This window comes from Rheinheimera pleomorphica, assembly GCF_011634895.1.
GTDB lineage: Bacteria > Pseudomonadota > Gammaproteobacteria > Enterobacterales > Alteromonadaceae > Alishewanella > Alishewanella pleomorphica.
This window is the reverse complement of record NZ_SIRR01000003.1, coordinates 576,007-633,677: the sequence shown is the minus strand read 5'-3', so window position 1 is coordinate 633,677 and position 57,671 is coordinate 576,007. Positions and strand designations below refer to the sequence as shown.

Annotated in this window: 56 protein-coding genes (2 of these 56 only partly in view); 12 read left to right on the top strand and 44 right to left on the bottom strand. The window is 50.1% G+C overall.

All coding sequences use genetic code 11. From position 1 onward, the window contains the following. From EYB30_RS04065 to EYB30_RS04055, 3 genes are all read left to right on the top strand, one after another. Positions 1-996, top strand: the 3' portion of a protein-coding gene (locus EYB30_RS04065; RefSeq protein ID WP_166837364.1) for an MFS transporter. Its footprint begins 210 nt before the window's first position; only the last 996 of its 1,206 coding nucleotides appear in the window; its start codon lies off the left edge, out of view; its stop codon occupies positions 994-996. Between the two features lie 8 nt (positions 997-1,004). Next, positions 1,005-3,458: a GNAT family N-acetyltransferase gene (locus EYB30_RS04060; RefSeq protein ID WP_166837362.1), complete on the top strand. Its 2,454-nt coding sequence runs from the start codon at positions 1,005-1,007 to the stop codon at positions 3,456-3,458. A 168-nt stretch (positions 3,459-3,626) separates the two neighbouring features. Then, positions 3,627-4,781, top strand: a complete 1,155-nt coding sequence (locus EYB30_RS04055) for a serine hydrolase domain-containing protein (protein WP_166837360.1) — start codon at positions 3,627-3,629, stop codon at positions 4,779-4,781. 13 nt (positions 4,782-4,794) lie between these two features. Here EYB30_RS04055 and EYB30_RS04050 read toward each other — a convergent pair whose 3' ends face one another. The 18 genes from EYB30_RS04050 to xerD all read right to left on the bottom strand — a co-directional run bounded on the left by EYB30_RS04050 (position 4,795) and on the right by xerD (position 19,769). Next, on the bottom strand, positions 4,795-5,196 hold the full coding sequence (locus tag EYB30_RS04050) for a GFA family protein (protein ID WP_166837358.1): 402 nt from the start codon (positions 5,194-5,196) through the stop codon (positions 4,795-4,797). A 174-nt stretch (positions 5,197-5,370) separates the two neighbouring features. Further along, positions 5,371-6,504 carry an alpha/beta hydrolase gene (locus tag EYB30_RS04045; protein ID WP_166837356.1) on the bottom strand — a complete coding sequence of 378 codons (1,134 nt, stop codon included), beginning with the start codon at positions 6,502-6,504 and terminating at the stop codon, positions 5,371-5,373. 242 nt (positions 6,505-6,746) lie between these two features. Next, entirely contained in the window at positions 6,747-7,406 is a 660-nt protein-coding gene (locus EYB30_RS04040; protein ID WP_166837354.1) for a hypothetical protein, read from the bottom strand. Positions 7,407-7,538: 132 nt separating this feature from the next. Further along, a complete protein-coding gene (locus tag EYB30_RS04035; protein WP_166837352.1) occupies positions 7,539-7,880 on the bottom strand; it encodes a DUF6694 family lipoprotein in 342 nt (113 codons plus the stop codon). Positions 7,881-7,889: 9 nt separating this feature from the next. Next, entirely contained in the window at positions 7,890-8,480 is a 591-nt protein-coding gene (locus EYB30_RS04030) for a hypothetical protein (RefSeq protein ID WP_166837350.1), read from the bottom strand. Positions 8,481-8,632: 152 nt separating this feature from the next. Next, complete coding sequence (locus tag EYB30_RS04025) at positions 8,633-9,550, bottom strand: hypothetical protein (RefSeq protein WP_166837348.1); 918 nt, start codon at positions 9,548-9,550, stop codon at positions 8,633-8,635. A gap of 101 nt (positions 9,551-9,651) precedes the next feature. After that, positions 9,652-10,065: a hypothetical protein gene (locus EYB30_RS04020; RefSeq protein ID WP_166837346.1), complete on the bottom strand. Its 414-nt coding sequence runs from the start codon at positions 10,063-10,065 to the stop codon at positions 9,652-9,654. A gap of 66 nt (positions 10,066-10,131) precedes the next feature. After that, positions 10,132-10,371, bottom strand: coding sequence for a hypothetical protein (locus tag EYB30_RS04015; protein ID WP_166837344.1), 240 nt, complete (start codon positions 10,369-10,371; stop codon positions 10,132-10,134). Positions 10,372-10,464: 93 nt separating this feature from the next. Further along, positions 10,465-10,908, bottom strand: coding sequence for a hypothetical protein (locus EYB30_RS04010; RefSeq protein ID WP_166837343.1), 444 nt, complete (start codon positions 10,906-10,908; stop codon positions 10,465-10,467). A gap of 203 nt (positions 10,909-11,111) precedes the next feature. Then, entirely contained in the window at positions 11,112-11,534 is a 423-nt protein-coding gene (locus tag EYB30_RS04005; protein ID WP_166837341.1) for a hypothetical protein, read from the bottom strand. Positions 11,535-11,620: 86 nt separating this feature from the next. Continuing rightward, a complete protein-coding gene (locus EYB30_RS04000) occupies positions 11,621-11,992 on the bottom strand; it encodes a hypothetical protein (RefSeq protein ID WP_166837339.1) in 372 nt (123 codons plus the stop codon). Between the two features lie 25 nt (positions 11,993-12,017). Beyond that, entirely contained in the window at positions 12,018-12,665 is a 648-nt protein-coding gene (locus EYB30_RS03995; protein ID WP_166837337.1) for a hypothetical protein, read from the bottom strand. A 94-nt stretch (positions 12,666-12,759) separates the two neighbouring features. Continuing rightward, complete coding sequence (locus tag EYB30_RS03990) at positions 12,760-13,038, bottom strand: hypothetical protein (RefSeq protein WP_166837335.1); 279 nt, start codon at positions 13,036-13,038, stop codon at positions 12,760-12,762. A gap of 337 nt (positions 13,039-13,375) precedes the next feature. Beyond that, complete coding sequence (gene lysS / locus EYB30_RS03985) at positions 13,376-14,896, bottom strand: lysine--tRNA ligase (protein WP_166837333.1); 1,521 nt, start codon at positions 14,894-14,896, stop codon at positions 13,376-13,378. 195 nt (positions 14,897-15,091) lie between these two features. Beyond that, positions 15,092-16,190, bottom strand: a protein-coding gene (gene prfB, locus EYB30_RS03980) for a peptide chain release factor 2 (protein ID WP_166837331.1) whose coding sequence is annotated in 2 segments (ribosomal slippage) — positions 15,092-16,114 and positions 16,116-16,190 — 1,098 coding nt in all. Because the reading frame shifts where the segments join, the coding sequence is not laid out codon by codon here. 175 nt (positions 16,191-16,365) lie between these two features. Continuing rightward, positions 16,366-18,099: a single-stranded-DNA-specific exonuclease RecJ gene (recJ, locus tag EYB30_RS03975; RefSeq protein ID WP_166837329.1), complete on the bottom strand. Its 1,734-nt coding sequence runs from the start codon at positions 18,097-18,099 to the stop codon at positions 16,366-16,368. A 9-nt stretch (positions 18,100-18,108) separates the two neighbouring features. Continuing rightward, positions 18,109-18,822: a bifunctional protein-disulfide isomerase/oxidoreductase DsbC gene (gene dsbC / locus EYB30_RS03970; RefSeq protein WP_166837327.1), complete on the bottom strand. Its 714-nt coding sequence runs from the start codon at positions 18,820-18,822 to the stop codon at positions 18,109-18,111. A 20-nt stretch (positions 18,823-18,842) separates the two neighbouring features. Continuing rightward, positions 18,843-19,769 (bottom strand): site-specific tyrosine recombinase XerD, encoded by a 927-nt coding sequence (xerD, locus tag EYB30_RS03965; RefSeq protein WP_166837325.1) that lies wholly within the window; start codon positions 19,767-19,769, stop codon positions 18,843-18,845. A 130-nt stretch (positions 19,770-19,899) separates the two neighbouring features. On the opposite strand from xerD, the gene fldB reads away from it, so the two are divergent. After that, the gene (gene fldB / locus EYB30_RS03960) at positions 19,900-20,418 is read left to right on the top strand and encodes a flavodoxin FldB (RefSeq protein ID WP_166837323.1); all 519 of its coding nucleotides are present in this window, start codon (positions 19,900-19,902) and stop codon (positions 20,416-20,418) included. 133 nt (positions 20,419-20,551) lie between these two features. Continuing rightward, positions 20,552-21,511 carry a hypothetical protein gene (locus EYB30_RS03955; protein ID WP_166837321.1) on the top strand — a complete coding sequence of 320 codons (960 nt, stop codon included), beginning with the start codon at positions 20,552-20,554 and terminating at the stop codon, positions 21,509-21,511. Between the two features lie 34 nt (positions 21,512-21,545). Here the strand turns inward: EYB30_RS03955 and EYB30_RS03950 are convergent, their stop codons facing one another. Further along, positions 21,546-22,256 carry a tRNA1(Val) (adenine(37)-N6)-methyltransferase gene (locus EYB30_RS03950; RefSeq protein WP_166837319.1) on the bottom strand — a complete coding sequence of 237 codons (711 nt, stop codon included), beginning with the start codon at positions 22,254-22,256 and terminating at the stop codon, positions 21,546-21,548. Between the two features lie 74 nt (positions 22,257-22,330). Here EYB30_RS03950 and srmB point away from each other — a divergent pair, with 74 nt between their 5' ends. Together srmB and EYB30_RS03940 are read left to right on the top strand one after the other, a co-directional pair. After that, a complete protein-coding gene (gene srmB, locus EYB30_RS03945) occupies positions 22,331-23,554 on the top strand; it encodes an ATP-dependent RNA helicase SrmB (RefSeq protein ID WP_166837317.1) in 1,224 nt (407 codons plus the stop codon). Positions 23,555-23,680: 126 nt separating this feature from the next. Then, a complete protein-coding gene (locus EYB30_RS03940; protein WP_166837315.1) occupies positions 23,681-24,730 on the top strand; it encodes a S66 peptidase family protein in 1,050 nt (349 codons plus the stop codon). 253 nt (positions 24,731-24,983) lie between these two features. Here EYB30_RS03940 and EYB30_RS03935 read toward each other — a convergent pair whose 3' ends face one another. The 3 genes from EYB30_RS03935 to EYB30_RS03925 all read right to left on the bottom strand — a co-directional run bounded on the left by EYB30_RS03935 (position 24,984) and on the right by EYB30_RS03925 (position 28,817). Next, the gene (locus EYB30_RS03935) at positions 24,984-26,282 is read right to left on the bottom strand and encodes an inosine/guanosine kinase (RefSeq protein ID WP_166837313.1); all 1,299 of its coding nucleotides are present in this window, start codon (positions 26,280-26,282) and stop codon (positions 24,984-24,986) included. 112 nt (positions 26,283-26,394) lie between these two features. Next, positions 26,395-27,171, bottom strand: coding sequence for a peroxide stress protein YaaA (yaaA, locus tag EYB30_RS03930; protein WP_166837311.1), 777 nt, complete (start codon positions 27,169-27,171; stop codon positions 26,395-26,397). Between the two features lie 29 nt (positions 27,172-27,200). Next, positions 27,201-28,817, bottom strand: a complete 1,617-nt coding sequence (locus tag EYB30_RS03925) for a tetratricopeptide repeat protein (protein WP_166837309.1) — start codon at positions 28,815-28,817, stop codon at positions 27,201-27,203. 206 nt (positions 28,818-29,023) lie between these two features. On the opposite strand from EYB30_RS03925, the gene tal reads away from it, so the two are divergent. From tal to EYB30_RS03910, 3 genes are all read left to right on the top strand, one after another. After that, the gene (gene tal / locus EYB30_RS03920) at positions 29,024-29,974 is read left to right on the top strand and encodes a transaldolase (protein ID WP_166837307.1); all 951 of its coding nucleotides are present in this window, start codon (positions 29,024-29,026) and stop codon (positions 29,972-29,974) included. Between the two features lie 26 nt (positions 29,975-30,000). Continuing rightward, positions 30,001-31,626, top strand: a complete 1,626-nt coding sequence (pgi, locus tag EYB30_RS03915; RefSeq protein WP_166837305.1) for a glucose-6-phosphate isomerase — start codon at positions 30,001-30,003, stop codon at positions 31,624-31,626. A 108-nt stretch (positions 31,627-31,734) separates the two neighbouring features. Further along, complete coding sequence (locus EYB30_RS03910; protein WP_134051760.1) at positions 31,735-31,908, top strand: DUF3545 family protein; 174 nt, start codon at positions 31,735-31,737, stop codon at positions 31,906-31,908. A 47-nt stretch (positions 31,909-31,955) separates the two neighbouring features. On the opposite strand, the gene ung is transcribed toward EYB30_RS03910, so the two are convergent. From ung to EYB30_RS03875, 7 genes are all read right to left on the bottom strand, one after another. Continuing rightward, positions 31,956-32,612: a uracil-DNA glycosylase gene (ung, locus tag EYB30_RS03905; protein ID WP_166837302.1), complete on the bottom strand. Its 657-nt coding sequence runs from the start codon at positions 32,610-32,612 to the stop codon at positions 31,956-31,958. Continuing rightward, positions 32,612-33,895, bottom strand: a complete 1,284-nt coding sequence (gene thrC, locus EYB30_RS03900; protein WP_166837300.1) for a threonine synthase — start codon at positions 33,893-33,895, stop codon at positions 32,612-32,614. The genes ung and thrC overlap by 1 nt, the downstream gene beginning before the upstream one ends. A gap of 11 nt (positions 33,896-33,906) precedes the next feature. Further along, the gene (gene thrB / locus EYB30_RS03895) at positions 33,907-34,875 is read right to left on the bottom strand and encodes a homoserine kinase (RefSeq protein WP_166837298.1); all 969 of its coding nucleotides are present in this window, start codon (positions 34,873-34,875) and stop codon (positions 33,907-33,909) included. Between the two features lie 5 nt (positions 34,876-34,880). After that, complete coding sequence (gene thrA / locus EYB30_RS03890) at positions 34,881-37,340, bottom strand: bifunctional aspartate kinase/homoserine dehydrogenase I (RefSeq protein WP_166837296.1); 2,460 nt, start codon at positions 37,338-37,340, stop codon at positions 34,881-34,883. Between the two features lie 266 nt (positions 37,341-37,606). After that, complete coding sequence (locus tag EYB30_RS03885; RefSeq protein WP_166837294.1) at positions 37,607-38,572, bottom strand: sensor domain-containing diguanylate cyclase; 966 nt, start codon at positions 38,570-38,572, stop codon at positions 37,607-37,609. Beyond that, a complete protein-coding gene (locus EYB30_RS03880; protein WP_166837292.1) occupies positions 38,572-39,186 on the bottom strand; it encodes a chemotaxis protein in 615 nt (204 codons plus the stop codon). The genes EYB30_RS03885 and EYB30_RS03880 overlap by 1 nt, the downstream gene beginning before the upstream one ends. Next, positions 39,183-39,548 (bottom strand): response regulator, encoded by a 366-nt coding sequence (locus EYB30_RS03875; RefSeq protein WP_166837290.1) that lies wholly within the window; start codon positions 39,546-39,548, stop codon positions 39,183-39,185. Before EYB30_RS03875 ends, EYB30_RS03880 begins: the two co-directional genes overlap by 4 nt. A 188-nt stretch (positions 39,549-39,736) precedes the next feature. On the opposite strand from EYB30_RS03875, the gene EYB30_RS03870 reads away from it, so the two are divergent. After that, positions 39,737-41,485, top strand: coding sequence for a sensor histidine kinase (locus EYB30_RS03870; protein WP_166837288.1), 1,749 nt, complete (start codon positions 39,737-39,739; stop codon positions 41,483-41,485). Positions 41,486-41,529: 44 nt separating this feature from the next. Further along, a complete protein-coding gene (locus tag EYB30_RS03865) occupies positions 41,530-42,429 on the top strand; it encodes a recombination-associated protein RdgC (RefSeq protein WP_166837286.1) in 900 nt (299 codons plus the stop codon). A 10-nt stretch (positions 42,430-42,439) separates the two neighbouring features. On the opposite strand, the gene EYB30_RS03860 is transcribed toward EYB30_RS03865, so the two are convergent. The 15 genes from EYB30_RS03860 to EYB30_RS03790 form a co-directional block, all read right to left on the bottom strand. After that, positions 42,440-43,282 carry an HDOD domain-containing protein gene (locus EYB30_RS03860; protein ID WP_166837284.1) on the bottom strand — a complete coding sequence of 281 codons (843 nt, stop codon included), beginning with the start codon at positions 43,280-43,282 and terminating at the stop codon, positions 42,440-42,442. A 30-nt stretch (positions 43,283-43,312) separates the two neighbouring features. Next, positions 43,313-45,925: a HAMP domain-containing hybrid sensor histidine kinase/response regulator gene (locus EYB30_RS03855; RefSeq protein ID WP_241697958.1), complete on the bottom strand. Its 2,613-nt coding sequence runs from the start codon at positions 45,923-45,925 to the stop codon at positions 43,313-43,315. A gap of 114 nt (positions 45,926-46,039) precedes the next feature. Beyond that, complete coding sequence (locus tag EYB30_RS03850; RefSeq protein WP_166837280.1) at positions 46,040-46,897, bottom strand: MBL fold metallo-hydrolase; 858 nt, start codon at positions 46,895-46,897, stop codon at positions 46,040-46,042. 5 nt (positions 46,898-46,902) lie between these two features. Further along, positions 46,903-48,192: an NCS2 family permease gene (locus EYB30_RS03845; RefSeq protein ID WP_166837278.1), complete on the bottom strand. Its 1,290-nt coding sequence runs from the start codon at positions 48,190-48,192 to the stop codon at positions 46,903-46,905. A 78-nt stretch (positions 48,193-48,270) separates the two neighbouring features. Then, a complete protein-coding gene (nqrM, locus tag EYB30_RS03840; protein ID WP_166837276.1) occupies positions 48,271-48,483 on the bottom strand; it encodes a (Na+)-NQR maturation NqrM in 213 nt (70 codons plus the stop codon). Positions 48,484-48,493: 10 nt separating this feature from the next. Further along, on the bottom strand, positions 48,494-49,519 hold the full coding sequence (locus EYB30_RS03835) for an FAD:protein FMN transferase (protein ID WP_166837274.1): 1,026 nt from the start codon (positions 49,517-49,519) through the stop codon (positions 48,494-48,496). A 59-nt stretch (positions 49,520-49,578) separates the two neighbouring features. Further along, the gene (gene nqrF / locus EYB30_RS03830) at positions 49,579-50,811 is read right to left on the bottom strand and encodes an NADH:ubiquinone reductase (Na(+)-transporting) subunit F (RefSeq protein ID WP_166837272.1); all 1,233 of its coding nucleotides are present in this window, start codon (positions 50,809-50,811) and stop codon (positions 49,579-49,581) included. 18 nt (positions 50,812-50,829) lie between these two features. Further along, the gene (nqrE, locus tag EYB30_RS03825) at positions 50,830-51,438 is read right to left on the bottom strand and encodes an NADH:ubiquinone reductase (Na(+)-transporting) subunit E (protein ID WP_166837269.1); all 609 of its coding nucleotides are present in this window, start codon (positions 51,436-51,438) and stop codon (positions 50,830-50,832) included. Positions 51,439-51,448: 10 nt separating this feature from the next. Further along, complete coding sequence (locus tag EYB30_RS03820) at positions 51,449-52,078, bottom strand: NADH:ubiquinone reductase (Na(+)-transporting) subunit D (protein WP_166837266.1); 630 nt, start codon at positions 52,076-52,078, stop codon at positions 51,449-51,451. Beyond that, positions 52,071-52,856, bottom strand: a complete 786-nt coding sequence (locus EYB30_RS03815) for a Na(+)-translocating NADH-quinone reductase subunit C (protein ID WP_166837263.1) — start codon at positions 52,854-52,856, stop codon at positions 52,071-52,073. Before EYB30_RS03815 ends, EYB30_RS03820 begins: the two co-directional genes overlap by 8 nt. Beyond that, entirely contained in the window at positions 52,849-54,054 is a 1,206-nt protein-coding gene (locus EYB30_RS03810; RefSeq protein WP_166837260.1) for an NADH:ubiquinone reductase (Na(+)-transporting) subunit B, read from the bottom strand. Before EYB30_RS03810 ends, EYB30_RS03815 begins: the two co-directional genes overlap by 8 nt. Positions 54,055-54,056: 2 nt before the next feature. Beyond that, a complete protein-coding gene (locus tag EYB30_RS03805) occupies positions 54,057-55,391 on the bottom strand; it encodes a Na(+)-translocating NADH-quinone reductase subunit A (protein WP_166837258.1) in 1,335 nt (444 codons plus the stop codon). 321 nt (positions 55,392-55,712) lie between these two features. After that, entirely contained in the window at positions 55,713-56,906 is a 1,194-nt protein-coding gene (fabV, locus tag EYB30_RS03800; RefSeq protein ID WP_166837255.1) for an enoyl-ACP reductase FabV, read from the bottom strand. A 128-nt stretch (positions 56,907-57,034) separates the two neighbouring features. Next, entirely contained in the window at positions 57,035-57,376 is a 342-nt protein-coding gene (locus EYB30_RS03795) for a BolA family protein (RefSeq protein WP_166837251.1), read from the bottom strand. 126 nt (positions 57,377-57,502) lie between these two features. After that, on the bottom strand, positions 57,503-57,671 hold the end of the coding sequence (locus EYB30_RS03790; RefSeq protein ID WP_206674556.1) for an alpha-ketoglutarate-dependent dioxygenase AlkB family protein. It continues 464 nt past the right edge of the window; 169 of the gene's 633 nt are visible here — the last part of the coding sequence; the start codon falls outside the window, past its right edge — the gene reads right to left on this strand; the stop codon is at positions 57,503-57,505.

Genomic DNA, 57,671 nt, shown 5'->3' with positions numbered 1-57,671 from the left:
CTGAATATCCTGCTCGTCACCCAACTGGCCGCCGCGATCTTTAGCCTGCTGTGTTACCAGGTTGAAAGCTTAAGCGCGTTTTGGCTGGTGTCGCTGCTAATGTTTGTCTGTAAGGCCAGTTATTTGCTGATTTACCCGCTGGTGATGCGCCTGGAAACACCGGGCAAGCAGGGGCAAACCATTGGCCTGCTATCGCTGATTGTCCACTTTGGTGCCATCGGCGGCGCTGTGCTCGGTGGTGTGATGTTGCAGTATTTTGAACCCAGACAGGTGTTTGTGCTGATGGCCTGTGGCGATCTGCTGCAAACGGCTATCTGCTGCTATCTGAAGTACGCCGGCCACACCTTACCTCTGGCCCCGCCGCCGGCAGCTCAAGCCAGCGCTGGGCCTGTGGCCAGCGCGAACAAGCCACCCCTGGTAAAGCTGGCGCTGCTGATGTTGCTGTTTTACTTCAGTGCCTACCTGATGCAGCCGTTTTTTGTCAGCTATTGGCAGCAGCTCTCCGCCTCTGCCAATCAGGTAACAGCGGCGTTGGTATTTGCCATTCCTGCCTTTATCGCCCTGCTGGTGTTGCTGTGGCAATACCGCTTTGCGCCGGCACATGCCAACCATACCGGGCTACACACGGCACTGTGGCTAACCGGCTCTGGCCTGGCGCTACAGGCATTGCCGCAGCCCCTGCTGGTTATTGCCGGGCGATGCCTGTTTGGCCTTGGCCTGTTCCTCGCGACGGTGCGGCTGGATCTGCTGCTGTTTCGCCTGAGCACGCCAGAGCGCTATGCCAGTGACTTTAGCAAAATTTATATGGCGCAAAGCCTGGGGGTGTTGCTGGCCTCTTACTGTGCAGGCGCTGTCGTGGCCGCAACAGGGCTGAGAATGCCACTGCTGGTTGCCACGGCCGCCTTGGCACTGACCTGGCTCTGTTATCTGTTGTTATTTAGCCAAGGCTGGCGGCCAAGCACTACCGCGACTAACGCCAGCCAACGCCTGCAATAAGGAAACCTATGAACTCACCGCTTACAACCGGATCAGCCAAGCCCGCGCTGCTATTTTCGCAATATGACGCTGTGCTGGGCAGCATCGCATTACGCGCCTTTAGTCAGGCTGACGATATCGGCTTGATCCACCAATGGGTAAGCCAGGACTATGCCCGGTTTTGGGGGCTGCAAGGCTGCAGCCCCCAGCAGGTTGCTGACGCCTATCAGGCTATCTGCGGCAATAGCCAGGTATTTATTGGCCTGGTCCAGCGACAGCCCGCCTTCTTGCTGGAAGTTTATCAGCCTGGGGAACACGAGGTGGGCCAGCATTACCCGGTGCAGCCGGGTGATATTGGCATGCATATTTTACTTGCGCCCTGTCAGCAGCCGCTGCCGGGTTTTAGCTGGCGCGTGTTTTGTTACGTGTTGCAGTTTCTGTTTACCGAACACCAGGCGCAGCGCGTTGTGGTAGAGCCCGATAGCGCGAATCACAAAATTGCCCGGCTGAACCGCCGCGCCGGCTTTCAGTTTAGTCAACAAATACAGCTAGCCGATAAAACCGCCGATCTGTGCTTTTGCAGCCGGCATCATTTTTACCAGGCCTTAACGAAGGAAAATTTCACCATGACACCAAGCTATTTACATCACCACACTCCGCTGTTAACCCCGCAGCATTTAAACCCCGCCGTGTGGCAACAGGTTAACCGCCAGCACCTTGCTAAGGTACTAAGCGAATTTGCCCACGAGCGTATTATTGCGCCGCAGCAGCTTGGCTGCGAGGGAAGCTGGACCTGCTTTAAACTGAGCACCGATCAGGCCGATATCGAATACCGGTTCCGGGCGCAGCTAATGCAGCTTAATCACTGGTGTATCGATGCGAATTCAATTGAAAAACAGCAAGCGGGTTTGTTGGCCCCGCTGAGCTCGCTGGACTTTATGCTGGAGATTAAATCCCGTCTGGGTATCAGTGACGAGCGGCTACCGACTTATCTGGAAGAGATCGCCAGCACCCTGGCATCAGCGGCGTTTAAGCTGCATCACCCCCGCCCCAGTGCCAACGAGTTGCTCAGTGCCGACTTTCAGAGCATCGAAAGCGCCATGACCGAGGGCCACCCGGGTTTTGTGGCCAACAATGGCCGCATTGGTTTTGATGCCACCGATTACCAGCAGTACGCGCCGGAGCTGGGTAACAGCATCAAGCTGGTCTGGCTGGCGGTGAGTAAGACAAATGCCGAATTTAGCGCCAGCACCGCATTAGACTATCAGCAATTGCTACAACAGGAGCTATCAGCAAGCTGCCTGCAAGCTTTTGAGCAACAGCTGCAGCAACTGGGGTTAGCACATGACGATTACTATTTTATGCCGGCTCACCCCTGGCAATGGTCCAACAAATTGCAAACGGTGTTTGCCCAGGATATTGCCAACCGCCAATTAGTCTTTCTGGGTACGGGCGAAGATGATTATCAGCCACAACAATCCATTCGTACCTTTTTTAACCGCAGCCAGGGGCATAAGTGCTACGTTAAAACCGCGCTGTCTATTGTTAATATGGGCTTTATGCGCGGGCTGTCGCCTTACTACATGGCATCAACCCCGGCCATCAACGACTGGCTGGCGGCACTGGTGACACAGGACCCATTTTTGCAAAAAACCGGTTTTAGCCTGCTAAAAGAAATTGCTGCCATTGGCTATCGCAGCCCGTTGTTAGAGCGCGCTTGCAGCCAGCACAGTCCGTACCGGAAAATGTTGTCGGCACTCTGGCGGGAAAGCCCACTGCCGCAGCTTAACGCCAACCAACGCCTGATGACGATGGCCGCCCTGCTGCATATTGATAAAGACGGCAAGGCGCTGCTGGCAGAATTAATTAACGCCTCAGGGCTTGATACCGCACAGTGGCTAAGCCGCTATTTAGCCGGCTATCTGACGCCGTTATTACACTGCTTTTATGCCCATGATCTGGTGTTTATGCCGCACGGTGAAAACCTGATTATGCTGCTGGAACATAACCAGCCGAAACGGATGCTGATGAAAGACATCGGTGAAGAGTGCGCCTTTTTAAACAAAGATCTGCAACTGCCCGCCAAGATACAACGGCTGGTGGTCGACGTGCCGGAACAGCTAAAAATACTGTCGTTAACCACCGATATCTTTGACTGCTTCTTCCGCTATCTGACGCCGATACTGGTACAGCAGTTAAACTTCAGCGAAGACCAGTTCTGGCAGCTGGTCGCCGACTGTATCTATAGCTATCAGGCACAGCAGCCGCAGTTGCAGCATAAATTTGCGCGTTATGATTTATTCGCCGATGAGTTTACCTTGTCATGCTTAAACCGGCTGCAGCTGGGCAATAATCAGCAGATGCTCGACCTGGCTGATCCGGCCAAAAGCCTGAAGTTTTCCGGTACGCTAATAAACCCGCTGGCGCAGTACCGTCGGGTCAAAACGCCCGCTAAGCCACAGCAGGAAGATGTCTCACTGTGAGTAAAAAAGCCACCTCCAACTGAGGTGGCTGGTTCAGCATTACAGCAGCAACAGCAAAGCCAGTCGCAGTTAACCGCTGCCCGGGCGCAATTCTCCGCTTTGCCTATTGCCCAAGGTACTGTCAGCAGCCACTATTAGCACTGCTGTTTTGCTAACCGGGAGCTTACTGTGCGTCTAACCTTACCCCTACTACTGGCACTTGTTGCGCTGCCGCTAACGGCCAATACGTATTACCCGCCGCGCGGTGACTGGGCCAGTGCCCAGCCGCAGGCACTGGGTGTTAATGGCGAAAAACTCTCAGCAGCGGTGGCTTATGCTATCGCCAGCGAAAACCCGGCCTCACGTGATCAGGCCATCGTACAGGCCACTACCTTTGGTGCCCGCGAGCCTTATGATCAGATTATTGGCCCTATGGGCGTGCGCGCCGGCGCCAATGGCCTAATTGTGTACAAGGGCAAAGTTATTGCGCGCTGGGGCGATGTCGACAGCGTGGATATGACGCACAGCATCGCCAAGACCTTTTTAACCACCGTTACCGGTTTAGCCTGGCAGCAGGGGTTAATCCGCGACCTAAATGATAAAGTGGGCCCTTATATGCCGCATGGCACAGCGCTGTATGACGGCGAGCACAACAGCCAAATCCGCTGGGACCATCTGCTGCGCCAAACCAGTGACTGGCAAGGCACGCTATGGGGCAAACCCGACTGGGCCGACCGGCCAGAGAGTAAAACCCCGGCCGACTGGCCCAACCGGCCACTGCGCACACCAGGCAGCCACTACAAATACAATGATGTACGCATTAACCTGTTGGCGCTGTCTACCCTGTATGTCTGGCGTAAACCGCTGCCAGAGGTGTTAAACGAGCAGATTATGCAGCCGATTGGCGCTTCATCTACCTGGCGCTGGTATGGCTACGACAATAGCTGGATAGAACTGGATGGCCAAAAAGTGCAGTCGGTGTCCGGCGGCGGTCACTGGGGCGGCGGCATCTTTATTAACGCCTGGGACTTAGCCCGTTTTGGTTATTTATTTTTGCGTGATGGCAAATGGCAGGACCAGCAGTTAGTAAGTGAAGACTGGATAGCGATGGCCAGCAGCGGCGGCAGCGCCAATGCCGAATATGGCTTTGCCAACTGGTTTTTAAACCCGGGCCGTAAAGCCTTGCCCAATGCGCCCGAGAGCGCAGTCACCTTTCAGGGCGCGGGCCGTAATGTGATTTATATCGACCAGGAAAACGATGTATTAATGGTCACACGCTGGATTGGTAACGGCGATGAGCTAAACCAGTTGGTGGGTAAAGTGCTGGCTGCGTTGCCGCAGTAGGCGTTTAACCGAGCTACTGCGGCAACCGCTTAAATGCAGGCACTTTTGTCAGGTCGCTATCCCAGGCCGCTTTGCTGGCGGTAAAGATATGCGCGGTCGGCGCGATCGACACCGCGGTATCCAGACAGCCCGCCGGCACGACCAGTAAACCCGGTGTTTGAGTATTTGGCACGGCAGCGCCGCACAGCTTACAAAAACTTTTACTGTGCTGGCTGCCGGCCAGCGTAAAGTGGCTTATTGCATCCTCACCGGCCAACCAGGTTAATGTGGCCGATTGCGAAAATAAATTAGCCGCATGGGCAGAGCCGGTATCTTTCTGGCAATACCGGCAGTGGCACAGGTAAAAGCTATCAAATTGGCCTGTTACGGTAAATTTTACCGTGCCACACAGGCAAGAACCCAAGTGTTCGGTCATTGCATACTCCTTAGGGGCTTTTGCTGTGGCAGGTATTACACCATGTTAGGGTTGCAATACCTGCCTATTTATACGCTTACCGAAATTGAAATAGGTTTGCGTCTGCCCAAATTTACCCTTGGCGGAAAACTTATGCTTAATCGACATGGCATTGTAACCAGTCTCGAAGACAGGCTAAGCAACCAAAGCTTCAAGCTGTGCTTTTTGTTCAGGGCTAAGTTCATTTAATGTCTGCAATGCATCTGTAAGCGCTGCTTTGGCATCTTCTGCCATTTTGAAATGTAAGTAAGCCTTAATTAAGGCTGTATGCGCATTCAACGAGTGAGGATAATTTGCCCGATTCCACTTCAGTAACGCCAACGCATCATCTTGCCGGTTTAAATATTGCAACCATCCAGCGTAACCGTTGGCTTTATCTTGCGGGATCATCAGCTCTGTTTTAAGAAGTTTCGAGCGACTGGCAAATTTTGCCTGCAAATCAGCCAAGGTTTTAGGTTCGCCTTCTGCAATAGCCCACTCTGAAAATATATGTTTCAACCCGGCATATTGCCCCTGCAACACCGTCGTATTGTGCGTTTCGTTGTTAAACGTCTGGGATGCAACGACTAACTTGTCAGATGGATAACGCGCTAGCAAATCAACAAAGCGTTGATACGGCTCTGTCATGGTCGATTCTTCGTTGGCTATCGACACAAACAAGTGCCCTTGCAACTGCTCGCTTTTTAAAGCCGGCTCGGCTAAGCCAGACAATTGCTGGTTATTCCAATATAAAGACGGGCTGATGGCGATCACAGCATGAAACAAGCCTGGTCGTTTCACCAATGCATTGATAGCAAACTGACCACCATGCGACGTACCAGACAGTACTTGGTAGTCCAGAGTACGGTACTGCTTCTTCACAAAAGGAATCACTTCGTTTTCAACAAAAGCTAAAAATCTATCTGCATTTTCCGGCCCAGCAGGGTTTTGCTTGTCTGAGGGGGTTAGCGTCAGGTCTCTGGTTCGTGTTTCAGGTGGGTTGACAATGCCAACCACAATCATCGGCGGCATCTGCTCGAACTTTGCTAAGTAATCTATGGTGCCTGCGGTATGGGGGCCCTGAACATCACCATCCGTCAGGTATAACACCGGATATCGATCCTGACTATTTTGATAGCCAGCAGGCAGGTAAAGCACCAGGTTACGCTTTTCGCCAAGCACAGTACTGTCAATCTTCAGCTCTTGTAATACCGGCAGGTGCGCCGCAGCCCAGCTATTGCAGTGGCTTCCCAATATGAGCAGCAGTAATCCATATACTATTTTTTTCATTGTTTTCCTTAATTTTATGGCGCGACTCGTAACCCGTTGCCTGTAAAAAATTCTGCCAGTTCCAAAATTGGGATCAGTCTATTCTTCTAGCTTTATGTAAATCAAGCGTTTTTATGTTGTAGCAATTTTTTATGAGACGCGTCAGCGGACAGCTGAAACAATAACCGCTGGATCTGACAAAGAAGGTTTCGTTGTATTAGTAATGAGCTAAACCAGCTGGTAGGTAAACTACAACCGGAATTTCAGTCACTGTCAGAATCCATATCTGCTGATGATATGCTACTTGCTTCACTTTCCGCCGCATCTGCAATATCTCCCTGATAGATGTAGTCGCCCTCCAGATAACAGACAAAGGTCACCTCATCATCGTCGTTGTACTGCTTTAACATGTTGCCCATCCTGGCTTCAAACGATTTATAGGTACCGTTATTTGCACCACCGTCCTGAGCGAAGACATTTTCCTCGTCCGTCCCGTCACCACCGTTGCGCTTGGCTAACACATGCCCCCGGTTGGCTTCGGTAAACACGTTTTTCAGCGGGCCGACAGCATCTTCGTTTTCATATTTCCCATCAACGCTTGTAACCTTGTACCTGGCCCGGTATTTATTCACTCCCAACCAGCCCTGATCCCCGGCATCAGTACCGTCTTTAAAATCTTCCACATCACCGGTTGCTGCTAACACCTTTTTCGTTGCAGAACTGCTGCCTTGCACTATGACGTCGACATGACGCTGGACCACCGCGCTGTTGCTAGCCAACTGTTGTAGTTTTCTTTGTGCTATAGCCTGCGGACGGTTATCGACAAATTGCAACGGAGATTTAATGCCTGCTTGCCTGCCAGACAAGACATGCGCCGAAGACTGTCTGTTGTTTGCCGGTGTTTTGTCAGCGTAAGTATGCATTTTTAAACCCTTTTTTCGTGGACAGAGGCTTTAGGGACACTCAAAGAGTTAACTGGGTATAACCGATACAAACGACATTTACCAGTTTAAGCAATAATTAATTTACATTGGCATTCGGGTATTTAGTGCTATTTATTTTGAAGACACACTGACTTTCGTCGGCGAAGACTTTGCCAGCTCTAAAACCTGATAGTAGTTTAAACCGTCAATTTTTTTACCAATAATGAAGTAGTTCATTTCGTCTGTCATCGTAGGGTCGCCTAAGATGTCATAAACACTGTTAACGTCTGAAAACTGTATTGCCATTAACGCCATTACAAACTCAATTTGCTCTGCAGGCTTTAAACGCTTAGTTACTTCAGAAACCCCCTGCATCGTTGATTCAACCGTTGAGCCATCAAATACATAATCCCTTTTGGTGCTAGCGCAGCCAGCAACAATAGTTATCAATAAAGCAAAGAATATATGTTTCATCGGATCTCCTTATAAACTGTTCTTACCCATAACATCAGGGCGGCTTTGTTTAATAAATTCGAGCGTACTTTGTATGTTGCAAAGCAAATTTTCGGGCTCGTTTTCATCGAATTTGTTTACACCAAATATTTCAAGGCTATTGTCAGGGGCTTTCATGGATTGAGAGAACGATAAATTGTATTGCGAGCCTTTAGGTACCATGAATGGAAGGATGAAAACATTGAAACCGTCCAGGTCAATGTTGTACTGCGACAACAGCTCTGTTGGCCAATTAATGTGATTTACAAATATAGACCCTATAGCATCATTAGGCACGAAGGCTGCTGCAGTACCTTTATGAACATCAGTTAGCAGTTCTGGTTGTTTTATGGTTAAAAGCGCGTACATAGCCATCCAGGGCGTTATGCCTTTTTGATTGAGCATGTATCTGGGGGCGATTAATGCACCTGTGCTGACCGAAGCATTTACACCAACCATACGTATAAGCGCTTGAGCCATGTTTTGATTTAGCCCTACGTCATTAAGCAGAAATTTAGTTAAGCCATAAAAATAAAGCTGATCCCAATCTGTTGCGGATACCTCTGGCGCATTGTGATTCATTCTCTCATCCTTGTTAGACACAACAGCTTTGTTGGAAAAGATAAAAAAGCTAATCCGGGGACTACACCGATTATTAGCACGAGTTTGAGCATCTTATTGTCTAAAGCTTTTGTAAAAGGCGCGACCGTAGGAGCGTTCTTTTGACAAATTTGTTATGCATTGTTAAGTTTTTCGATTGCCTTTGAAATCTCAACGTCAAGACTATTCACTCTTTCTTGATAAGACTCAATAAGAGAGAACGTAATTCGCTCAAGTGCAAGTGCTGCACTTAGTTCTGATTTTTCAGGAGCTTCTGTGGAACAGAATGACTTTATATTGGCATTATACTCAGGAACAATATTCGCCACTCTATCGTAAATAGTACGTAGCTCTCCCATCTTCGCATACAGTTGAGCCAACTCAGACACATCGATTATCTTCAATTTCCTTACAATATCTAGATTCGCCCTCCAAGCTGAATCATGTATAACGTATCTAGTGCCGTTTAAATCAGCAAGTGATATCAAGGTGGTGTTCGTTCGGTCTACAGTTCTAGAAATTGCGGCACAAATCTCACGATATTTTCTAACTTCTTCTGAATCGTCTAATAAACCGCTATTTTCTAACCACTCCATTCTTTCGTTATACAGATTTGGGAGAGAGTCAGAGTCAACATTCTCTATATAATTTTCTTCGGGGAACAACCCATTCAATATTTTGAATCGCTTATCCCTTAATATTCCAGAGATCGTCTTTGACGTATTTGAGAGCGTGGTAGTATTCTTGCCCAGCTCAGAGATAACGTATTTATTAGCTTCTAATTCAGATAGGATTAACGAAATAGCTCTCTTCTGTTCAGCCTGTGAAAGCTCGCTATATTTAAGACCAAATCCAAGCCCAACAATCACAACCCCAATTATAAATCCGTAGCTCAAAATTAACTTGAGAATACTAACAGCCCCTTGCTGCTCTAACTGTGGAAAAATCCCTTGCTTAACTAAGTAGCGACAAAAAGAAAGGAAAAGAAAGACCACAAAGCCGATAAGAACAAGTGGGTCTTCTAGGTACGGAGCAACCTTCTCAAAGTTCATAAATTATCTCATTATGTGTGTGCCACAACGTTGCCTAAAGCCGCAAGCAGCGGCGAGCGTTAGCGAGTCCAGCACCAAAGGTGCGTTGCTTACTTGCCTTGTTAACTTTTTGCATACTCTACAACTAGAGACAGCGGGAACAAAAAAATAGCAGCCAATAAGAGATAACAACAAAGATAAAACACTCCGTAATAAACGGCATTTGTTATCTTACAAGCTAGCTCCAAGTTCCTACTGCCCAGCAGTGAAGGAAAAAAACTAGAGAACAGATTAATCGCATCCGCGTTCTCTTCAAATAGCTTCACCAAGCAAAGCCTTAGCGTTGCTACAATCATTGCCATACCAGCAAGACCAAAGGTTAAAAATAATAACCGTACATTCATCTCAAAAGCAGCAACACCAACGAATGCCGCAAGAACGAGTAACACAGTACCGATAACCCACCAACGATAATAGCTTGCTTCCTTTGTTGTAAGGGTCTGATAGCAAAATTTAAGCGGTGCTTGAAGGTGCATTGTTCTTCCGTAAAGTTAACGCCCAGCGCAGGCGCAGTCAGCGCTGTTTGTTATGAACTTGAATCACTAAATACAAACCGTGCAGATCAGCTGGTATAACTCAGATCTACCTGGCATAGAGGGCTTTGGTGAAACTCGGATTGCCTGATCAATGTCATGTAAAAAGCCTTTACCTGGAGGGAATTCCCCTTCCTTTTCACCATTACAAATTAATGCCTTCCAGTAAGCCAGCTGCTCTCCTTCCATATAATACTCAGCAAGCTCTTTCATTGCTGAATAGCATTGTTCATTACCAGACCATTCCATCGCTTTCCTTACGATTCATAACGCAAAACTTTGGGGCGGCTGGAGCGCAGCGTAAGCCGTCCCAGCAACGATAGTGGCGACAACAGCGCCTTGTTAGGGCATGTAAAACAAGACTTGCTTACCGAATTTTGTTTTTTTATGCCCAATAATAACCCTTTGACCAACATTAACACTTTCATAGTATTCATCGTTTACTCTAAAGTCTTTGTCCGAGCCTTTTACATTAATAATCTTTATGTAATCACGTCGCCCTCTCATTTTTTTAGATGTAATTACTGCTAAAACTGTATGAATGGACTCATTCGAAAGCTTTCTTGCGTGAATAGATGGCAACCACTCTGATAGCATCTGAAATTGCATTACGAATAAAAGTCCTGTGATTGCAGGTAAGGCTACGGATAAGTACAAATAAAATTTTTTATTGTTTGAAACCCAGTTGAGCCTTTCTTTAATTTGACAACGTCTCTTTACGAAAATAGTAATTGAAGCCGCAAGAAAAAATGCGCAACAAGTCGACGACACTATTTTTGCAAACATAACGGTTGACTCATTTGGCTCGAAGTTGTTGCCAAAACTGAAGATCGACGAAACCGTTACTACAAATATGAATGTCAAAACAAATAGAGATGCCAGCTTCAAGTGATGCCCTAACGCCGCTCAGCACGCGCGGCTAAGGAATGGAGGCGAAGCCGCAATGTAGTAGACGTCGCCGTGACTGTACTGGTTAGGCCAGAACTCAGTCATTCCACCTTGGTCTCTCGTTTAAATGCCGCACGCGCCCAATAGAAACCGAAAAATACTAGTGCCGGTCCAACACCGAGCGTCAGGAATCCCCCACTATATTGGGACTGCGTCTCCACCAGTGAGTTATACAATACCCAGCCTACAATTGAGAGACCGATGAAAATGGACGTTATCCCAAGTACTGCCTGGGGAACACCGAACAAAACACCAGTTACCCTTTGCAGAGAGCTGGGACTATCCAGGCTCCGAAGCGCTGACCCAAGATCAATCCAAGCCAAAATCAAAACTGGCAGACCAACGAAAATAAAAAGCAAAAACCACGCGGTTAGCCAACCTTCATCGGTTGTCGCACCAATCGCTCCAGCTAGTACCGTGAGAAACGTAATTACCGCCAGTAACCTTTTGGTCGCAGATTTCATGATCTAGGGCCTAACGCAAAGCTTTGGGGCGGCTGGAGCACAGCGTAAGCCGTCCCAGCCACGATAGTGGCGACAATAGCGCCTTGTTATGTTTTTTGCTGTGCTGCATTAAACATCTTAAGGTGGTCGCCGCCAAAGTAATAAGCACCGATACATTCACCAACTATGGAGCCATATTTTATTGCTTCCTGCCTGCTGACTAACACATCAGGAATAGAGACATTTTTAACAGAAGTCGTACAACTAACAAATAGTTGGGTCACTTTGCTATTGCACTCAGCGACAGAGCCTTTGAAATCATTTTTTATCGGTGATTTTGGATCGTTACAATGCCAAGCTACCTCCGCAGGCATGAAGCTCTTTAACCATGCATCTTTGGGCATGCCTTTTGGAGCTGCCGATATTGTCAGCGGCGTTAAGAACAGACATGTTAAAACTAAAATTTTATACTTCACCATCTACTCCATTAGAAAACATAACGCTTCAAGAACCGGTGCAGCTTGCTGCATCCGTGTTACTTGATTTGTTAGCTGTTGACTCTAAATTAGCGACGCGATAGAAAAATGAAACATACAATAATCCGTACTCGCGCTGCACTCTCTTGAGATTTTCCAAATGCTCACTACCAGATGAATTACCTGAAAAATCAATCAAAGATAGCGCCTCAGTAATTTTGCTATCCAATTTAACTGCCAACTCATAAGCTTTGTGATCTTGCATGATCTGACAAATCGCGATGGCTTCAGCCAGCACAGCTTTTCGGCTTTCAACGGAAAGTGATTCATAATCGTCTACAACAAATTTTATCAGGTCTTCTTGAATTGAGCCTGCCCCTCTGACGCCAGATATCAATCCGCAATAGTTATGGAAAACTGACTCAACCTTTGCAAACATGGAGCTATATATCTCCTGCAATCTTAATGTCGCGGTGATTTGGGCCTTATGTTTCTCTAGTAAGAACAGCGATTGCTTTTGCAACTTAGCTAACTGTATATCTTTCTCTTTTGCTATTTCAGCTACACGCTTAGATTGAAAAAAGCCAAACGCCATGCCCGCTACCGCCACAATATACGGGCCAGCGGCTTTAATGATCTCTATCCAATTCATGGCTTGATCTAAGTCGTTTTCCATTAAGTCTCCATTGCCAGCTAACGCCGTGCGCATGCGCGCGAACTTGTGAGCGTCGCAGCGGCCGCAGGCCGCGAATGCCGCACCTTGTTATAACTCATTTACTTTCCGACAGCGAAAAGGCTGGCAACTGAAAGTCAGATTTACTTCTTACAACCCAGCTATATACTTGAAAATGCTCACCATTGAGCTCTTTAATACGGTGATCTGTCTCAATATTGTTCTTGCACGTTTGCTGCCATAGAGTCTTTACCTGCCGTATAAAGCTGACCTCAATTTCACCAGAAAGCTCATTGAAAACTACTGTTCTGACAAAATTGTTCAATGCATCAGCTTTAAATTTCTCTTCACCAGTCGGGTAAAAATAAAACTTCATACGAAGCTCCATGAGTTATAACAGCTTATTCAAAGGGCCAGAACCCGCGAGTTGCATGCTCTGGCTCCCGCAAGTTCCAAATTTAGACCCAGTCTATTTCGCTAGTAGAATGTAAATCAAGCATTTTTATCTTGTAGCAATTTATTGTTCTGCAAAATGCGGGCTTTAAGCCCGCAAGTTGCAGATAAAAAACTCATACCCGATTACTGTATATTTAAGCAGCTGTAATTTAGCCCGATGACACATGTTATCTGTACAACACTTAAGCCGGCGGTGTAAACCGCTAAAAACAAAAACGCCAGACACGAGGTCTGGCGTTTTTACAGTAGTAAGCTGCTTACTTATCGTGGTGCAAGCGCATATGCGGGAACAGGATTACATCACGGATAGACGCGGCGTCGGCCAGTAGCATGACCAGACGGTCGATACCGATACCCTGGCCTGCTGTCGGCGGTAAGCCATGCTCTAAGGCGGTGACAAAGTCTTCATCGTAGTACATGGCTTCATCATCACCGGCGTCTTTTTGCGCCACCTGATGCTGAAAGCGCTCGGCCTGATCTTCGGCGTCATTTAACTCGCTAAAGCCGTTACCCAGCTCGCGGCCGCCGATAAAGAATTCAAAGCGGTCGGTGATTTCCGGGTTATGGTCGTTACGCCGTGCCAGTGGTGATACTTCGGCCGGGTACTCGGTAATAAAGGTGGGGTGACGCAGCTTGGTTTCTACCAGCTCGTCAAACACTTCCATTAAAATACGGCCGTGGCCGTAGTTGGCTTTTACTTCAATACCCAGTGATTTGGCCAGCTCCGCTACCGACTCACGCGTGGCCAGCTGCTCTTTAGTGATTTGTGGGTTGTAATGCAGAATAGACTCAGTAACCGACATGCGCGCAAATGGCTTGCCAAAGTCGAACACTTCGCCCTGATACGGCACTTCAGTTGAGCCCAGTACATGCTGAGCCAAGCCGCGGAATAACTTTTCGGTTAAGTCCATTAAATCGTTGTAATCAGCATAGGCCCAGTAGAATTCCAGCATGGTAAATTCCGGGTTGTGGCGGGTGGATACGCCCTCGTTACGGAAGTTACGGTTTAGCTCGAATACCTTTTCAAAGCCGCCAACCACTAAGCGCTTTAAATACAGCTCAGGGGCGATACGCAAAAACATCTGCATATCCAGCGCGTTGTGGTGCGTTTCAAACGGCCGGGCTGAGGCGCCACCAGGAATGGCTTGCAGCATCGGCGTTTCTACTTCTAAAAAGCCTTCTTCGCTAAAGAACTTACGAATATAGGCCACAGTTTTGCTGCGCACTAAAAAGGTGTGGCGTGACTGCTCGTTAGAGATCAGATCTAAATAACGCTGACGGTAACGCGCTTCGTTATCGGTTAAGCCGTGGAATTTATCCGGCAGTGGCCTAAGCGCTTTGGTGAGTAAGCGGATTTCGCTGGCCCATACCGTTAGCTCGCCAGTTTGGGTTTTAAATAAGTGGCCTTTCACGCCTAAAATATCGCCTAAGTCCCACTTTTTAAACTGCTCGTTGTACAGGCCTTCTGGCAGGCTGTCGCGCGCCACGTACACCTGAAACTTACCGCCCATATCCTGCAGTGTGGTAAAGCTGGCTTTACCCATAATGCGGCGCGTCATCATACGGCCGCCCAGGCTGACTTCAATCTTCTGCGCTTCTAACTCTTCTTTGCTTAAGTGGTTGTACTTAGCCAAGACTTCATCAGAGATATGCTCACGGCGAAAATCGTTCGGGAACATAAAGCCGTCTTCGCGTAACGCGGCCAGCTTATGTTTTCGCTCAGCAATCAGTTTGTTTACGTCCTGAATTTCGTCGTGTTGTGGCTGTTGGTCAGACATAGTGTATTTCCTGATTGATGTCGAAGTTTTAGTTAAGTCATTACTGCAGGCAATGGCCTGTTAGCGGCGCTAACGAACCGGTTTAGCCACACCAACACGCCGTGAATACATCCATGTAGGCTCGATTCCGGCATCCATGCCTTCAACGGTTGGCTTAGGGTAAACCGATTCACGCTCAATCTGTTCGCATTACCATTACAAACCGGCTTTTAAGCTGGCTTCAATAAATTTATCCAGATCGCCGTCTAACACCGACTGGGTGTTACGGGTTTCGATACCGGTGCGTAAATCTTTAATCCGCGAGTCATCCAGCACATAAGAGCGAATTTGGCTGCCCCAGCCGATATCCGACTTGGTATCTTCCAGCGCCTGCTTTTCGGCATTTTGCTTTTGCAGCTCAAACTCATATAGCTTGGCGCGCAGTTGCTTGTAGGCATTGTCACGGTTTTTATGCTGCGAGCGGTCGTTCTGACACTGCACCACGATATTGGTCGGCAAGTGGGTAATACGCACGGCCGAGTCGGTACGGTTAACGTGCTGACCACCGGCACCCGAGGCGCGGTAAGTGTCGATACGTAAATCGGCCGGGTTAATTTCAATTTCAATGTCGTCGTCAATTTCCGGCGACACAAACACCGAGGCAAACGAGGTATGACGGCGGTTACCGCTATCAAACGGGCTTTTACGCACTAACCGGTGTACGCCGGTTTCAGTGCGTAGCCAGCCGTAAGCATATTCGCCGCTGAATTTAATGGTACAGCCCTTAATACCGGCGACATCACCGTCGGTGACTTCATAAATTTCTGGCTTAAAGCCTTTATCTTCACCCCAGCGCAGGTACATACGCATTAACATGCTGGCCCAGTCCTGGGCTTCGGTACCGCCTGAGCCCGCCTGAATATCCAGGTAGCAGTCGTTTTCATCGTGCTTGCCGGAGAACATGCGGCGAAATTCCAACAGGCTCAGCTGTTTGTCTAAATCGGCCAGTTCCGCTTTAGCTTCTTCAAAGGTGACTTCGTCTTCGGCTTCTACCGCCAGCTCCAGCAGGCCTTCTACGTCTTCCAGGCCGCGGTCCAGCTTGTCGATGGTACCCACCACCTGCTCCAGCGCCGAGCGCTCTTTACCCAGCGCCTGAGCTTTATCCGGCGTATTCCAGATGGCAGAATCTTCTAATTCGCGCGAAACTTCCTCTAAGCGCTCTTTTTTGCCATCGTAGTCAAAGATACCCCCGAAGCACGTTAGTGCGTTCAGTTAAATCTTTAATGCTGTTGTACACCGGATTGACTTCAAACATGCTGTTAGCCGTAACCTTTAAGAAGCGGAAAAAAACAGGCGGCGATTGTAGCAAAATTATCGCAGGACGTGCAGCCATCTAAGAGTAAAAAACACAAGATGACAAAAAACAGCGGGGGCTTAAAAAGCTGTGGCGGTAAAATGGGGTCAGAGGACTCTGGCCCCATTCTTATGATCTACAGTGCCTGCATGTGTCGCACGATCAGCTGCAGACTTTGTTTGTCGCGGTATTCGTTAATATCCAGCTGATACGCCAGTTGCACCTTTTGCACATTCACATTCGGCCAGGCTTTGTTATCGGCGTTAAACCAGATCGCATCCACCAGGCTGCCATTTGGCGTTTGCAGCATCATTTTCAGGTGTTTGTCGGCCAGCATTTTCTGGCTAATTAAGGCAAACTCGCCATCAAATACCGGTTCGGGAAAGGCCTGACCCCAGGGGCCGGCATTTTGTAACAGCTGGGCAAAATCAAGCGCAAAGCAGTCTGACGGCAGCTCACCGTCGGTATAGATAACCGCCGTTAGCTGCTCGGGCGTTAAATGCTTTTTCGCCGTTAAACTCAGCGCCAGCTTGAAGGTATCCAGCCGCTCGGCATTAATAGTTAAGCCAGCCGCCATCGCATGGCCACCAAACTTTTTAATTAAGCCAGGATACTGGCTGGAGATTTCTTCCAGCAGATCGCGGATATGCAGGCCATTGATGGAACGGGCCGAGCCTTTTAATTCGCCTTCATCGCCCTGGGCAAACACGATGGTCGGCCGGTGAAACTGCTCTTTAATGCGGCCGGCTAAAATACCGATAACGCCCTGATGCCAGTCGTGGCGATATAAACACAAACATTCCGGCAATTCAGCGCCGTCAAAGGATAACTGGCTTAAAAACGCCTGCGCCTCCAACTGCATACTTTGTTCTATGGCGCGACGTTCCACGTTTAAGCTATCCAGCTCAGCCGCATATTGCCGCGCCAGGCCTAAATCGGGGGCTAGCAGGCAACTTATGCCCAATGACATATCATCCAGCCTGCCGGCGGCATTTAGCCGTGGCGCTAAGGCAAAGCCAAAATCACTGGCGGTAAGCTTCTGCGCACTGCGGTTTGCCACATCAATTAAGGCCTGAATACCGGGCCGGCATTTGCCACTGCGAATACGCATTAAACCCTGATGCACTAAAATGCGGTTGTTGGCATCCAGCGGCACCACATCGGCCACGGTGCCCAGCGCCACCAGATCCAGCAGCTCAGCTAAATTAGGCTCGGGTTGTGTATCACTAAAGTAGCCTTGCTCGCGCAGCGCGGCACGCAGTGCCAGCAGCAGATAAAACGCGACACCGACACCGGCCAGCGCTTTGCTGGGAAAGCTGCACCCCGGTTGGTTAGGGTTAACTATCGCATCGGCAGCGGGTAATTCAGTGCCTGCTAAATGGTGGTCGGTAACTAATACCTTAACGCCGGCTTTTTTCGCCAGTGCTACGCCGTCAATGGCGGAAATGCCGTTGTCGACCGTGATGATTAATTCTGCCCCCTGTGCCACCGCCAACTCGGCCATCTCGGGCGTTAAGCCATAGCCGTATTCAAAGCGGTTCGGCACCAGGTATTCTACCCGCTTAAAACCCAGTGCTTTTAAACCGGTTAGCAACACGGCAGTGCTGGTGGCGCCGTCGGCATCAAAGTCACCCACGATCACCAACTGTTGCTGCTGCTCCAGTGCGCTAATTAACAATGCAACGGCGCTATCAATGCCTTTTAAGGCCGTAAACGGGATTAAACCGGCCGCACCGCGTTCCAATTCAGTGGCGCAGCTGACACCGCGGCTGGCATACAGGCGTTGCAATACCGGGTGAACTACCCCTGGCAAAGACGGTAAAACGCCGGGCAAAACCCGGCGCTGAATAAAACGGTTAACAACAGACATAGCCGGTACTTATTCCGCTTTTAATTGCGCTAATAATGCCTTGGCGGGCTGATAACCCGGGATCAAACGGCCACTGGGTAAAATAATCGCCGGCGTGCCACTGATGCCAAACGACTGGCCCAGCTCATACTGTGCTTTAACCGGATTGCTGCACATGGCCGGCTTTACACTGTCGCCGTCTTTTGCCATGTCCATGGCACCACGGCTGTCTTTGCTACACCAGATATGCTGCATTTGCAGATAGGTTTCAGAGCCCAGGCCACCGCGGGGAAACGCCAGGTAACGCACGGTTATGCCGGCATTATTGTAGTCTTGCATTTCACTGTGCAGTTTACGGCAATAGCCACAGCTGGGGTCAGTAAAGACGTTAACAACAAACTTTTCGTCTTTGGCTTTGTATTCAATGGTACCGTCTTTACTGGCCGCGATGTTTTGCTGGATATAAGGCCGCATCTGAGCGTCATTTACCAGCACCTTATTATTCAAATCGTAAATATTGCCTTCAATAAAATACTGCCCGTCCTTCGAGGTAAAAAACAGCCCCTTATTGGTAAAGACCTGCAACAAGCCGTCAAGCGGTGCCTCGGCGACAGCGTTAACTTTCAGATTCAGCTGGCTGAATTGCTCACGAATTTGCTGATACTCGGCATCAGGCGCTTTAAGCTGCGCACTGGCTGAGGCGATAAATCCAAGGCTGCATAAGGCTAAAACATACTTTTTCATACGGTTTCCTGTTACGGCGCCTAAGGGCGCGGATGATGTTGCTGATGCAGGCTTTGCAGCCGCGCTTTGGCAACATGAGTATAAATTTGCGTAGTGGATAAATCGCTGTGGCCCAGCAGCATCTGCACTACACGTAAATCGGCACCATGGTTTAATAAGTGGGTGGCAAAAGCATGCCGCAGCGTATGCGGCGACAACTGCGCCTGAATGTGCGCTACTTTGGCATAAAACTTAATGCGGTGCCAGAAGGTTTGCCGCGTCATCTGCTGTGCCCGGCTACTGGGAAACACCACATCCAGCGCCTGACCGCCCAGCAATAAAGTTCTGGCCTCTCGCAAATAGCGTAGCAACCAGTGCGCGGCTTCTTCGCCCATCGGCACCAGCCGCTCTTTCTGCCCCTTACCCACTACCCTTACCAGACCGTGCTGCAAGTTAATTTGTTGCATACTCAGGCCAACTAATTCCGACACCCTCAGGCCGCTGGCGTAAAGTATCTCTAACATGGCCTTATCACGAAACTGGATCGGGTCGTTAATGTCAGGGGCATTCAGCAGTGCGTCAACGTCGTGCTCGGATAAGCTTTTTGGCAGGCTACGGCCAATTTTCGGGTTTAGCAGCTGCGCCAGTGGGTTAGCGGCCAGCAGGCCGCGCTGGTGTGCATAGGCATAAAAACGCCGCAGGCTGCTCAGGCTGCGTGAGGTGCTACGTGGGCTAAATTGCTGGTCAACACGCTGCGCCAGATAACGGTTTACCAGCTGGCTGTCGCAATTTAATAAACTGTGCTGCTGGCCGGCTAAATACAGTGCAAACTTTTTTAAATCAGTGCCATAAGCGCTAAGCGTGTGCTCACTTACGCCTTTGTCCAGCCACAGCTGGTCAAGAAAAGCCGTGATTAAGGCTTGCTCTGTGGCGGCTAAAACGTCATTTGTCGTTGCTGTGACTGCCATGGCTACTCACCTGAAAAACCGTTGCTATAGTACCCCAGCCCGCTGCTGTGGCAAAGCCGGCATTTTGCCATCACCGCGGTTCTGTTACACTGTGCGTCTGTAAGTGGCGCCTTGTTGTTGTGAGATTGTGATGAAAATCGGCTTATTTTATGGCTCTACCACCTGTTATACCGAAATGGTGGCGGAAAAAATTCAGGCATTAATTGGCGCTGACACCGTCGAGCTTAATAACATTAAGCATGTTGCGCTTAGCAAAATGGCCGACTACGACATGCTTATTCTGGGCTTATCGACCTGGGATTTCGGTGAAATTCAGGAAGACTGGGAAGCGCACTGGGACGACATTGCCAGTGTCGATTTAAGCGGCAAAATTATTGCTATTTACGGCATGGGCGATCAGATTGGCTATACCGAGTGGTTTATCGATGCCGTTGGTATGCTGCATGAAGCGATAGCGCCACAACAGCCAACACGGATTGGATTTTGGCCAGCCGCCGGCTATGACTTTATTGCCTCTAAGGCGTTAACCGAAGACGGTGCATTTTTTTACGGCCTGGCACTGGATGATGAAAACCAGTACGACCTGACCGACGAACGCTTAAATGACTGGGTTAGCCAGATCCTGCAAGAGGTCGGCCAACTGCTGTAGTCAGTATTATTTACACCTGCTAACTCAACCACTTAAGCCAATTTCATTAACATACTGACTTTGTTAACAATTAACATTTCGGCACATTTAGTGCATTCCAGAACTGTTAATCGTTAATATCACGGAGTCAGATATGCGTTTTTTATCATCAATACTGCTAACCGCTGGTTTGCTGTTAGTCAGTGGCCCGTCGCAGGCAGCCATTATTCAGGCCTGTTTTGATAGTGGCGGCTCAAGCATTGCCGGCAACACTGGCCAGGCCTGGCTGAGTTCATCGAAGCAATATGGCGCTGATGAAAACAGCTTTATCAATGAAAACAACAACACCCGTTACGCCGCAGGTTGCTTAGGTGGCTACGATGGCAACGACATGCCGCTGCCCACGCTAAACCTGGGTTACCGTGGCGATGGTTTGTTTAACGGTGCGCCGCAATCGGTGGGTAACGCCGACCCTACGCTCACCTCAGGTTTAAACGAATGGTGGATTGACGGCGCCTTTAAGCCAGAGCTGCAAGCGCTGCAGGATCCCAATGCGGCTGTCGACCCGGGTTGGATTTACCTGGGTAAATTTGAACAAGACGACAACTCAGACGAGTGGTCAAAAGACTTTGCCAAACTAGGTGGCGTAGTGGATTTTGCCGAGTTGCTGGATTTTGGTATCCGCTGTGACACCGATGCCGCAGGCCCGGTTACCGGCCCTGATTGCAATGGTTCATCAGGTAATTGGTATTTGACGCCATTTTTTGATGTGCCCGAGCTGGTGGCACCGTTACTGGGCGATAATTTCTTTACCCAGTTTGCCCTGGTGTTTAAAGCAGGTACCGACTTTGTGACCTATAACTTTACCCTCGACAGCATGGAAATTGACCCGGCTACCGTTGGTACCGGCTTGCGCCCCTATGTGTTTGAAGGCGGCTTTAATTTTTCTGATGTACTGTTAAATAACGGCGGCAAAAGTGCCGGCCTGTCACATTTTTCTATCTATGCGTTAGACCCGACAGGTAGCAGCACCACGGTTAGCGAGCCCGCAGCCATACTGATACTGGGCCTGGGTTTGATACTGTTGTCACTACGCCGGCGTTTTGGTTACTAATGCCCGTTGATGCTGCAGCTTTAAGGTTGCAGCATCAAAATTTCAGATAAAAATCCTGCAGTAACGCTTTATATTCTGCACTGTAACCGCCGTCTGCCTGGTGAATGATCAGGCTGCTATTTGCGGCTTTTTGTCTCTGCTTGCTTAAACTCAATAGCAGCCTTTGCACCGGTTTATTCGCTTTACTGCGTACTTCACAGCGCCGCGCCAGATACCAGCCCTGCGCCAGGGCTTGTTGCAACATCGCCTCAGCCTCTGCCAATGGTAATATCAAACTGAATATGCCCTCTGCATGCAGTAGCTCGCCGGCTTTTGTCAGCAGCGCGGCTAACGGCAGGCTATCGGTATGCCGGGCCTGACTGCGCTTTTTGTCCTTTGGCAGCAGCGATTGTTGAAAAAACGGCGGGTTAGATACAATTAAGCGGTAACGTTTGGCACTGTGATAGGTTAGAATGTCGCCCTTTATCAGCTGTATGGCTGTGGGCCAGGGGCTGTTTGCCACATTGAGCATAGCCTGAGCAGCAGCGGCGCTGTCCAGCTCTATGGCGTCGATGGCATTGGCAGCCAGACTACGCTGAGCTAACATCAGGCTTATCAGGCCAGAACCGGCACCGATATCCAGGATAGCGCCACCCGGCTCTGGCAGCGGGGCAAAAGCGCCCAATAATAAGCCATCAGTGCCGACTTTCATCGCGCACTGATCATGAGCAACATAGAATTTTTTACATTGAAAACCGGCTGACATCAGCACCTCCAGCGCGCCAGTTTACGGCGAAGCAGGCGCGCTGTCACCGTAAAGGCAATCAGGCTGAGGACACCATGACAACATTCGCAGATTTTCAACTGGACGACGACATTAACCGCGCCATTAGCATGCGCGGTTTTGACCAGCCGACACTGATCCAGGAAATGGCGATCCCGCTGGCATTAGATGGCAAAGATTTACTCGCCAGTGCGCCCACCGGCACCGGTAAAACGCTGGCATTTGTGTTGCCGGCTATTCAGTATCTGCTGGATTTTGGCCGCAAAGATCCCGGCTTTGCCCGGGTACTGGTGATGACCCCTACCCGCGAGCTGGCGTATCAGGTGTATGACGAATTTAAACACTTCACCCAGTTTACCGGCCTGAACGTTGGCGTGATCACCGGCGGTATTAACTACGGCAGCCACAAAGACACGCTGGAAAAAAACAACGATATTTTAGTCGCTACTCCCGGGCGCTTAACCGAATATCTGGATGAAGAAAGCTTTCAGGCCGATGAAGTAGAGCTGCTGATTCTCGATGAAGCCGACCGCATGCTGGACATGGGCTTTATTGGTGAGATGAACCGCATTGTGCTGGAAGCGCGCCGCCGCCGGCAGACGTTTTTATTCTCTGCCACGCTGGAAGGCAATAACCTGGAGCGTTTTGCCGAGCGGGCGCTGAAAGAGCCGGAGCGTTTAGAGGCGATACCGTCACGCAAAGAAAAAGCTAAAATTCTGCAATGGGTGCATTTAGCCGATGATGCCCAGCATAAGCTGGAACTGCTGATCCACCTGCTAAAGCAGGAAGATGTATCCAAAGCTATTGTCTTTGTTAAAACGCGCGAGCGTTTGGCCAGCTTAACCGGTCAGCTGGAAACCGCCGGCCTTCGCTGCGGCTGGCTACAAGGCGAAATGCCACAGGATAAACGCATGCAGGCGGTTGAGCGCTTTAGCAGCGGCCGGGTCAATATACTGCTGGCTACCGATGTTGCCGCCCGCGGCCTGGACATTGACGATATCAGCCATGTGATTAACTTTGATATGCCGCGCACAGCCGATGTCTATGTGCACCGTATCGGCCGCACCGGCCGCGCCGGTAAAAAAGGCACCGCCATCTCATTGATTGAAGCCCACGATATGGCCATTTTGTCTAAAGTAGAGCGCTACACCGAACAAAAGCTGAAACGCCGCGTGGTAGATAGCCTGCGGCCGAAAAATAAAGAAGCCAAGGTGCCGGTGAAAAAGAAAAAGCCGACCAAAGCTGCAGCTAAAAAGGCCGTTAAAAAAGTCAAAAAATAACCCGTCTTCAACAAACCGCCCGTAAAACTGCGGGCGGTTATCGCTTTTAGCCAGCGTGGCCTTGGAATTTTTTAGTAAAACTGCTATTGATAAGCGGAATAAATTATTTCACCGAGGGAGCTGCCGATGGATAAACGTCAATTTATAAAAAGCTGTGCCTTAACTGCCGCCCTGTTACCGTTGACCGGTTGCAGTAGCGTGATGGCCGCACCATCTGCGGCAGGCAAACGCTTGTTACCGCTGGCGCTGAATAAAGGCGATACCGTCGCCCTGGTTAGCCCGTCAAAGGCCACTGATGAAGCGCTGGACTTACAAATTGCGCAGGAAGTGATGCAGGCCTTGGGTTTTAAAGTGAAAACCGGTAAACACCTGGCGGCGCGGCGCGGCCATTTAGCCGGTACTGATGCCGAGCGCGCCAGTGACATTAACGCCATGTTCGCCGATAAAGAGGTTAAAGCCATTATCTGCCTGCGTGGCGGCTCGGGCGCGGCCCGTTTATTGCCACTGCTGGATTACCAGCTGATCCGCAACAACCCTAAGGTACTGCTGGGTTACTCTGACATCACTGCACTGCATAACGCTATTCATGCGCAAACCGGTTTAATCAGCTTTCATGGCCCCAATGGCACCGGCAGCTGGAATAGCTTTAATGCCGATCAATTTCAGCGGCTGTTTTTCGACCGTGAGTTAATGCAGTATCAAAATGTACTGGATGCCAAAGACGAGCTGGTAGCACGACAAAACCGCACCATTACCATTAACGGCGGCAAGGTGCAGGGCGAGCTGATTGGCGGTAATTTAACCGTGCTAACTGCGCTGGCCGGCTCACCTTACCTGCCGGATTTCAGCGGTAAAATTTTGTTTTTAGAAGATGTAGAAGAAGCGCCCTATCGCATAGACCGTATGCTCAGCACGTTAAAACTGATGGGCGCACTGGATAAAATAGCCGGCTTTATTTTTGGTGAATGTACCGCCTGTCGCCCCAGTGGTGGTTACGGTTGGTTAACCATGGATCAGATTTTCGACGACCATATTAAGCCGCTGAATATTCCGGCTTATCGCGGCGCCATGATTGGCCATATTAAACAGCAGTTTATTGTGCCGGTAGGTGGCAAGGTAGAACTGGATGCCGATGCCGGCACTTTCCGACTGCTGGAAAGCGTGTTTCGAAGTTAAAGGTTACCAGTAGAGGGTCCGGATTACTCTAAGCCGACCGTTGCAGGCCAGGATGGCCGAATCGAGCCTACAGGGAAGTATTTACGGCGTGTCGGTGTGAGTAATGCGGATCCTCTTACTACTAAACTTCTAAGCTGGAAATCCCGCTATGCTCGCCACAGCAACTCGCAAGCCATCCATGGCTTGCTCAGACACTCTGTGGCTGCGCTATCGTGACACCAGCTTAGCGCGTTGCGCAGCGTCAGCCCAGCTATTATCTTTCCCAATAAGCCTCTTCCAGGCTGTCTTCACGCTCAGGTAAACCTTTGGATAAACGCGGTGCATTCTGCACCAGAATTTCATAGCTTACCCGGTTAGCGTATTTACAAATTTGCGCAAACGACGAATAGGCTAAATACGGCTGCTCGTGCTTACCAGATAACGGCTGCACCTGCTTGTGGAAATGATTCGCCGCCATATCATGCAAAATAGCCGACAGCGCGCCATCACCGGCACCGTTGGTGTTTTTAATCCGCTCCGGCCCACCTAAATACGGGTCGATATGCGAATACACTTTTAGCGGCTGATCACAGTTGGCACGCAGCATCGGCCGGCTAAACTCGTACTGGTTAAAATCGGCTAAGCTGGCCGACTTAATCGGGTTACTGCTTTCACGTTTAACGCTGTCATCGGTATGGCCGCACAGGTACAAGCCTTCCGGCCCGGCGGTGATCAGCACCATATCGGTATGCTCCAATATGGCTTCGGCCGCTTTTAGCGGATCGGCAAAGCCGGTTAAGGCTTCGGCTTCCAGCTCGTTCATCGCCAGCACATTAACGTAGTCATGAATAGTGCGCAAAATTTGCTCGCGGTTTTCCTCTACCAGATGGCGGGTGCCCAGGCTCATTACTACCGGCACCTGATGTGCTTTGGCATCTTCAAGCGCTTTTAACATCGCTTGCTGAATGGGCTGATCAGTCGCGCGTAGCGGATAAGCACTGACGACAAAGGCCGCGGCACCGGCAATAATATCGGTTGGAATATAGTCCGGGCTAAGCTGGTCCATATCGCTGGGGTCGATAACGAAGGTACGCTCACCATCCGGCGTGATCATAGTAATGCCACGGCCGATATCACCGGCCACGCCCTGCAGGTGGTTCATATCCACCTTTGAGCTGGTATGACAAACATAGTGGTAAGCCGGCGAGCCCAGCGCGATATTAGCTGACATGACGCCCAGCAATACCGATTTATCATCCGCCAGTACCGAATAATTATGAATGGTATTGCCAATAGTGCCGCCGGCAAAATGGTCCGAAATCGCATTGTGCACCACCAGCTCCTGATAAATCAGGTTGGCTTTGCCATGCTCGACCAGATTAGATAAGCCTTTGTGAATATTGTATTTTTCTAAAAACTCATCACTGACGCTGGCGACGACGTCTACGATGGTTTGGTCCAGGCCAACGATATAGGTATCCAGCTCGGGCCGCACTTCAAAGCTTGGCAACTGAGGCTTGGGCTGGGATACCGGAAAATAATGTTTAATTTTACGCAGGCCGGGAAATTTCATCTGTAATACCGCTGTTATGCCGCTACCGGCAAAGAGCGGCATTGTAACAAAAATTCGGCTGAAGGTAATGTCGAATCCATCAGCAGAATAGGCTTATGCTAAGGCAGCGGGCCTATTCTGCGCTATGGCGTAAAAACACCAGCTCATTAACCGATGAATGCTCAGCGCTGAACCGATAGCCCGCCACGTCAAAGTGTTGTAACTGCGCAGCCGTCGTCAGCCGGTGTTGGATAATATAACGCGCCATCAAGCCGCGGGCTTTCTTGGCAAAGAAGCTGATAATTTTATACTGACCGTTTTTAAAATCTTTAAATACCGGCGTAATCACGCGGCCCTGTAACTGTTTTGGCTTAACCGCTTTAAAGTATTCCTGCGACGCCAGATTTACCACCACCTCAGTATTTAACTCAGCGAGTTGCTGGTTTAACAACGGTGTAATGGTGTCCTGCCAAAAGGCATATAAGTCTTTACCCTGCGGGTTTGCCAGCTTGGTGCCCATCTCCAGCCGGTATGGCTGCATTAAGTCCAGCGGCCTGAGCACGCCATACAAGCCACTTAAGATACGCAGGTGTTGCTGGGCAAAAGCGATATCGTCGTCGCTTAAACTTAACGCATCCAGCCCCTGATACACATCGCCATTAAAAGCAAACAATGCTGCTTTGGCATTTTGCTCGGTAAACGGCAGCTGCCACTGGGCAAAGCGGGCGGCATTGAGCCCGGCCAGTTTATCGCTGATATGCATTAGGCTGGATAAATCCGCCGGCGTCAGGGTTTTACAAATATCGGCTAATTGCTGGCTGTGGCTCAGTAACGCGGGTTGGCTAACAGCGATATTTTTGTGCAGCGGTTGATAATCCAGATCTTTAGCCGGCGATACAAGCAATAACATAACGAATTCTCTTAAATAACAATACAGGTTTAATCCAGGTACAACGCCGGTAATGCGGGCAGCAACTGCGCCAGACGTTGCTGGTTAGCGGCTGTTTTGCTGCTGAACTCCAGCGCCGTCAGCGCAGATTTTGCCAACGGCAGTAAACTTTTACTCGCCGGCAACTGACTTAACGCCTGAAGCATATTCAATACCAGCGCGGCATTGCAGGGCATAAACATAAATGCCTGGCGTAACAGTAACAGCGCCTGCTCAGCATTACCGCCTTGTGCCTGCGCCATGCCTTGCTGATTCCACGCTGGAATCTGCTCACGCAGTTGCAACTCTTGCTGTAACAGAAACTGCGCCGTTAAACGCTGACAACAGCCAGCCAGATCAGCGGTAACAGGGCTAAAAGCTTTAAGCCGCGCCAGACACGCATCTGCTGCTTTTACATCGCCCAGGGCAAAGGTTAAACGCGCATAATCAAGCAACAGCTCGGGCTCAGTGGCCTCGGTAAGCGCCGACAACAAGCCGCACTGCTGTTTTGCATCAGCAATATTGCCCTGCAGTACACTAATACGGGCACGCAGCACCGCCTGAGCGGCTTCAGTATGCTCGTTACTTAGCTTTTGCGGCATAGCGGCTAGCGCTTCTGCCGCCTTTTTCAGTAAGCCGGCAAATTCAGCCTGGGCGGCGCGCTGCGCCTGCTCCAGCAAGAGACGACATAGCGAAAAATAGTACTCTGCGCGGTCAAAACCGGAAAAACGATATTGCTGGATCAGCTTTTGCCAGTACTTTACTGCCGCATCAGGCTGGCCTTGCAATAATAACATGCAGGCGCTGGCGTAATGTGCTGTGATATGGCTACTTTGCAGCCGTAATAATTCGTTCAGCTGCTTTGCCGCGGCGTCAAACCGGCCCTGACGCATATAAACACAGGCCAGCCATTGCAAGGCTTCAGGGCGGATATCGTCTTGCTCCAATAACGACAGTAACTGTGTTTCGGCCATCTGGTATTCGGCCAATTGCAGTTCGGCCACCGCTTTGCCCAGCTGCGCCCAGCTAAAATCACGCTGCTGCGTTACCTGCTCGTACAGCTTTAATGCCGCAGCATAGCTGCCCTCAGCCAGTAATACCTCAGCCATAATGCGCAGCGCCTGTAACGAGGTAGCATTGACGGCATTGATCAGTTGGTCCAGCTCGAGCTGCGCCGCTTTATAATCCTGTTGCCGCAGCGCCTGATACACCTTGCGCAGCTTGCTGCGGTTATTCCAGGCTTTGGCCAGGCGTTTCTCCAGCTCCAGATAAGAAAAGGGTTTTAAAATAAAGCCATCCGGAGCGCCCTTTAGCACCCCTAACACCGGTAAACGCCGGGGTTCGGCACTCATCAGAATAAAGCAGCAGCCCACCCGCAACAGCGCTTGCTGGCTTAATTCGGTAAAAAACTGCAACGCATCCTGGCCCGGCCCTAAGTCAAAATCGGCCAGGATAAAATCGAAACCGTCCGCTTTTGCCAACGGCATAGCCTGCACTGCATCAGTAACAGTGGTAATATCTTCGAAACCTATCTGCTGTAGCATACCTTTAATAGAGGCGCGTACCGGCTCGCAGTCTTCGATTAACAGCAGTTTTTTACTTTTATAGAAGCTGGTTTGAAAGATCATCGCGATCCTGTGCTAACTTACTCTAAATACTCAGGCTGAACCTCATGCTCAGCAGATACCGGCAATATAGTAACTTACTTTGCGCCTGCATTGCTATGTATGACAGGTTTTCCACAACGTGCAGGTATGTTGTAATATTCCTACATAAATTGCATATTAAACGCTACATCACTAGAATGTGATCAAAAATACGGTAATAAAACAATATGAGCGACTTACTTAGCCAACTGAAAGCCGTCACCACTGTCGTGGTAGACAGCGGCGATCTGACCGCCATTGAGCAGTTCAGACCGGTAGATGCCACCACTAATCCCAGCCTGTTGCTAAACGCCAGTCAACTGGCGTTTGCCAAACCGATGCTGGATGGCGCCATTACCTATGCCAAAAACAAAACCAGCGACAGCGCTGAGCAACTGAGCCTGGCATCGGATAAATTTGCCGTCGATGTTGGCACGGCTATCAGTAAATTGGTGCCGGGCCGGGTATCGACTGAAGTAGACGCCCGGCTGTCATTTGATACCGCGGCTACGGTGGCTAAAGCGCAACAACTGGTAACCCTGTATCAGGAAAACGGAGTCAGCACCGAGCGCATTCTGATTAAAATTGCCTCAACCTGGGAAGGCATACAGGCTGCACGGCAACTGGAACAGCAAGGTATTCAGTGCAACCTGACATTGCTGTTTCATATGGCGCAGGCCCGCGCCTGTGCCGAAGCCGGTGTGTACTTAATTTCACCTTTTGTCGGCCGTATTCTGGATTGGTATAAAGCCAGCACCGGCCAGGAGTATACGGCAGAAACTGATCCCGGCGTACTGTCGGTGCGCGAGATTTACCGCTTTTACAAGCAGCATGGCTTTAACACTGTGGTAATGGGCGCCAGTTTCCGTAATACCGGCGAAGTGCTGGCACTGGCCGGTTGTGACCGTTTAACCATCAGTCCGGCCTTGCTGTCTGAACTAAGCCAGATGCAGGGTGAATTAACCCGTCACTTAACCGATACCGGCGCCACCACTGCCGCGCCTGAGCAGCTAAGCGAAAGCCAGTTCCGCTGGGCATTAAATGAAGATGCAATGGCTACCGAAAAGCTGGCAGAAGGTATTCGTAAGTTTGCTATCGATCAACGTAAGCTGGAGCAACTGATCCAGCAGGCTTTTTAATTTATTACCAAATCAAGGAGTAGAGTATGTCAGCTTCCGCCCTCTCGGGCCTGGCCGCACTGGCCAAACAGCAGGGTTCTTTGCGTCAGGCTTTTGCTGAGGATCCCAGGCGTGCCAGCCGTTATCGTAGCAGCGCCTGCGGCATTACGCTGGACTACTCGAAAAACCTGATTGACGAGCAAAGCTGGCAGGCATTGCAGCGGCTGGCGGCGCAAAGCCCGCTTAATGCCTGCCTGCAGGCAATGCTGGCCGGTGACAAAATTAATAACACCGAACAGCGCAGCGTCTGGCATATGATGTTGCGTAAAACGGATGTCAGCGGCCTGACGTTAGACGGTGAAGATATTGGTGCAGCGATCAATGCTTGCCGGGCTAAAATGACAGCGCTGGTCACGCAGTTACATCAGGGTGAATATAAAGGTTACACTGGCAAAGCGATTACCGATTTGATCTGGATTGGCATTGGTGGTTCGCTGTTAGGCCCGCAAATGGCGGTAGAGGCATTAACGCCCTATCACTGCAGCCCGGTAAAACTGCATTTTGCCGGTAATATCGACGGCGCCGTGGTGTCTGATCTGGTGAAAAACCTGGACCCGGCCACCACTTTAGTATTTGTTGCCTCTAAATCATTTGGTACCGAAGAAACCAAACAAAATGCGCTAGCAGTACGACAGTGGTTTACTGACAACGGCGCAGACAGCAGCGCAATTGCGCAACATTTTTGGGCCACCTCATCGAATATTCACGCCGCAGCAGACTTTGGCATAGTCGCGGATCATATCTTACCGATGTGGGACTGGGTTGGCGGCCGCTATTCGCTGTGGTCGGCTATTGGTTTGCCGGTTGCCCTGATGATTGGTAATGAACAGTTTAGCCAGTTGCTGCAGGGCGCTGAAGCGATGGATCAGCATTTTATTAATAGCCGTTTCGAAGACAACATGCCGCTAACGCTGGCACTGCTCGGCATTTGGTATATCAATGGCTTTGGCTGTCAGGCCCAGGCATTGCTGCCTTATAGCCACTACTTACGCCTGTTGCCCTCGTACGTTCAACAGCTGGATATGGAGTCTAACGGCAAAAGTGTTGATAGTAATGGCCAGCCGCTGACAGAGGCTAGCGCACCGGTCATTTGGGGCGATGCCGGTACCAATGGCCAGCATGCATACCATCAATTGTTGCACCAAAGCGCCTTGGCTGTACCGGCCGATTTTATTCTGCCATTGCAAGCAGCACATCACTTAACGGATCATCATCAGCGTTTAGCCGCGCATTGCTTTGCGCAAACGCAGGCGCTGATGCAGGGTAAAACCTTGCAGGAAGCCACTGATGAATGTCTGGCGGCGGGTATGTCAGCCGAACAAGCCGCAGCACTGGCGCCACACAAGGTATCGCCGGGTAATAAACCCAGCAATACGTTATTGCTGCCAGAGCTATCACCGTTTTATTTAGGCGCGTTAATCGCACTGTATGAACACAAGGTGTTTTGTCAGGGGGTGATCTGGGGCTTAAATTCGTTTGATCAGTGGGGCGTAGAGCTGGGTAAACAGCTGTCAGGCCCGATTTATCAGGCCCTGGCCGGAGGTGAAGCGCGCGCACTGGATAGCTCAACCCAGGCTTTAATACAGGCGTTTTTACAGCAAAAAAAGGGTTAAATAGCTCCGACCTGTCATAGCATTGTCACTTAGTTGTTTTATTTTCAGACAAAGTGTGGTAAATCCTTTGTTGAAAATAACAACAACAACACTCAGAGAGGCAATATTATGGAAAGCTTCGAAGACTTACTGAATATGTTGGAACGCCCTGCTGCCAAACCCCGGGCAGTAAAGCGTAAGTGGCGCGAAATAGAACAGTTAAAGGAGCGCCAGCGCCTGAAAAAAGAGCTGAGCGACATCGACTGGACCATAGAGCCGGAACTGGCTGATATCGAATTGTAACAAAACGCCCGCTGGCAACAGCGGGCGTTTTTTGCATCTGGTCTGTGCTATAACTGCCAGTTAATCGGGGTTTTGCCCTGACTAACCAGCAGTTCGTTGGCCTGTTTAAAGTGACCACAACCAAGAAAGCCGCGATGAGCAGACAGCGGTGATGGGTGTGGCGCCTGCAGCACAAAGTGGCGTTGCCTGTCTATCAGGCGGCCCTTTTTCTGTGCATGCGAGCCCCACAGCAAAAACACGATACCGCTGCACTGGGTATTAATTTGTGCAATCACCTGATCGGTAAAACGCTCCCAGCCCAGATGCCGGTGCGAATTTGCCTGAGTAGCGACCACCGTCAGTACGGTGTTTAGCAGCAACACACCCTGCTGCGCCCAGCTTTCCAGACAGCCGTGCGACGGGATCTGAAACTCCGGGTATTCCAGCGCCAGCTCTTTGTACATATTTTGCAGCGATGGCGGTATGCGCACGCCCTTACGCACCGAGAACGCCAGACCATGTGCCTGATTCGGCCCATGGTAAGGGTCTTGCCCTAGCAACACCACTTTCAGGTTATCCAGCGTGGTCAGTTTAAACGCATTAAATACATCGGCCTCTGGTGGGTAAATGACCTGACCGGCCAGCCGTGCCTGCTTTACCTGCTCTAAAGTGTCGACAAAGTACGGCTGGCTTTTCTCCTGCCCCAACAGCTGCTGCCACGACATCAGGCTTGTTCCAGCTTTAACAGCGCTTGCTGCAATACGGCAAAGTCGGCCGGGATATCCTGGCTCAGCCCTTGCTCAGCCGCGCAGCGCGCCAGCGCTTCCGGTAACGCCAGTGGTGTACCAAGAATATTCTCAACCTGCTCTTTAAACTTGGCCGGATGGGCCGTGCCAAGGAAAATACCATATTCCCCCTGATGCAAGCTGCGCTTTAATGCTTTATACGCCACCGCCGCATGCGGCTCACTTAAATAGCCCAGTTGTGACAACTGCCGCACGCCCAGCACGGTATCATCCTCATCCACCATGACGGCCTCAATGTCATCACGGCTTATCACGCCCTGCTTCAGCAGCGCTTCAACCCGCGGCCAGTTATTGGGGGCGGCCACATCCATGGCATTAGACAAGGTTGCCACTGTCGTTTTCGGCTGCCATTGGCCACTGCGCCAATAACGCGGTACCGTATCGTTGCTGTTGGTCGCCGCCACCATGCGCTTTATCGGCAACCCCAGTGCTTTAGCAATTAAGCCGGCGGTGAGGTTACCAAAGTTACCACTGGGCACGGCGATCACCACCTCGTGACGCTTGTCGGCCGGCACCTGCGCTACCGCTTCGAAGTAGTAGCAGATCTGTGCAAATAAACGGCTGATATTAATTGAATTAGCCGAGTTGATACTGAGCTTTTCTACCAGTTCTTTCTGATCAAATACTTGTTTGACCAATGCCTGACACTGATCAAAATCGCCGTCGACTGCCAGCGTAGTAATGTTGTCACCCAGGGTTGTGAACAATTTTTCCTGCAACGGGCTGATTTTGCCCTTAGGAAACAGGATCACGACCTGTACACCGGGCTGACGGTAAAACGCATGGGCAACTGCAGCACCGGTATCGCCTGAGGTAGCGGTAACAATAGTGGTTTTGCTACCGGCTTGCGCTTTAGCCAGCGCCTGCGCCATAAAGCGGCCACCAAAGTCTTTAAAGGCCAGTGTCGGGCCATGAAATAACTCCAGGCAGGCGATATCATCAGCCACACTCACCAGCGGCGCCGGAAAAGTAAAAGCCTTGCTGACCATGGCATCAACGTCAGCGGCGCTTAGCTCATCGCCAAGCAGTGCCTGCAAAATCAAACTGCTACGCTCAACCAGCCCCAGCTGTAATAGCGCATCGATATCCAGTTTCGGCCAGCTGGTTGGAAAGAATAAGCCTTGTTCACGGCCCAGCCCCTGGCGTACGGCCTGTAAAAAACTTACCTGCTCTTGTGGTACTTTGATATTAGTTAACAGCATCTGTTGTATTCCTACAGCGCCCGGGCGCCAGCTAATGACAAGCGACATATTTGCGTGGTCGCGTCCTGATTTTTCTCATAATGCCGCGATAAGTAGTCAGCGGCAAGTTGGGCCTGTGCCTCACTGGCACAAAGGGCAAACAAGGTGGGGCCGGCACCGGAGATACCCAGATGCAGGATCCCCTGCTCGCTTAACGCTGCCCGTATGGCTGGCAGTTCTGGCAACAAAGCGGTGCGCGGTTGTTCGGCAATCAGATCCTGCAAAGCACTGACAGCCTCAGCTTCGTCTGCGGTATACAGTGCGCTGACAAAACGGCTTAGCATGCCGGCAAAGGCAATGCTGTGCGCCAGCGTCAGTTGCTGCGGTAATACCGCACGGGCCGCTTTAGTAGACAACACCGTACCCGGATAACTGAGCACCACACGCCAATGTTCGAACCAGGGCAGGCTACGGCAAATATGCGGGCTTTGTGGCAGCATCAATTGAAGGCCGCCCAAATAAGACGGCGCGACATTATCAAAATGCACGCTACCACTCACACCGCCTTCGGCCTCGGCCATCAGCCGGAGTAGCTCAGCTTCAGATAACGGCCGGCCAAAATAATCATTAAAGGCGTAACACGCCACAACGATAGAGCAGGCGCTGGAACCCAGGCCGCTGCCCACCGGCAGGTTCTTGTGTAAACGCAGCGCTAAGCGTGGCAAGCGCCGGCCCAGTTTCTGTTCAAAGGCATAAAAGCAGCTCAGTACCAGATTGTCGTTGCTATTCTGCGGTAACTGATGCAGATAGCGGCCAACAATGTCCAGGCTAAGCGTCTCAGCTTCACCGAGGATATCCAGCACATCGCCAAATAAGGCGCCGTTTACCGGCTCAAACGCCGCGCCCAGTAAATCAAAGCCGACTGAGACATTGCCGGTGGACGCCGGCGCATAATAGCGTTTCAGATAATCTTGCTGGGTTAATTCAGAGAGAGATTGCATGATAATTACACCTGTTGCTGCCAGCCAAGGGTGCGCATAATGTCACTGAATACCCCGGCTGATGTGACCGCCGCCCCGGCACCATAACCACGCAGCACAAAGGGGATCGGCTGGTAATAGCGGGTATGAATAGCCAGCGCATTTTCGCCGTCTTTTACCTTTGCCAGCGGATGGCCGTTATCCAGTGCCTTTATCGCCACTTTACATTTACCGCCATGAATTTCGCCAATATACCTAAGCACTTTACCTTCAGCTTTAGCGGCCGCAACCCGCTTGGCAAAAGCCGCATCCAGCTGTGGCAGCTGAGCCATAAACGCATCTGTGCTGGCGCCCTCAGCAAAGTCTGCCGGCAGCACCGATTCTACCTCAACATCGCTAAGCTCCAGTGTCATACCGGCTTCACGCGCCAGAATTAACAACTTACGCGCCACATCCATACCAGACAAATCATCCCGCGGATCGGGCTCGGTAAAGCCCAGCGCTTTCGCTTTTTTCGTCACCTGAGATAACGGTACGCCCTGCTCCAACTCACCGAACATATAGGATAAGGAGCCAGATAAAATGCCTTCAAACGCCAGCAGTTCATCACCGGCATTCAGTAAGCCCTGCAAGGTATCGATAACCGGTAAACCCGCGCCCACGGTGGTTTCATATAAAAAGCGCCGCCGGTTCTGCTGTGCTAATTGCCTTAGCTGCTGATAGTAAGCCAAAGACGCGGTATTGGCTTTCTTATTTGGTGTCACAACATGAAAACCTGCAGCAAGAAAGTCCGCATACTGCGCGGCTACCTGCTCAGAGCTTGTGCAATCGACCAGCACTGGATTCGTCAGGTGCTGCTGCTGCACAAACTGGCTAAGCAGCTCAACCGAGAAAGGCGTTTTGGCTTGCGCCAGTAACGTCTGCCACTGCGCCAAATCAATACCATCGCCGTTAAGTAAGGTGGCTTTGCTATTAGCAATGCCATACACATTAAGTTTAACGTGCCGGCTATGCAAAAACGCCTGCTGACGCTGAATTTGCGCCAACAGCTCACTGCCGACCACGCCACAGCCCACCAAAAACACATCAATACTGGGCAAATGGCTAAAGAAATTTTCATGACATACTTTGACGGCATTTTTACAGGCGCCCTGCTCTATCACCGCAGAGATAGAGCGCTCACTGCTGTCCTGGGCAATGGCCACCACGTTTACCCGTGCCTGAGCTAAAGACGCAAAGAATTTTGCCGCGACACCGCGGTGCTGGCGCATGCCGTCACCCACCAGGCTGACAATGGCCATATCCGATAAAATGCTCAGCTCACGCAGTAAACCGGTTTGCAGCTCCAGTTCAAACTCTTGCTGCAGCGCTTTTTTCGCCGCGGCCAGATGCAATTGCGGCACGCAAAAACTGATACTGAATTCAGACGAAGATTGCGTAATTAAGCTGACCGAAATCTGCGCTCTGGCCATAGAAGCAAACACCCGGCTGGCCATACCCACCACGCCCTTTAACCCCGGCCCCGACACCGTGACAAGCGCCAGATGTTCTAAACTGGAAATGCCTTTAACTAGGGCATCACCTTCACCGTTATTATCAATACAGGTGCCGGGTGCTGCCGGGTTTAGCGTGTTTTTGATGTAACAGGGAATATTGTAACGCGCCAGCGGGCCTATGGTTTTCGGATGCAATACCTTAGCGCCAAAGTACGACAGTTCCATCGCTTCATCGTATGATAAGCGGTCAATTAGTTTGGCATTTTTCACCTGGCGTGGGTCCGCGCTGTATACCCCATCAACATCGGTCCAGATCTCGCAAGCCGCCGCCAGGATACTGGCAGCCACAATGGCCCCGGAGTAGTCAGAGCCATTACGGCCCAGCAAACAGGTTTCGCCCTGCGCATTGCTGGAGACAAAACCAGCAATCACATAGACCTGAGCAGTCTGGCTGGCAATGGCCTGTGGCAAGGTTTGCTCGCAAGCGGCAATATCTGCGCTGGCGTTTAAGTAGTCGCCACTGCTTTTCACCAGGCTGACCGCATCCAGCGCTACAGTGGGTATGTGTTTAGCCTGCAACAGCGCCGTCATCAGCGCCACGCTAAACTGCTCGCCCAGGCCAAGGATTTGCGCCTTTATATGGTCAGGGCAATGCCGTAATAACTTAATACCGGTGAGCTGCGCTTGTAATTGCGCTAACTGCGTCTGCGTTACCTGTTGCAGCGTATCAAGCTGTACGCCGGGGAACGCACTGGCAGCCTCATCTGCCAACGCCTGATAACGTGTAGCTAACTGCGCCAGCAGCGCACTGAAGTCTGAGCCCAGATAGGCTAAATCGGTCAGCTCAACCAGGGTATTGGTTACGCCCTGCGGCGCTGATAACACCAGACAAATACTATCGTTGGCCGTCAGTTGTTGCACTATACGGGCAACACCGGCAAAACGGTCAACGGACGCCAGCGACGAACCGCCAAATTTGAGCACCCTCATGTTAAAACTCCTTGCGCATTAATTACTGTAATGATCAGTTATCGCGACTCTTAGTTAACGTTGCAGCAGTGCTGCATAACAGCACCAAAAAAAAGACCCGTGACGGTTGAGGTCACGGGTCTTTTTTACAGACAACACACCGCCGACCTCCTACCCCGAAGGGTTGGTGGTAATAATAATGGTGGTGAGTACAGTTGTTTTTATTTTCATGCGGACACTATGCACAGACTTATAGACGTCTGTCAACGGCTAATTTTACTACTGCCTTACTTTACCTTTTTCAGGTATTCATTATTCACAGCCCGCCAGGCGACAGCCTGATTACGGCCCTGACGTTTGGCGGTGTACAGGGCCTCATCAGCTTGTTGGATTAACGCATCCGTGCTCTGACCGGCAGTAAAAGCGGCCACACCAAGGCTAACACTGGCCCGGATTGTTTGCTGCTCATAATGCATTGGCTGGCCAGCAACAGCGGTACAGATCCGCTGGGCAACCTGCATAGCACCGGTTAAATCGGTCTCGGGTAAAATAACGCCGAATTCTTCACCACCATAACGCCCCAATAAATCAGTATCACGCAATAAGGTCGTTACCCGGGCGCATAATGCAACCAATACCGCATCGCCCCCCAAATGGCCGTAACGGTCATTAAGCTGCTTAAACTTGTCTAAATCAAACATTAATAACGATAGAGGGTGTTGATAACGCTCTGCACGCTGAATTTCGTAACTCAGCTGTTGCTGCCAGTAACTGCGGTTTAATACGCCGGTAAGGCCATCGGTACGGTTGGCCAGTTGCAACCGGGCGACACTTTGTTGCAACTGTTGCTGATAAACATAAGCATCAGTGGCATCTTCTATTAACAGGCAAATATAGCGTGAAACGCCATCTGGTGCCGTCAGCGGTAACATGCTGCAATTTTGCGCCATATACTGGCTATCACTGCTCAGCGGCCGTAAATGCGGTAACTTAAAAATATACTGGCGCTGCTCCCAGCTACTAAATGCCGGTACCTGTAAAGCCAGCACGCCCTGCAATTTGCGTTGCAACCAGGCCTGTGGCACATCGGTAAATACATCAAACAGGCTTTTACCCTGTACATCTTCCGGCTGCACGTCAGCGCGCCGGGCAATAAACTGATTAATAAACACCAACCTAAGCTCAGCGTCTAACACCAATACGCCGCTGTTCAGCTGGCTGAGTAACGGTTGTAATAGCCAGTCGAGCTGCATCAGAAACTGGCCAGGATCTGGTCTAACATCTGACGCAGGCGCAATACTGCTTCACCGGGGATCAGTAAAATCATATCGCAATGAAAGCTGTAATCGGTCAGTTGATAGCGAATATCAACCTGCAAAGCCAGTTGCCATTGCTGTGCCGTGGCGGCGAGCTTGTCAGCAAAATGCTGATCACGGCTGGATAAAATACGCGGCGCTGCATAAGAAAAACTGTTGTCCAGCTGCTCTGCCAGGCCGTTAAGAAAGGTTGTCGTCAGCACTGAGCTGATATCGGTCAGCATTTCCGCTTCGGAGCTGTCATCATCGCTGTACTCCAGCAGCCGGGCCAGAACATCCACATTGGCCAGCTGATACAGCATGATCGCCTCGCCACGCAGGCCCTGATCACCAAAGAAGCCCATACTAATCAGGCTGACGCTTTGCTGTTGATAACGCTGGGCAAAATGCTGTGGTAATTGCTGGGTATCTACCAGCTTTATTGCCGGTACCTGCAAATGCACCATGGTTGCCAGATAACGTGCCAGCTTGTCACTGGCCTGGCCCATAGCGACATTGACCAGCTCTTGCAGGCAGTCGCGTTGTTCTTCCGTGAAATGAAGGGCTGTCATATCAAACCGTACTTGTGCAACACCGCCGCCAGCTTATCGGCACTGGCCGGTTTTTGAATAAAGGCCAGCGCCCCCAGCTCCATTACCCGCTGTTGCATTTGCGGCTGAATATCAGCAGAGACAACAATCACCAGACAATCCAGCGCCTGAGCCTTAATCGCCTCCAGCACGCCAACGCCGTCCAGCTCTGGCATGGTAAGGTCAAGAAACACCAGACCAATGTCTTGCGTTTGCAACACCGTCAGAGCTTCAAGCCCGTTGCTGGCGGTAACGATAGTGGCATCAAAGTCTGCCGGTAAAGATTTCTTCAGCTGGTTGCGCGCCAGCAAAGAGTCATCGCATATTAAAACGTTCAAAGCCATGTACTGCAGCCTGTTTTGTTATAGTGGTAAGGGCTAAAGTCGGTTAAAAAATATATACAGAGCGTCACTATAAAGCAATATCTGCGCTATAAATAGCGGATAACACAACCTGCTATTTGCAAACTGTCGGTTATTGGTTATGGTAGTGTGATAACACCAATAAAATCTTTGCCATACAAGGTTCTTCCATGCAGCATAAAAGCTTATCCCGTAAGCTGTTAACCAAGGTATTGTCAGTCTATTTTATTCTGACATTAGTGGTGACATTGGGGCAAATTGTTGCAGAGTATTTTAATACTAAAAGCCATATTAACGGCGAACTGGAAACCCTGCAGCAAACCTTTTCCGGCAGTCTGACCCGGGCTATTTGGGAGCTCAATACGCAACAGGCAATGATTATTGCCGACGGTTTACTGGCGATCCCTACTATTGAAGGCATTATAGTGCGCGACGACAGTGGCGCCGTTATTACGCAACTGGGTTTATACATTAATATTCAGGAACGTTTCAGCACACAACTGGTGCGTGAAGGCGTGCGTTTAACGGAGCAGCAATCCGGCATTTTTGGCTATACCTTTCCATTGATCTTTGAGTTTTCCGGCCGCGCGACCCAGGTAGGGGATGTCACCTTGTTTTCCAGCCGCGCTGTGGTGATCGACAGGATAAAAGTTGGCATTTATTTTCTGGTTGGTAATGCCATGTTAAAAACCACTTTTTTAATTATTTTGTTTTTAATGGCGTTCCGCCAGCAGCTTACGCTGCCGCTTACCGAGCTGACACAACAGATTGAAGATTTGGAGCTGGATCAGCTTGAAGGCGCTAAAGTTGAGATCCAACATGCGGAAACATCCGAACTGACCGTCATGGCCGATGCCTTTAACCGTTTGATTAGCCGGGTTCAGGATTACAAAACGCAGTTGGAGACCACACAAAAGCAACTGATGCTCTCCAATGAAAAACTGGACCAACAAAACCTGATGCTGGAGCAGGAAGTGGCGCGCAAAACCTCCGGTTTAAGCCAGGCCATGATGGATTTACAACAACAAAAGCAAGAGCTTGAAGTAAAACAACAAAGCCTGCGTGAAGAAATAGAACGCCGGCGCCATACCGAAGATGCGTTACGCGGTAAGCAAACTGAACTGGAAAACATTGTTGATGATCTAAAACAGGCGCAAGACCGCTTGGTACAATCAGAAAAAATGGCGGCCTTAGGGGGCTTGGTGGCCGGTATAACGCATGAAGTGAATACCCCTGTCGGTATTGGTGTTACGGCCACCAGCTTTTTGGCGGAAAAGCTGCAAACCCTGGCCCAGGAATATAAAGATAAGACCCTGACCCCGAAAACACTGGAACACTTTATTGAAGAGGCCTCCCAGGGTACTGAACTGCTGCAATCTAACCTGATCCGCGCATCTGAGCTGATTGCCAGCTTTAAACAAATTGCCGTCGATCAAACCAGTGAAGCGGTCAGAACGATTAATCTGGCAGACTACCTGCACGAGGTGATCCGCTCTTTGCAGCCGAACTTTAAAAAAACGCAGCATCAAATTGAAGTTAACTGCCCGGACAATATTATGCTGAGCTGTCCGGCCGGCGCTATCTCACAAATTTTTACCAATTTGCTGATGAACTCATTGATCCACGGTTTTGAAGACATCGAGGCTGGCCTTATCCGCATTACCGTACTGGATGAAGAAGATAACGTCGACATTAAATACAGTGATAACGGCAAAGGGTTAAACCAGGAGCAACTGAGCAAACTGTTTCATCCGTTCTTTACCACCAAACGCGATCAGGGCGGCAGCGGCCTGGGTACTCACATAACTTACAATCTGGTGCGTCAGACGCTGGGCGGCAGCATTAGTGTCAGCAGTGAGCCGGGTAAAGGTTTGCATTACCATATCTGCTTTCCAAAAAATCTGAAAATATCGGCCTGATCCACGTTATACTGCCGGCCCGAACTTTTCGATTTGAGTGAATTATGTGGTTTAAAAATGTTCGAGTATACAAGCTTAGCGCGCCGCTAAGCACTGATATCAGCGTCTGGGAGCAGGCGCTGGCAGAATTTAAATTTACCCCGTTAACCGCACAGGAAGCTGTCAGATCCGGCTTTAGTTTTCCATTGCACCCCAGCATTAAGCAGTATTGTCATGCCTGTCAGCATCTGTTGTTTTTCGCTGTTAAACGCCAGGAAAAAATTCTGCCGGCAGCGGTGATCAACGAGGAGATGCAGCCGCGGTTAGAGGCGATGGAGCAGGAAAAAGGCCGGCCACTTAGCCGTAAAGAAAAACAAAGCCTGAAAGAAGAGCTGCAGCTAAGCCTGCTGCCACGCGCGTTTAGCCGTTCATCTTTAACTCAGGGTTATTATGATGCCGACAATCAATGGCTGGTGATCAACAGTGGCAGTGCCGGCAAAGCGGAAGATGTGTTGGCCTTGCTACGCAAAGCCCTGGGCTCGTTGCCGGCCCTGCCCTGGCTGGACAACCATAAACTGAATAGCCATTTACAGCTATGGTTGCAAAACCAGGCGCTGCCAGCGGGCTTTAACCTGGGCAGTGATGCTGAGTTAAAAGCACCGGATGAGGAAGGTGCTAAAGTGAAATTCAGCAATCATCTGCTTAGCGCTGATGAAGTGCAAAGCCACCTGCAGGATAAACTGGTTACCAGTATCAGCCTGGAACGGCCTGACGCATTATCCTGTGCCATTACCGACGATGGTGCGGTCAAGCGCTTGAAGTTTCATGATCTGCTTACCGGCCAGAATGATGAGCTGGGCTGGGAAGACTTAAGCGCCCGTCTCGATGCTGACTTATTACTGATGGCGACAGCATTAAATAGCGCTTTGCTCAGTATCAGCCAGCAGCTGAGCGAAACCGCCTGACAGGAAACGGTTAGCGAAACACGCTCTGCACATCCTGGTACACCTTAGCGATATCAGGATGCTGCATAAATTCCACCTGTGGTACCAGCTGTGCTTTTACATAATATTCTACCAGCCGCTGCTGCCGTGCTTTGTCTTGGTATCCGTCAGCGGCAATCAGCGCCAGACGGATAAAATCAGCATAGCCAGGGCCTGGTGTTTCCGGCTGCAATTTTTGCCAGCGCTGCGCTACCTGATGAAATTCTTCCGGAAAGCCCCAGGCAAACAAGATCCTCAGGCTAACCTCAGTGGCTAAATCGGTCGTCAGATGCATTAAAAAACGTGGATCGCCTAACAACTCGCTTTCGCGCTCGGCTTCGCTCAAAATCGGTAAAGCGCCAATATTATGTAGCAACGCCATTAAACACAGCACATCTTTATTCAAGCCGCTGCGCGCTTCTCTGGCCTGATAGTACGCCAGGCAAGCCATGGCGCTGCAGGCCGTTTGCACACTGCTTTGCCATAGCCGATCCAGTTGTTGCTGTACCTGCTTATGTTTAGACACAAACACCTGCTCCAGCGCCATAGCAATAGCAATATTGCGAATTTGACTTAAACCAATGCGAGTAACAGCCTGATTCAGTGTCGTCACTTTAATGGAGCGCCCCATATAGGCGCTGTTCGCCACTTTTATCATCCTGGCCGCTAATGCCGGGTCCTGCGCAATCACATCCGCCATATCAGCCAGACTGATATCAGGCTCAGCTGAGCGCTGCCGTACCTTCAGCGCAATATCCGGTAAGGTCGGCAGCAACAGCTGATCATGCTGAATTTTGTACTGTAAAAGCTGGATCAGACGTTGTTGTGCTGACATAACTGTCCTCTGACGACGGGCGATTTCTGCCTAACGCTTATCGGCGCTGGCGATAATGTGCTGCATCCGGCTTAACAAGCCAGCACAGCTATCTGGCTGTTGGTTGTTGGCGCTGCGTTCTAACTCGCCCGCCAGCTCGGTAAGCTCCGGATACCCCATACTGCCGGCGCTGCCTTTTAAACTGTGAGCGGCATAAGCCAGGCTACGCCACTGCTCTGCAGCAAAATACTGTTGCAATTCGCTTATCAGCGCCGGTAATTGCGCTTTAAATTGCTGCTTTAACGCCAGCATCTGCGGATCTTGTTCCAGCTGCTGCGCCAGGTTATCGGCATCAGTAACACGGGCCTGACCGTACTTGCTGAGAATGCTGAGCAAATCGGCCTGCATCACCGGTTTGGGTAACAAGCTCTGGCAGCCGGCCTGGCGGTAGCGTTCAAAATCTTCTGACATCACGTTGGCGGTTACTGCAATAATCGGTGTCTCTATGCCTGCATGTCGGATCAAGCGCGTGGCTTCTTCCCCGCCCATCAACGGCATTTGCATATCCATCAGAATAAGATCAAAATCTTCCGCCAAGGCCCGTTCAACCGCCTTATGGCCATTATCTACCAGCACACAGCTGGCATTGGCTTTTTCCAACATCAGTTGTAGCAACAGCTGGTTATCGGCATTGTCTTCCGCCACCAGAATATGTAAACGCTGCGTGGCAGCCTGCTCTGGCAAAGCACTTAACTGCCCTGACGACTTGCTATAACCCTCTACCAGTTCAGGTTGTTGCGCTGAGCAATCAAACAGCAGCTCAAAACAACTGCCAATACCTTTAACGCTCTCTACCCGTATATCACCACTCATTTGCTGCATTAGCTTTTTCGATATACACAAGCCCAGTCCGGTACCACCAAAATGGCGGGTAACCGTAGCATCGGCCTGTACAAATGGCTGGAAAATCCGGCTGAGTTCTTCCGTTGTCATACCAATACCGCTGTCTTTCACTTTGATACTCAGTTGCTGTGTTAACACATCAAAACTGACACTCAGTACAATTTTGCCTTTCTGAGTAAACTTAACGGAGTTACTGGTAAGATTGAGCAGCACCTGACGAAAGCGTAGCGCATCATTGTATAACTGTCGCGGCAATGGAAAATTCAGCTCCAGTAGACATTGCAGACCTTTCGCTTCAGCCTGACTGCGGGTAAGCAGAAAAATATCGTCGAGCAAGCTTAGAACATCAAACGCTTCGTAGTTTAACTCCAGTTTTTCGGCTTCAATTTTTGATAAATCAAGAATGTCATTGATAAGGCCTAATAAATGATCTCCGCTTTTCAACACCCGCTGCAGATAATTCTGTAGTTTTTGCGGTTCATGCTCACTAAGCGCCTGCTCGGAAAAGCCAATGATGGCAGTTAGTGGCGTACGGATCTCGTGGCTCATGTTAGCCAGAAACACGCTTCTTAGCCGGTTCGCCTGCTCTGCGGCCTCCCGCGCCAGGATCAACTCCTGGTTAGCGGCAGCCAAATCGTCATTGGCGCGCGCCAGATCCTGCGTACGGCGCAATACTTTGTCTTCCAGTTGCTGTTTATAAGCGCGCTCCCGTTCGCGATAAACCCTAAGCTGACGCACCATCACATTAAAAGCGGCAAACATGTCGCCAAGCTCATCCTGTTTTGTCACTTCCAGTAATGTCGATAAATCACCGCGTCCCACCGCGGTTTTCGCCGCCGTCAGCTGCTTGATTGGCTCAAATACATTACGGATCAATAACCAGTACACCAGTAGCGGCAGGATAAAACACATCAGCAGCGTCAGTAATAAGATCACCAGCGACAAGCTGCGTTGCTGCGCCAGCAACTCATGCTCATCCACACCATACAGCAACTGATAGGCGCCGGGCAGGCTTTTACCCAGCAGTAGCCGCGGTTGTCCCAGTAAGATCACATCATTAAACTGCTTTGCATCAATACTTTGTTGTATTGCCCTGAAGTTTGTCGGCGCAAAAGCGCTGCCGATCAATACCGGATTATCCGCATAGGTGATCGCTGCGGCTTTGCTGATCAGCAAGGTAACGCTGTTTGGCGTATGGCGATAACTGACCACCTCAGCCAAAATTGACGGACTGACCACGACCACCAAATAGCCCCATAAACGGCGTGATTCGGTCACGGCACCGGCATACAGCTTATGGGCGAAAAACAACTGTTGGTTTTTGCTGTCAGTGTCTGGTGCCAGAAAATAGCTGGCTTCATCCACCTGAGCCTGTAATGACGAGAAATATTCGTTGCGAAAGCGGTTTGGCACGGATGAATATTCGGCCCGATGCGGCAATTGCAGCTCATAATCACCGTTTAAATTAAGCAGCTTAATGGACACTATCTGACGGTCGTCCGCTGAAAACTGGCTAAACTGGCGCTGCACCGCCTGTAACGTAGTCTGGTCCGGTTGCTGAATATGCTGTTGTAACACCGGGCTTTGCGCCAGCATCGCCAACCGGGTCTGCTGCATTTGTAAAAACGACGTCAGCGTCAGTTGCTGCTGACTTAACGCTTTTTCCGCCTGATAATAAGCTTGCTGCTGCCAGTACTGCTGACTGAACTGATATGCCAGATAACCAAAGGCCATTACCGGCAACACCAGTAATGGCAGCATATATGCAACTAGGGTCTCGCGTAGCCTCATCCTTGTCCTGCGCTGCAGCAGGGCAAAGCCCCGCAGATTTATTGTGTGTTACAGCATAACCAGCACCATAGCAGGCGACAAGTACTAGTTTACATCGGCATGATACAAAGTTTTTATCCAGCGCTGCTCGGTAATAAAGTTCCAGTGCCAACTTTGCCACTGAGGCCCCAGGCCTTTTTCAATGGCTTGCTGCTCTGTTAAACCCGCCGCTTTATAGCCCTGCACTATCGCCAGGGTAGCTTGCATCATATCCAGTGAGCGCTGTACCCCGGCTTTGTCTGTCAACTGACCATGCCCCGGGATAACTTTAGTCTGCTCGTTCAGCATACCAAGCAATGTTTGGGTGTTGTCGATATAACCTTTGACTGAGCCGCCATTGTTAGTATCGATAAACGGAAAGCGGCCCTCAAACAACAAGTCGCCAAAGTGCACCACATTGGCCTGTTCAAACCACACCACGATATCACCGTCGGTATGACTGGGTGGCAGATAGTCCAGCCTGATGGTCTGGCCGCCCAGAGTAAACTTAAGCTGCTGTTTAAATGTGATGTTAGGTAAACCATTACGCGGGAACTTGCTATCCTGCGCCAACCGGCTGAGCACATTGTGATGAGCAATAATATCTACACCGCCAGCTAATTGGCTGTTACCGCCAACATGATCGCCATGCAGATGCGTATTGACCAGCGTCGTTACCCCGGCTTTAGCGCCTAGCTCGCTCAGCTTAGCTTTTATTTTATCCGCCAGCTCAGCGTACTGGCTGTCAACCAGCAGCACTTTATCACCGGCAATGACCGTAGCCATATTGCCACCGGCACCGGTTAACATATACAGATCCTGTGCCAGTTCAGTGTGTTGCACCTGTACGTCTTTAAAGCGATCAGCCTGAAGCGGCATTACCGTTAGCAGCAACGCCAGCATAGTAAAAAGTCTTAATTTCATTCAGTTTAACCCCAGATAAATTTGGCCAGAAACACCAGTGTTAATCCCCAGACACTCAGCGTTGTGCGTTCCAGCTTGCCGGTCACTAAACATAGCACAGCATAACTGATAAACCCCATGCCGATACCGTCAGAGATAGAGAACGTCAGCGGCATCATAATTAATACAACGGACACCGGGACCGCCTGGATCACATCATCCCAGGCCACATGCTGCAAACTTGCCAGCATCAAAGTGGCAACATACAGCAAAGCGCCTGCTGTAGCGTACGCCGGCACCATAGCCGCCAATGGGGAAAACCACAGCGCCACCAAAAAAAGCCCCCCGGTAACCACCGCCATCAGGCCGGTGCGGCCACCTGCCGCCACACCACTGGTACTCTCGACATAACTGGTGGTGGTAGAAGTACCCAGGATAGCGCCTGCAATGCTGGCACCGCTGTCGGCAATCAGTGCCTTACTTAAATCCGGTACTGAGCCATCTTTTTGCATTAAGCCGGCTTTATGGCTTACCGCCACCAGCGTACCGGAGGTGTCAAACAAGTCGAGAAACAACAGGCTTAAAATTACCGGTAACATACTAAGCTGCAGCGCGGCAGCAAAATCCAACTGCATAAAGGTAGGCGTTAACGACGGTGGCATCGCGACTATACCGCTAAACTGCACGTCGCCCAGATACCAGGCTGCGGCCGTTACCAGCAACATACTCACCAACACCGCGGCATGCCAGCCGCGGTGTGCCAGAGCAAAAATAATAAAAAAACCAATGAGCGCCAATACAACCTGCGGGCTATGCAAGTCGCCCAGCGTCACTAATGTAGCCGGGCTGGCAACAATAATATTGGCAGTTTTCAGCGCAATCAGCGCCAGAAACATACCGATACCGGCGGCAATACCCATTTTCAGTGGTAGCGGTATGCTATTGATAATCCATTCCCGCACTTTAAACAGGCTAAGTAATAAAAACAGGCAACCGGAGAAAAACACACAGGCGAGTGCGGTTTGCCAGCTATGGCCCTGCTCCAGCACTATGACATAGCTGAAAAACGCATTGAGTCCCATGCCCGGTGCCAGTGCTACCGGCAAATTGGCTAAAAACCCCATCAGCAAACAACCCAAAGCCGCCGCCAGACAAGTGGCGACAAAAACGGCGCCCTGATCCATGCCGGTTTGTGCCAGCATCGCCGGGTTAACAAACAGCACGTATGACATCGCCATAAAAGTGGTTAAGCCGGCCATCGCTTCGCGCATTGCCGTTGTATTACGTTCACGCAAGGCAAAAATTTTATCCAACAACACCCTACTCCTGAAAATGTAAAAAGCTGGCACTCAGCCAGCTTTAATCAATGCACTCATCTTCGCAATTAACATCACTCAGATAATTTTATTCTGCTGCCAGAACTTCTCTTTATCCAGCCGTTTTTGCCGCTTTTCACACGGCTTGTCGCAGTCACAGGCTTTTTCAATACCCATTTCACCCAGGCCACCACAGCTACCGGCAATGGTCTTACGCTGCACTAAATAGCCAACGGCCATGGCCACAACGACCAGCAAAAACAAACCGAAAGTTAACAAGAAAATTGTCATATCTACTCCGCTATTCGGTTAGGTAAGGTTTAAAAGCACTGGACGTTAGCTCGCTAAAGCCTTCATCAGTCTTCAGCACTAATAATACGGCCAGCTGATGCTGTTCGGCAAATTGCATAGCAGCCTGTGCGTCCATTACATTCAGTGCCGTAGCATAACCGTCGGCTGTCATACAGGAAGGATGCAACACTGTTACAGAAACGGTGCGATTGGTAATGGGTTTACCGGTACGGGGGTCGAGCAGGTGCGAGTAGCGCACACCGTCTTCTTCAAAGTAATTACGATAGTCACCCGACGTTGCCACTCCCATATCGCCAGGCGCTAAAATGCGTTGCACTGCACGCTCTGTCGTTACCGGCTTTTCGATGGCAATCTTCCAAGGTTGGTTATCCGGCTTAGTGCCCTTCAGCCGCATCTCGCCGCCAATCTCTACCAGGTAATTAATAATGCCCTGCCGTTCCAGTATCGCGGCAACCTGATCAACACCAAAACCTTTGGCAATAGTGGATAAGTCAACAGCCAAAGCAGCAACTGACTTAGTCAGTTGGTTGTCTGTCAGGGTCAGTTTGTCATAGCCTACCACCGCCCGAGTATTGGCGATATCGGTATCCGACGGCGCCTGTTCAATACGGCCACGGGCACCAAACCCCCACAACTCGACCAAGGGGCCGACGGTAACATCGAGTACGCCCTGGGTTTGCTCAGCAATACGCAGCGCTTCAGCAACCACAGTACGGGTTTGCGCCGATAGCGTAAAAGCAGTGTTATCAGCATGACGGTTAAAGCGCATCAGCTCAGAGTCTGGCCGGTAAGTTGACATTAAGTCATTAACCAACTCCAGCTCAGCATCAATTTGCTGCTGCAACTCGTGCAGATCAGGCGCATCGCTGCTGTAAAACTTAACAACGTAATAAGTGCCCATGGTATTGCCGTTAAGCTGATATTGCTCGTTGACTGGCTTGGCCGGGCTGCAAGAAACTAAAATGGCCAGCACACTAAGTGCCAGCCAGGTTTTCAGGAAAGAAACAACGTACATAGTAGTTCCTGATAGCAGCAGGGGCAGCCTGTTAGGCGCCCCTGCGGTTTATCTCACTGTTAGCCACCGAAGTCATCTAACAGAATATTGTCATCTTCTACACCGAGATCTTTCAGCATATTGATAACCGCTTTGTTCATCATCGGCGGACCGCACATATAAAACTCGCAGTCTTCCGGTGCTTTGTGGTTTTTCAGGTAATTTTCATAAATAACGTTATGAATAAAACCAGTGTAGCCTGTCCAGTTATCCTCTGGTTGAGGGTCTGACAGCGCAACATGCCACTCAAAGTTATCATTTTCTGCCGCCAGCATGTCGAAGTCTTCAACATAGAACATTTCGCGCTTAGAGCGGGCACCGTACCAGAAGGTAATTTTACGCTTCGATTTTAACCGGCGCAGCTGGTCAAAAATGTGCGAGCGCATTGGCGCCATACCAGCACCACCACCGATAAATACCATCTCGGCATCGGTATCTTTGGCGAAAAACTCACCGAATGGGCCAGAAATTGTCACTTTATCGCCTTCTTTCAGGCTCCAGATAAAGGATGACATTTTACCGCATGGCAAGCTCAGATTATTTGGCGGTGGCGTAGCAATACGCACGTTCAGCATAATAATGCCTTCTTCTTCCGGATAGTTCGCCATTGAGTAAGCGCGGATGGTCTCCTCGTCTACTTTTGACTCCAGGCTAAAGAAGTTAAACCGTTCCCAGTCACCACGGAACTGCTCAGGGATATCAAAATCCTTGTACTTCACATGGTGTGCCGGTGCTTCGATCTGAATATAACCGCCAGCGCGGAACGGCACTGATTCACCATCAGGAATTTGCAGTTTCAGCTCTTTAATAAAGGTGGCTTTGTTATCATTAGAAATAACAGTACAGTCCCATTTCTTGATGCCGAAGATTTCCTCTTCAACTTCAATTTCCATGTCTGACTTTACGTTAACCTGACAAGACAAGCGGCAGCCTTCGCGGGCTTCACCTTTAGTGATATGGCCAAGCTCGGTAGGCAGTATCTCACCGCCACCGGCTTTTACATGCACCCGGCATTGGCCGCAAGAGCCACCACCACCACAGGCTGACGATAAGAAAATACCGTTGTCAGCCAGCGCACCCAGCAGCTTACCGCCAGCTTTGGTTTTAATTGCTTTGCTTGGATCACCGTTGATACTGATGGTAATGTCACCTGAAGCAACCAGCTTAGACTTGGCTACCAGGATAATGACCACTAAGGCCAGTACCACCAGAGTAAACATGGCAACGCCAAGAACAATATCTATATTTTCCATCTTGAGTTCCCTTACCTCTTACAGTGATACACCAGAGAATGACATAAAGCCAAAGCCCATCAAACCCACTACCAAGAAGGTAATACCCAGACCACGTAAACCGTGCGGAATATCTGCGTACTTTAACTTCTCACGTACGGCAGCCAGCAAGGTAATTGCCAGTGCCCAACCTATACCGCTGCCGAGGCCGAATACGACACTTTCGCCAAAGTTATAGTCACGCTCTACCATAAAGGACACCGCACCGAAAATAGCGCAGTTCACGGTAATCAGTGGCAGGAAGATACCCAGAGCGTTGTATAGCGCCGGGAAAAATTTGTCTAAAGCCATCTCCAGAATTTGTACCAAAGCGGCAATAACACCGATATAGGTTAAAAAGCCCAGAAAGCTTAAATCGGCTTCAGGAAATCCAGCCCAGGCCAAGGCACCCGGTGCCAGCAGGTTCTGATATACCAGGTTATTGACCGGTACTGAAATACCCAGCACCACGATAACCGCAACGCCCAGGCCAAAGGCCGTGGTGACCTTTTTTGATACCGCCAAAAAGGTACACATACCGAGGAAGAATGACAGCGCCAGGTTTTCAATAAACACTGCGCGGATAAATAAGCTTAAATAATGTTCCATCTATCGCTCCTTATGCCTTCTCGACTTGTTCAGTACGGAAGGTGCGCAGTATCCAGATAAAGCCGGCAATAATGATAAAGGCACTTGGTGGCATTAACAGTAAGCCCATCGGCTGATACCAGCCACCGTCTTTTACCAATGGCATAACTTCAACGCCAAACACTGTGCCTGAACCACCCAGTTCACGAATAAAGGCGACGGTCATCAGTACCACGCTATAACCTAAGCCGTTGCCGATACCATCGAGGAAGCTGATCCCTGGCTTGCTTTTCATAGCGAAAGCTTCGGCGCGACCCATTACAATACAGTTGGTAATAATAAGACCAACAAATACCGACAGCTCTTTAGCGACGTCATAGGCGTAAGCTTTTAATATCTGATCAACCACTATTACCAGCGAGGCGATAATGGTCATCTGCACAATAATCCGTACGCTGGACGGAATATGGTTACGAATTAACGAAATAAAGAAGTTAGAAAACGCGGTTACCAGGGTAAGTGCAATACACATTACCAGCGCTTTATCCATTTTGGTGGTTACCGCCAACGCTGAACAGATACCCAGTACCTGCAAAGCGATAGGGTTATTGGCGAATACCGGCCCAAACAGAACGGTTTTAATTTCTTTTGCATTAGCCATTGTTTAATGCTCCATCTCGCACTTTAGCCAGGAACGGGGCAAAACCCTTAGCACCTGCCCAAAAATCAAATGTGTATTGCACGCCATTACTGGTTAACGTCGCGCCGGATAAACCATCGACTTCAAAGGCAGAATCCGCAGCAGCATTACCCGGTTTAACCACTTTAATGGCAGGCTCACCAGAGGCATCCAGTAATTTCTTACCTTCAAACTGTGCGACCCATTTCGGGTTTTGTACTTCGCCACCCAAGCCCGCAGTTTCGCCTTGCTCGTAGTAATTGACACCTTTTATCGTCGTGCCATCAGCGCCTAAAGCCAAAAACGCATGCATAGTAGACCATAAACCATAACCATGGATTGGCAACACTATTGCAGATAGCTCCCCGGACTCTACGCCGTTGTTATACGCCAGATAAACCGGTGCAATGTTCGCGCGTGTTTTAATTGATGCCAGGTCTTCATCAGCAGATAAACGCACACTTTCTTTAGGATCTTTCATAAACTTGCGGTAATCATAATTTGCCGGCTTTTCGACAAATTCACCACTGTCCAGATCAACAAAGCGTTCCTGAATGTGCTTGCTATACAACTCAGCGATATTACCACCGCCAAGCAAACCGGTAACCGCCAGCACGTTTTTCTGTGAGTCGAGCAGTTTATTGGCCTTTTGCTGCGGCCGTAACTGTACTGCCGCAGTTGATACAATAACTGCACAGACTAAACATAAAGAGATGACTACGATCAGCGTTTTGCTGATGCTATCGTTATTACTAGACATTACGTGCCAGCCTCCGCTTGATATTGGCCTGAGCCACGAAGAAATCGAACAATGGCGCAAACAGGTTCGCGAACAGTATTGCTAACATCATCCCTTCAGGATATGCCGGGTTAGCCACACGGATCATCACCACCATAAAGCCAATTAAAATACCATATGCCCATTTACCCTGGTTGGTAAATGAAGCCGATACCGGATCGGTTGCCATGAAGAACATACCAATAGCAAAACCACCCAACACCAGGTGCCAGTGCCACGGCATAGCAAACATCGCATTAGACTCTGAGCCAATGGCGTTAAACAGGTAAGCGGTCAACACCATCCCCACCATCACACCAGCAACAATGCGCCATGACGCAATACGGAAATAAATCAGTGCTAAACCACCAATTAATAGCGCCAGTACTGAGGTTTCACCGACAGAACCCGGGATAAAACCGTAGAAGGCGTCCCACCACAGCTGCATATTGGCAGAATAATCTAAATCACCTGACGCGGCTTTGCTCAGCCAGGTAGCGCCAGAGTAGCCATCAGCAACAGTCCACACTGCGTCACCGGAAATTTGTGCCGGGTAAGCAAAGAATAAAAACGCGCGGCCAGCTAATGCCGGGTTTAAGAAGTTACGGCCAGTACCGCCAAATACTTCCTTGGCGACGACGACACCAAAGGTAATACCCAGGGCAACCTGCCACAGCGGAATAGTGGCCGGCAGAATGAGTGCAAACAGGATTGAACTGACAAAGAAGCCTTCGTTGACTTCGTGCTTACGCACTGAGGCAAACAGCACTTCCCAAAAACCACCCACAATAAAGGTAACAGCATAAATAGGCAGGAACCAAACGGCACCGTACCACATCTTACTGCCCCAGCCAGAGTCAGCGGTTAAGTTCCCCCCCAAGGCCTGATAAATAGCTACCTGCCAGGTATCGGGCGTACCAAAACCGGCCTGCAGCGCAATAACCGCCTGATGGCCGATATTGTACATACCGAAGAACAACGCCGGAAACAGCGCCAGCCAAACAAAGATCATGATACGTTTTAAGTCGATACTGTCACGTACGTGCGTACCGTTTTTCGTTACCAGACCTGGGGTGTACAGCACAGTGGCGACGGCTTCATACAGCGCATACCACTTTTCGTACTTGCCGCCTTTTTCGAATGACGGCTCAATGCGCTCTAAAAAATGCTTTAAACTCATGATTAGCCTTCCTTCTGAATGGTCGTCAGGCAGTTACGCAAAATGGTGCCATAATCATACTTACCCGGACAGACAAAGGTACATAATGCCAGGTCTTCTTCATCCAGCTCCAGCGCACCCAGTGTAACGGCGCTATCTGTGTCACCGGAGATCAGATCACGTAGCAGCAGTGTCGGCAGAATATCTAACGGCATTACCCGCTCATAGTTTCCGATAGGAACCATGGCACGGGACGAACCATTGGTCGTGGTGGTCATATTAAATAACCGCTTAGGACTTAAGTGCGATAAATAGGCACGGGTGACAGAAAACTTAGTCGCCCCCGGAGCAATCCAGCCCAAAAACTCTTTTTCAGTGCCTTCAGCCAACACCGACACCTGAGTGTGATAACGGCCTAAGTAACCGTGTACGCCATGCGCCGTTGCACCTGACAATACCGAGCCAGAGATAATACGGTTGTTACCCGCAGCCAGTTCACCAGCGGTCAGTTCGCTAACAGCAGCGCCCAGCACAGTTTTAACCAAACGCGGATTGGTCACCGCCGGGCCTGCCAACGCGACAACACGCTCGCTGCTCAGCTCACCGCTGGTAAACAGCTTACCAATGGCAATCACATCCTGATAACCAAGGTGCCAAACTACTTTTTTGGCGCTTACCGGCTCTAACAGATGAATATGGGTACCGACTAAACCAGCCGGGTGAGGGCCGTCAAACTCGGCGACTTCAGCTTTGCTAATGGCAGGCACAGCTGCACCGGCTTTTTTGCACAGGTACAATTTGTCCGTCAGCGTCGCTAACACCGTTAAGCCATTAGTAAAGGCGTCGCTGTCTGCCGCAATAACCACGCTAGGGTCTGCCGCCAGCGGATTAGTGTCCATGGCATTGACAAAAATCGCCCGCGCTGTACTGTCAATGGCTGGCGTCTGGCTAAACGGACGGGTACGCAATGCTACCCACAGGCCCGAATCAACCAGGTTTTGCACTACCTGCTCGCGGCTTAACCCCGCCAGCTGGTCAGCTGAATAGCGGGCGAATTGCACCGCATCAGAACCTGTAGCTTCAATTACCACCGATTGCAGCACGCGTTTAGCGCCACGGTTTATCTCTTTTACGGTGCCTGCCAGCGGTGCCGTAAATTTAACGCCCGGGTTTTTCTTATCTTCGAAAAGCACCTGACCTTTTTTTACCGTATCGCCAACTTCAACCGCCATCGTCGGACGCATACCATTAAACTCTTCGCCTAATACAGCGACAGTGTTAACGGTATTGCCCGCACTGATCTCTTGTTTAGGACTGCCCGCGAGGGGAATGTCCAAGCCTTTTTTGAGTTTTATCATACGTACTTGCACTACTATTTTGGGAAGAAACAGGGCCTAGTTTTTCAGCTGCTTAGTGCGCAGCGCATCCGGCATTATTTTTTCAGTGTTAGCCACTGGTTATTTTTCAGCCAGATACACGTATTAAAGTCGCGGATTCTAGCATTAAACCCGCTGCCTATCTATGCTGTTCGCTAAATTTTCCAACAATCTACCTACTTAAAACAGCCGTTAGACGCTTAAAAAAACGCGCCGACTTTACCGCATAAAACTCACAGATTGTAGTCAACTTTAGTCCATTTGCAGACAAACAAAAGCCGCCTGCAGGCGGCTTTGATAAAATTATCCGGCAATATGCCGCAGTGGCACCATTGGCGACACGTCAGCATCATAGTTAACATGGCTGTAGCCGAAGCCAAATAACCTTAAAAATTCATTATGATAGCCTTTATAATCGGTGAGGGTATCTATGGTGTCGGTGGTGACCTGGCCCCATAAATCTTTTACCGCCTGCTGAACATGGTCGCTTAGCTCTTTACCGTCCATCCGCAACCGGCCAGCGTCATCCAGTATCGGCGTAGCGCTGTACAAGCCCTGACGAAACAGGCCGTTAATCTGCTCGATGCAACCTTCGTGGCTGCCCTCGGCTTTCATGACACGATACAGTAGCGAGATATACAACGGCATAATAGGAATAGCAGAGCTGGCCTGAGTCACCAGCGCTTTTAACGATGCGACATAGGCTTTGCCTTTTTTGCTGTCCAGTTTCGCGGTAATAGCAGCGGCAGCCCGATCCAGATCTTCTTTCGCCTTACCAATAGTGGCTTTACCATAAATGGGCCAGGTCAGCTCTTTTCCAATGTAGGTGTAAGCGACTGTCTGGCAGTTATCGGCCAGCACACCGGCTGCATCTAACTGATCTAACCAGCGCTCCCAGTCTTCTCCCCCCATCACTTTTACCGTCTGGTAAATTTCATCATCGTTAGCCGGCTCTACCGACACTTCTTCAATTTCACGTTTGCTGGTGTTTAACGTGCGCGCAGTGTACGCCTGCCCTATCGGTTTTAATACTGAACTAAAAACCTCGCCGGTGACCGGATCTTTACGCCGTGGTGCCGCCAGGCTGTATACCACTAAATCAATTTTCCCCATTTCACTGCGGATAATATCGATGGCCTGTGCTTTTAACTCATCGGTAAAGGCATCGCCGTTAAGGTGTTTATTCCATAAACCGGCAGCATCGGCAGCGTGTTCAAAAGCGGCGGTGTTGTACCAGCCGGCTGATGCTGTTTTGCTGTCAGTTGGTTCTTTCTCAAAGAAAATACCTAAGGTCTTTGCCCCAGAGCCAAACGCGGCGGTGATACGCGAGGCCAGGCCATAGCCGGTAGACGCGCCAATCACCAGCACGTTTTTTGGGCCATTCGCAACAGGGCCAAGCTGTTTTACGTAATCAATTTGTTCTTTAACGTGTTCGGCACAGCCGACAGGATGAGCATTAGTACAGATAAAACCACGAATTTTCGGTTGAATAACCATGACAGCTCCTGCTGTTGTCTCGACAAAATTGGCGTTAGTGTAAAACTTTACCGCAGAAAACAGGTCTGATCAGCCGCTTTAAGTTAAATTCGCTACAGAATTTGCGATAAACAGGCAGAAAAAAAGCGTCACAAGGACGCTTTTTCTGGTTTTTCCAGCTTACTGCCGCCGTAACAGCGTGGCGATACCGGCGGCTTCTCAGCATAGTATTCATACCACTCAGACGGCGTGTAGGTATGTAAGGCCAGCGCATGAATTTTTTCTGCCAGTTCTTCTGCCACCACAGCGTTAACAGCCCGGTGGCGTTGCAGCAGCCGCATGCCATCAAATGCTGGCGTAACAATCACCACCTTAAAATGTGACTCTGAGCCTGCTGGCACATTGTGCAGGTGGCTTTCGTTCACAACATCAAGGAACACAGGATCAAATGCACTAAGTAACTTCTGTTCAATAGCCGTATGAATCAACATAGCTCTAATCCTTTTTCGTCCTTTTTACTAACTCTAGATGCCGCCGTTAAACTTGCCAGCCGCTTTGGCTGTCAAGCGAAATAATCCTGACTAACGGGCTGGCGATGCTACTAAAAATAATTTTGTCTAAGGCACGTTTTTAATATAACGAAAGGTCAGATTCAGCCTGGGCTGTTGTACCTTAGTTTGCTTTGGTAACCGGTGTAACCAGTTTAACTGACAGCCTTCTGCCATCAGTAGCAAGCTGCCCGGCGTTAAATCCAGCGCCAGCTGCCAGGGATGATGGCGGTGCTTT

What these genes read in the sequence shown, in the direction of transcription:
- EYB30_RS04060 (WP_166837362.1), top strand. Translation starts at nt 1,005, where the DNA reads ATGAACTCACCGCTTACAACCGGATCAGCCAAGCCCGCGCTGCTATTT.
- EYB30_RS04050 (WP_166837358.1), bottom strand. Translation starts at nt 5,196, where the DNA reads ATGACCGAACACTTGGGTTCTTGCCTGTGTGGCACGGTAAAATTTACC.
- EYB30_RS04045 (WP_166837356.1), bottom strand. Translation starts at nt 6,504, where the DNA reads ATGAAAAAAATAGTATATGGATTACTGCTGCTCATATTGGGAAGCCAC.
- EYB30_RS04040 (WP_166837354.1), bottom strand. Translation starts at nt 7,406, where the DNA reads ATGCATACTTACGCTGACAAAACACCGGCAAACAACAGACAGTCTTCG.
- EYB30_RS04035 (WP_166837352.1), bottom strand. Translation starts at nt 7,880, where the DNA reads ATGAAACATATATTCTTTGCTTTATTGATAACTATTGTTGCTGGCTGC.
- EYB30_RS04030 (WP_166837350.1), bottom strand. Translation starts at nt 8,480, where the DNA reads ATGAATCACAATGCGCCAGAGGTATCCGCAACAGATTGGGATCAGCTT.
- EYB30_RS04025 (WP_166837348.1), bottom strand. Translation starts at nt 9,550, where the DNA reads ATGAACTTTGAGAAGGTTGCTCCGTACCTAGAAGACCCACTTGTTCTT.
- EYB30_RS04020 (WP_166837346.1), bottom strand. Translation starts at nt 10,065, where the DNA reads ATGCACCTTCAAGCACCGCTTAAATTTTGCTATCAGACCCTTACAACA.
- EYB30_RS04015 (WP_166837344.1), bottom strand. Translation starts at nt 10,371, where the DNA reads ATGGAATGGTCTGGTAATGAACAATGCTATTCAGCAATGAAAGAGCTT.
- EYB30_RS04010 (WP_166837343.1), bottom strand. Translation starts at nt 10,908, where the DNA reads ATGTTTGCAAAAATAGTGTCGTCGACTTGTTGCGCATTTTTTCTTGCG.
- EYB30_RS04005 (WP_166837341.1), bottom strand. Translation starts at nt 11,534, where the DNA reads ATGAAATCTGCGACCAAAAGGTTACTGGCGGTAATTACGTTTCTCACG.
- EYB30_RS04000 (WP_166837339.1), bottom strand. Translation starts at nt 11,992, where the DNA reads ATGGTGAAGTATAAAATTTTAGTTTTAACATGTCTGTTCTTAACGCCG.
- EYB30_RS03995 (WP_166837337.1), bottom strand. Translation starts at nt 12,665, where the DNA reads ATGGAAAACGACTTAGATCAAGCCATGAATTGGATAGAGATCATTAAA.
- EYB30_RS03990 (WP_166837335.1), bottom strand. Translation starts at nt 13,038, where the DNA reads ATGAAGTTTTATTTTTACCCGACTGGTGAAGAGAAATTTAAAGCTGAT.
- lysS (WP_166837333.1), bottom strand. Translation starts at nt 14,896, where the DNA reads ATGTCTGACCAACAGCCACAACACGACGAAATTCAGGACGTAAACAAA.
- recJ (WP_166837329.1), bottom strand. Translation starts at nt 18,099, where the DNA reads ATGTCTGTTGTTAACCGTTTTATTCAGCGCCGGGTTTTGCCCGGCGTT.
- dsbC (WP_166837327.1), bottom strand. Translation starts at nt 18,822, where the DNA reads ATGAAAAAGTATGTTTTAGCCTTATGCAGCCTTGGATTTATCGCCTCA.
- xerD (WP_166837325.1), bottom strand. Translation starts at nt 19,769, where the DNA reads ATGGCAGTCACAGCAACGACAAATGACGTTTTAGCCGCCACAGAGCAA.
- fldB (WP_166837323.1), top strand. Translation starts at nt 19,900, where the DNA reads ATGAAAATCGGCTTATTTTATGGCTCTACCACCTGTTATACCGAAATG.
- EYB30_RS03955 (WP_166837321.1), top strand. Translation starts at nt 20,552, where the DNA reads ATGCGTTTTTTATCATCAATACTGCTAACCGCTGGTTTGCTGTTAGTC.
- EYB30_RS03950 (WP_166837319.1), bottom strand. Translation starts at nt 22,256, where the DNA reads ATGTCAGCCGGTTTTCAATGTAAAAAATTCTATGTTGCTCATGATCAG.
- srmB (WP_166837317.1), top strand. Translation starts at nt 22,331, where the DNA reads ATGACAACATTCGCAGATTTTCAACTGGACGACGACATTAACCGCGCC.
- EYB30_RS03940 (WP_166837315.1), top strand. Translation starts at nt 23,681, where the DNA reads ATGGATAAACGTCAATTTATAAAAAGCTGTGCCTTAACTGCCGCCCTG.
- EYB30_RS03935 (WP_166837313.1), bottom strand. Translation starts at nt 26,282, where the DNA reads ATGAAATTTCCCGGCCTGCGTAAAATTAAACATTATTTTCCGGTATCC.
- yaaA (WP_166837311.1), bottom strand. Translation starts at nt 27,171, where the DNA reads ATGTTATTGCTTGTATCGCCGGCTAAAGATCTGGATTATCAACCGCTG.
- EYB30_RS03925 (WP_166837309.1), bottom strand. Translation starts at nt 28,817, where the DNA reads ATGATCTTTCAAACCAGCTTCTATAAAAGTAAAAAACTGCTGTTAATC.
- tal (WP_166837307.1), top strand. Translation starts at nt 29,024, where the DNA reads ATGAGCGACTTACTTAGCCAACTGAAAGCCGTCACCACTGTCGTGGTA.
- pgi (WP_166837305.1), top strand. Translation starts at nt 30,001, where the DNA reads ATGTCAGCTTCCGCCCTCTCGGGCCTGGCCGCACTGGCCAAACAGCAG.
- EYB30_RS03910 (WP_134051760.1), top strand. Translation starts at nt 31,735, where the DNA reads ATGGAAAGCTTCGAAGACTTACTGAATATGTTGGAACGCCCTGCTGCC.
- ung (WP_166837302.1), bottom strand. Translation starts at nt 32,612, where the DNA reads ATGTCGTGGCAGCAGCTGTTGGGGCAGGAGAAAAGCCAGCCGTACTTT.
- thrC (WP_166837300.1), bottom strand. Translation starts at nt 33,895, where the DNA reads ATGCTGTTAACTAATATCAAAGTACCACAAGAGCAGGTAAGTTTTTTA.
- thrB (WP_166837298.1), bottom strand. Translation starts at nt 34,875, where the DNA reads ATGCAATCTCTCTCTGAATTAACCCAGCAAGATTATCTGAAACGCTAT.
- thrA (WP_166837296.1), bottom strand. Translation starts at nt 37,340, where the DNA reads ATGAGGGTGCTCAAATTTGGCGGTTCGTCGCTGGCGTCCGTTGACCGT.
- EYB30_RS03885 (WP_166837294.1), bottom strand. Translation starts at nt 38,572, where the DNA reads ATGCAGCTCGACTGGCTATTACAACCGTTACTCAGCCAGCTGAACAGC.
- EYB30_RS03880 (WP_166837292.1), bottom strand. Translation starts at nt 39,186, where the DNA reads ATGACAGCCCTTCATTTCACGGAAGAACAACGCGACTGCCTGCAAGAG.
- EYB30_RS03875 (WP_166837290.1), bottom strand. Translation starts at nt 39,548, where the DNA reads ATGGCTTTGAACGTTTTAATATGCGATGACTCTTTGCTGGCGCGCAAC.
- EYB30_RS03870 (WP_166837288.1), top strand. Translation starts at nt 39,737, where the DNA reads ATGCAGCATAAAAGCTTATCCCGTAAGCTGTTAACCAAGGTATTGTCA.
- EYB30_RS03865 (WP_166837286.1), top strand. Translation starts at nt 41,530, where the DNA reads ATGTGGTTTAAAAATGTTCGAGTATACAAGCTTAGCGCGCCGCTAAGC.
- EYB30_RS03860 (WP_166837284.1), bottom strand. Translation starts at nt 43,282, where the DNA reads ATGTCAGCACAACAACGTCTGATCCAGCTTTTACAGTACAAAATTCAG.
- EYB30_RS03855 (WP_241697958.1), bottom strand. Translation starts at nt 45,925, where the DNA reads ATGCTGCCATTACTGGTGTTGCCGGTAATGGCCTTTGGTTATCTGGCA.
- EYB30_RS03850 (WP_166837280.1), bottom strand. Translation starts at nt 46,897, where the DNA reads ATGAAATTAAGACTTTTTACTATGCTGGCGTTGCTGCTAACGGTAATG.
- nqrM (WP_166837276.1), bottom strand. Translation starts at nt 48,483, where the DNA reads ATGACAATTTTCTTGTTAACTTTCGGTTTGTTTTTGCTGGTCGTTGTG.
- EYB30_RS03835 (WP_166837274.1), bottom strand. Translation starts at nt 49,519, where the DNA reads ATGTACGTTGTTTCTTTCCTGAAAACCTGGCTGGCACTTAGTGTGCTG.
- nqrF (WP_166837272.1), bottom strand. Translation starts at nt 50,811, where the DNA reads ATGGAAAATATAGATATTGTTCTTGGCGTTGCCATGTTTACTCTGGTG.
- nqrE (WP_166837269.1), bottom strand. Translation starts at nt 51,438, where the DNA reads ATGGAACATTATTTAAGCTTATTTATCCGCGCAGTGTTTATTGAAAAC.
- EYB30_RS03820 (WP_166837266.1), bottom strand. Translation starts at nt 52,078, where the DNA reads ATGGCTAATGCAAAAGAAATTAAAACCGTTCTGTTTGGGCCGGTATTC.
- EYB30_RS03815 (WP_166837263.1), bottom strand. Translation starts at nt 52,856, where the DNA reads ATGTCTAGTAATAACGATAGCATCAGCAAAACGCTGATCGTAGTCATC.
- EYB30_RS03810 (WP_166837260.1), bottom strand. Translation starts at nt 54,054, where the DNA reads ATGAGTTTAAAGCATTTTTTAGAGCGCATTGAGCCGTCATTCGAAAAA.
- EYB30_RS03805 (WP_166837258.1), bottom strand. Translation starts at nt 55,391, where the DNA reads ATGATAAAACTCAAAAAAGGCTTGGACATTCCCCTCGCGGGCAGTCCT.
- fabV (WP_166837255.1), bottom strand. Translation starts at nt 56,906, where the DNA reads ATGGTTATTCAACCGAAAATTCGTGGTTTTATCTGTACTAATGCTCAT.
- EYB30_RS03795 (WP_166837251.1), bottom strand. Translation starts at nt 57,376, where the DNA reads ATGTTGATTCATACGGCTATTGAACAGAAGTTACTTAGTGCATTTGAT.